This window comes from Kosakonia sp. SOY2 (assembly GCF_027109175.1).
Taxonomy (GTDB): Bacteria; Pseudomonadota; Gammaproteobacteria; order Enterobacterales; family Enterobacteriaceae; genus Kosakonia.
On the sequence record NZ_JAPVXH010000001.1, the window covers coordinates 2529435 to 2585998 of the forward strand.

The following is a 56564-nucleotide window of genomic DNA, read 5'->3' on the forward strand; positions in this document are numbered from 1 at the left end:
GACTAACGTCGTACCGGACGTGATCAACGTACGGTGCAATGTTTGCGTCAGAGAGATGTTAAAGATCTCGTATGGCGTACCGCGGCGGATCTTGCGGAAGTTCTCACGAATACGGTCAGATACCACGATGCTGTCGTTAAGCGAGTAACCAATTACCGACATCAGCGACGCCACGATGGTCAGGTCAATCTCAATCTGGAACAGCGAGAGTACGCCCATCGTGATAATAACGTCGTGCGCCAGCGCGATAACCACGCCCGCCGCCAGACGCCACTCAAAGCGGAAACCGACATAAACCAGAATACTGATCAACGCGACCAGCAGCGCCATCCCACCGGTCTGCGCCAGATCAGCGCCCACGCTCGGACCGACAAACTCAATACGTTTTACAGCGGCATTCTGGCTGGTCGCTTCGTTAATCACGCTAACGACTTTACTTCCCAGCACCTGGCCACCAGTTTCGCCCTGAGCAGGCGGCATACGTACCATGATGTCGCGGCTGCTACCGAAGTTTTGCAGCAGCGGCTCCTGGAAGCCCGCTTTCTCCAGCGCGTCACGCATCAAATCCATATCCGCTGGTTTTTCCAGCGAGATTTCAATAACCGTACCACCGGTAAAATCCAGGCCCCAGTTAAAGCCGCGAACACCCATCACAACGATGGAGAGGATCAGCAGCGCGCCGGAAATGATAAAAGCCCAGTTGTCCCAGCGCATAAAGTCCCAGACTTTACGGCCGTGGTTCAATTGTTCAACAGTATAATCCTGTGCCACAACGCACTCCTCAGATAGACAGCTTGTTAATGCGTTTGCCGCCGTACAACAGGTTGACGATGGCACGGGTACCGACAATAGCGGTGAACATTGAGGTCGCCACACCGATACCGGTAGTGATCGCAAACCCTTTAATTGAACCAGTACCTACCGCGTACAGGATAAGCACTTTGATCAACGTGGTGACGTTCGCATCGAAAATGGATGAAAACGCGCCCTGATAACCTTCATGAATCGCCTGCTGCACCGAACGGCCATTGCTCAGCTCTTCTTTAATACGTTCGTTTATCAAGACGTTAGCATCCACCGCCACCGCAAGGGTTAACACGATACCCGCAATCCCCGGCATCGTCAGCGTTGCGCCAGGCAACAACGACATAATGCCGACAATTAACACCAGGTTGGCAATCAGCGCGGACGTGGCGATCAGACCAAACTTCTTATAGAAGAAGATCATAAAGATGATGGAAACCACCAGACCTGCCAGGCACGCCTCCAGACCCTGCGTGATGTTCTGCGAACCAAGCGTTGGGCCAATGGTGCGTTCTTCAACAATCTGAATCGGCGCAATCAGCGCACCGGCACGCAGCAGCAGGGAGAGCTGACGCGCTTCGTTCGGGTTGCTGATACCGGTAATACGGAAGCTGTTGCCGAGGCGAGACTGGATATTGGCGATGTTAATCACCTCTTCCTGTTTCACCAGCACCGCACGTCCGTTGGCATCTTTTTTACCGCTGTCTTTGTACTCCACAAACAAGGTCGCCATCGGTTTACCGATATTGTCCTTAGTGAAGTTAGACATGATGTTGCCACCCGCGCTATCCAGTGAAATGTTAACCTGCGGTTGGTTGTACTCATCCTGGCTGGACGTGGAGTCGGTGATATGGTCACCGGTCAGGATCACGCGTTTGTACAGCACAACGGGCTGACCTTCGCGCGTCTGTTTCACTTCGGAGTCACCCGGTACGCGGCCAGCGGCGGCGGCGGAAGCATCCACACTGCTGTTAACGAGGCGGAATTCCAGCGTCGCAGTGGCGCCCAGAATCTCTTTCGCACGCGCGGTATCCTGAATCCCCGGCAGCTCAACCACGATACGGTCAGCACCCTGGCGCTGTACCAGTGGCTCAGCCACGCCCAGTTGGTTTACACGGTTACGCAGGATATTGATGTTCTGCTGAACGGCATATTCGCGGGCTTCGCTCAGACGAGCATCGCTCATCACGGCGCGCAGTACGTTGTCGCCCTGATTGGAGATAACGAGATCGCGGTGGCGGGCTGTCAGGTAAGCATTCGCCTGATCGCGCGCCGCGCTGTCGCGGAACTGAATGCTCAGGCCATAGTTATCTTCCTTACGCACGGTGGTGTAAGGAATGCCTTTGTCGCGCAGATCGCTGCGCAGGCTGTCCATGTTTTGTTCCTGCAGTTTACTGAGCGCTGTTTGCATATCCACTTCCATCAGGAAGTGCACACCGCCGCGCAGATCGAGACCGAGTTTCATCGGTTCGGCTTTAATGGCGGTCAACCAGCGTGGTGTTGCCGGAGCAAGGTTAAGCGCGACAACATACTGATCGCCTAATGCGCTGACCAGCACTTCACGGGCGCGCAGCTGCGTATCAGTAGAATCGAAGCGAGCAAGAATCGCGCCCTCTTCCAGTGCCACAGACTTCGCGTTGATTTTTTCTTTTTGTAGATCGTTCTGGACCTGGATCAGCGTTTGCTCACTGGCGGCGACACCGCGCACGCCAGTGATCTGAACAGCCGGATCCTCACCATACAGGTTGGGAAGTGCGTAAAGCAGGCCGACGATAATGACGACGACCAGCATAATGTACTTCCACAAAGGATAACGGTTTAACACGGCAGTTCCCTTTGGGAAAACAATAGATTACAGCGCCTTCATCGTGCCTTTCGGCAGAACGGCAGCTACGAAGTCACGTTTGATTACCACTTCGGTGGTGTCGTTCAGTGCGATAGCAATGTAGCCAGTGTCTGCTACTTTGGTCACGCGGCCGATCAGACCACCATTGGTCAGCACTTCATCACCTTTGGCGATGGAGTCCATCAGCTTTTTATGCTCTTTCGTGCGTTTTTGCTGCGGGCGCAGGATCATGAAGTAAAAAATCAGACCGAACACCACCAGCATCGGAATCAACGTCCACTGGCTTTGGGCTGCCGGTGCGCCTGCTGCTGCTACCGCATCAGAAATAAAAAAGCTCATTCAAATTCCCTCATTATTAAATTAATCAACGTTCAAAGGTGGTACAGACCGCCCCTGACGCTGGTAAAAATCCGCGACGAAGCTCTCTAATTTACCCTCTTCGATAGCCTTGCGTAAACCAGCCATTAAACGCTGATAATACCGCAGGTTATGAATGGTATTGAGACGCGCGCCCAATATTTCGTTGCAACGGTCGAGATGATGCAAGTAAGCAAGAGAATAATTGCGACAGGTATAGCAATCACACTCGCTATCAAGCGGGCCGGTATCGCTTTTATATTTCGCGTTACGGATTTTCACCACGCCATTGGTCACAAACAGGTGACCGTTACGGGCGTTGCGCGTCGGCATCACGCAGTCAAACATATCAATGCCGCGTCGCACGCCTTCAACCAGATCTTCTGGTTTACCGACGCCCATCAGGTATCGTGGTTTGTCTGCGGGGATTTGCGGGCAGACATGCTCCAGAATACGGTGCATATCTTCTTTCGGCTCGCCCACAGCCAGACCGCCGACAGCGTAGCCATCAAAGCCAATCTCTACCAGACCTTTGACCGAGATATCGCGTAAATCTTCGTAAACGCTGCCCTGAATAATACCGAACAGCGCGTTTTTGTTACCCAGCCCATCAAAACGCTCACGGCTGCGTTTCGCCCAGCGCAGGGACATCTCCATAGAGCGTTTCGCGTAATCCCAGTCCGCCGGATACGGCGTACATTCGTCGAAGATCATCACGATATCGGAACCGAGATCGTACTGAATCTCCATCGATTTTTCGGGATCGAGGAAAATAGGATCGCCGTTGATCGGGTTACGGAAGTGCACGCCCGCTTCGGTGATCTTGCGGATGTCGCCAAGGCTGAACACCTGGAAACCGCCGGAATCGGTAAGGATTGGGCCTTTCCACTGCATAAAGTCGTGCAGATCGCCGTGCAGCTTCATGATCTCCTGACCCGGGCGCAGCCACAGGTGGAAGGTGTTGCCAAGGATAATCTGCGCGCCGGTGGCTTCAACTTCTTCCGGCGTCATCCCTTTTACGGTGCCGTAAGTGCCTACAGGCATAAACGCGGGCGTTTCAACCACGCCGCGATCAAACACCAGACGACTGCGGCGGGCGCGTCCGTCAGTGGTATCCAGTTCAAATTTCATTTCTTCTCCAGCATCAGAGAAACAGTCTGATGATAACTATCCCGTTGCGGAATCACTCCACAACTTCGAATTAACCAATACGCACTCAAGGCGTATTGGCGCAGCCAATTTGGGCACGCACAGCGTGCAGCAACCGGAGCGTACACGCAGTACGTATAGCGTTGTTAAGGACGCTCTAAAATGGCTTGCGGATTGTACGTGATAAACATCGCATCCCCGTAACTAAAAAAGCGATATTTCTCTGCAACTGCGGCGCGGTACGCATTCATGGTGTGTTGATACCCGGCGAAGGCGGAAACCAGCATGATCAGCGTCGATTCCGGCAAGTGGAAGTTGGTGACCAGCGCATCAATCACCCGGTACTGGTAACCCGGATAAATGAAAATCTGCGTATCGCCGAAGAACGGCTCGATCAGATCTTTTTTTGCTGCCTGCGCGGCGCTTTCCAGCGAACGCACGGACGTGGTTCCCACGGCGACAACCCGATTGCCGCGCGCTTTTGCCGCCAGCACCGCATCAACAACCTCCTGCGGCACTTCGGCGTATTCGGAATGCATAATGTGGTCTTCAATGCTGTCTACGCGCACCGGCTGGAAAGTTCCCGCCCCCACATGCAGCGTCACAAACGCCATCTCGATGCCTTTATTACGCAGACGTTCCAGAAGCGGTTCATCAAAATGCAACCCTGCCGTCGGTGCGGCCACCGCGCCAGGCTTCTCGCTGTACACGGTCTGGTAGAGTTCACGGTCCGCGTCTTCATCCGGGCGGTCAATATAGGGCGGCAGCGGCATATGGCCGATTGCGTTAAGGATATCTAGCACCGGGCGTTCGTCGTGAAACTCGACTTCGAACAGCGCGTCATGGCGCGCCACCATCGTCGCCTGAATATCTTCCGCATCACCCAGCAGCAGTTCCGCGCCCGGTTTCGGCGCTTTAGATGCGCGAATATGTGCCAGAATACGTTTATCGTCGAGCATACGCTCAACCAGTACCTCAATCTTGCCGCCGCTGGCTTTACGGCCGAACAGGCGTGCAGGAATTACGCGGGTGTTATTAAACACCAGCAGATCGCCGGGGTTGAGCTTGTCGAGCAAATCGGTGAAAGTACCGTGCGTCAGCGCGCCTGTTGGGCCATCCAGCGACAGCAAGCGGCAACTGCTGCGCTCAGGCTGCGGATAGTGGGCAATCAGGGATTCGGGCAATTCAAAGGAAAAATCGGCAACGCGCATGACACTAACTCGATACATATTTAAGAGGCGGGTAGTCTAGTGCCCACGCCCCTTCGCTGCAACCGTTAGCCGCTTTTGGACAAACAATAAGCATGAATTTTTTAGCACACCTGCACTTAGCCCATCTTGCCGACAGTTCCCTGCCCGGCAACCTGCTGGCGGATTTTGTTCGCGGCAACCCACAAGACCTCTACCCGGTGGAGATCGTTGACGGGATCCAGATGCATCGCCGTATCGACGTCATGACCGACAACCTGCCGGAAGTCAAAACCGCCCGCGAGTGGTTCCGCCCCGAAACCCGCCGGGTTGCGCCGATCACGCTGGATGTGATGTGGGATCACTTCCTCTCCCGCCACTGGGCGCAAATCTCGCCGGATTTCCCGCTGGTGGATTTTGTTCGCTACGCCCGTGCGCAGGTGGCGACGATCCTGCCTGATTCTCCGCCGCGATTTGTTAATTTGAACAATTACCTTTGGTCAGAGCGCTGGCTGGAGCGCTACCGCGAGATGGCCTTTATCCAGAATGTGCTTAACGGCATGGCGAACCGTCGCCCGCGGCTGGACGCACTGCGTGACTCCTGGCAGGATCTGGACGCCAACTACGCCGCGCTGGAGTCGCAATTCTGGGCGTTCTATCCGCGCATGATGGCGCAGGCCAAAGATCAGCAGCTTTAACGCTTGCACTGTGTGGGCATTACGCTATTTTGGAAAGCGTAATTACAGAAGCAATCGATAGATAAAACCTATACCAGCGATTGTCAGTGGCGCTTTGAGCTACCCTACCCCTCTCCCTATACTGGCCCGCGTTGCGTTCTATTAACCTTGTAAATCACAGGAGTACATATGGTACTGGTTACTCGTCAGGCACCGGATTTTACTGCCGCAGCCGTTCTGGGCAGCGGTGAAATTGTTGAAAACTTCAACTTCAAACAGCACACCAACGGTAAAGCGACCGTGCTGTTCTTCTGGCCGATGGACTTCACCTTCGTTTGCCCGTCTGAACTGATCGCTTTTGACAAACGTTACGAAGAGTTCAAAAGCCGCGGTGTGGAAGTGGTTGGTGTCTCTTTCGACTCCGAGTTTGTTCACAACGCATGGCGTAACACGCCGGTTGAGAAAGGCGGTATCGGCGCGGTGAAATACGCGATGGTCGCTGACATCAAACGTGAAATTCAGCAGGCTTACGGTATCGAGCATCCGGACGCGGGCGTTGCCCTGCGTGGTTCTTTCCTGATCGACAAAAACGGCATCGTGCGCCACCAGGTCGTCAATGACCTGCCGCTGGGCCGTAACATCGATGAAATGCTGCGCATGGTTGACGCGCTGCAGTTCCACGAAGAGCACGGCGAAGTTTGCCCGGCTCAGTGGGAAAAAGGTAAAGAAGGGATGAACGCCTCTCCGGACGGCGTGGCAAAATACCTGAGCGAAAACGTCTCCAGCCTGTAATTGGCTGCATTGATAAAGGCCCGCACTGCGGGCCTTTTTTATGGAAAGCTGAAAACAACGCCCGGTGGGCGTCGTCATCAACAAGTTTGAATCGGCCTTATTGTCTTTGGATGGCAAACAAACTCTATGGGCCGCGGCTGCTTGTTAAGTTCCGGCACAGCGTTCAGGGGCGAAACCAATACCGCCCCCTTAACAAGCGGATCGTTATTCGCGTGCCTTCACTTCACGCCAGATACGCAGAGCCATCCATACCAGCACCGCAACCCCCAACAGTAAGACACCCCACACCAGCAAAGCTTTCCACGTCTGCTGGCGCTCTGCTGGTGATGTCGCCGTTAGCCGTTCCTCGCCGCCAAGCGCCACCCGATCCTGCACCTGCACTTCCGGTATCGCCGTAAGATCGAGCTGTTTACGCAACGCTTCCGGGATCAGGCCTTCCATTGTCACCGCAGCAGGCGCCGCTGCACGGTTACCCCACGCCAGCATAAACGGCCCCTTGCCCTGCGCATTAAAGACCAGCGATTGTCGGTCGCGGCTGCCGGTCACCTGCGGCAATGCTTCGGGTAAACGGGCATCAAGCGTGGTGATGCGCACCGCCTGCACGACATCGCCTGGCAGGCTGAGCGGCGCGGAAACACGCCCATTAAGCGCCCACAGCACCGTTTTACTTAACGGTTTCCACTCGCCATTGGCGCTGCTACGCCAGTCAATCGCCACCGGCAACACGCCCTCTTCAGCAAGCCTCACCGATAGCGCGCTTAATGGCTGCGGTTGCGTCCACTGATACTGTGCTTCGGTTGCGGAAATCCGTTGTTCGCGGCCTGCCATCTTCACCTGTTCCAGCGGTGTTGGCTCACTACCAGGTCGCGCGGTGACCTGCGTAATCGTCACTGGCAGGTTCGGAGTATCAAACACCATCAGCAAATAACGTACACCATCGGCAGGCATGGGCTGGTCGAGGTTAATCTGATCGAGCGTCAACCGATCGCTGCCGCTCGCCAGCTCCATCACTGGTATGTCTTGCTGCAATGTCGTCCAGTTGCGCATATCGCTGCTGAAAAAGAGCGTCACTTTGTCACGCCAGTTTTTTACGGGCTCCGACCAGGCCAGCTTCAGTTGCCCGAGAGTGAAGTTTTCTGGCGTATTTTCCGGGAACGCCAGCAAATAGCTCTGCCCGACCACCTCGTCGGGCTCGCCTTCAATACGAATATCGACGCCGGACGAGGAGTGCAAACGCACCACATTCTGCCCTTCTGTGCCAGTGTCAACTGGCGACGTATCCAGCGGGAACACGCGCAGCGCAACAGGCTCTGGCGCACGCGCGGTGGCACGCTGTGTTTCCAGCGTAAACGGCACACGCTCGCCATCGTGGTTAAACACCCGCACATCACGCAGATCCGGCCAGACGCTCTGCGCGTAAGTATCCTGTGGCAGATCGACGCGATACCAGGATGCCGGTTGCGATAGATCGAGTGTCGCGCCAAACGCGTAATCCTGCGGTGAATCCGGAACAGCTTCACTGCTTATCGCCGCGCCTGCAGTTGTCACCAGTGCGGCCAGTAGTAATCCATGCCACTTTTTCATTGCTCTTCTCCCTTGTCCTCTTCCCGCACGGCTTTTGGCGGCAGGGGTGAAAAATACCCCACAATCAGCACCAGAACCGCCACGCCAATAAAGGCAATTGCACGCGAAAGCCCACCGCCGCCGGCGCTGTCAACCAGCATTAATTTGAGCAGCACCACGCCCAGCAACACACTGCCGCACAACCACTGCTGGCGCGTATGCTGACGGGTGGCGCGGATCATCATTACCAGCGCGATCAGCATCCAGAACAGCGCAAAGCTGGTCTGAATCAATCGCGACTGCCACAGGCTTTCACTCTCCCAGGCCACGTCGCCGTAATAAGCCAGCAGGCGCAGTAACACACCGTTTAGCCACCAGAAACCAAGCGCCGCCAGCACCCACGGGCGCGCACGCCAGAGTTGCGGTGCAATGGCCGGATAGTGCGCTTCGGCAAAACGGCTGTACAGCCAGACGCCGAGCAGTGCAAACGCCGCGCCCTCTTCCAGCGGGTTAATAATCGGCAGATAGGTCATGCCCATCACCACCCCGTCGCTCAGATTGGCATACACCAGCAAACACAGCAGCACAGGGATCAGCGGTAATAATCCCAGCGCGCCATACAGCGCAGGCCAGACGCGCCACGGCCAGAACTGACGGCGAATAGCCGCCAGTGCCAACACAATCACCACACCACCCGCCGCCATGGGCAGCCCGAGCTGCCAGGGTTCGTTCCCCCACGCCAGCCCATCGACGAACCACCACAGCTCAGTACCTGCCGCCAGTAGCAACATCCATAACAACGCGATATGCAGCCCCTGCGACACCCGTGCGGGTATCGTTTCTTTCTCGCGATAAAGCAGCAGGAACGCGGCAGGCAGCGCAACACACCAGGCCAGATTCGGCCAGCCCGCTGCCAGCAGGTGCCCCTGGGTCATAATCTGCCAGACCAGCATGGCTGCCATTCCCGGCCATAACAGCCAGCGGGCGTAACCCAGTTCCGGCCACGACCAGCGCAAGCTGCCCGCACGCCATAACCATACGGAAAGCGCCAGCAACGTCAGCACGCCAAACCCATTGTCCACAGAAGATGGCAGCGCAGCCTGAGACGCCCCGCCGAGCGCAACGCCCCAAAACACGATGCCGCCCACCAGCAATAGCCAGCTTCCCTCTTGCCGCAGACCACGCCACAACCAGGAGGCTGCCAGCCAGCATGCGCTGAGCACGGCGAAGATCAGCAACGTCGACACGGCGTTAATGCCGTCCGCCGCCGCCCACAGCGCGCTGCACAACGCCAGCAGCAGTAAGGCGCTGCCGCTGTAGCTCATGCGGCGCAGATTTTGCTGCGCGCCGAGCCACAAAATCCCCAGCCCTTCCAGCGCCCAGGCCATCGCCGTCCAGCGCGCCGACAGCGCCAGCGGAATGGCGAGCGTGGCAAACGCGCCGCCGAGCGCCAGCGCCGCCAGTACCAGCGGTTTTGCGGTCGCCGGGAAGCGTTTAAGCGCCAGCATCGCCAGCGCCAGGTAGAAAAGACCAAAGCCCAGTGCGCTAAATGCCGGGCCATAATGCCAGTGTTGCGTGATGGCGTACTGCATGCCAAAGCCCGCCAGTGGCGGGGCAAAGAGTAAAACGCCGTCAATAATGCGCTCGCCCCGGCGCTGTGCGCGCAGCGAAAGCGCCACGCTGAGGACACCGAAGATGAGAATGTTAGCCATCAGGAACAGCTGGCAACTGAGGTAGAATTCCGGGCGATAATTATCCATTCCCCACAGCCCGGCAACGCCGAAAGTGAAGACCATGCCGAGCAGGTTCAATTCGCGCCAGTGCTGCCAGATACTGATGGCGAGAATGCCCACCGACAGCAGCAGGTAAAACGAGAACAACGCGACATGGCTGCCGCCGCCGGTAGAGAGCAGGATCGGCGCGAGATAGCCGCCAAGGCTTGCCAGCAACGCCAGGCTCAGCGCTTTTTGCAGTACCGCCAGGCCAACGCTCGCCGTACAGATAACAATTAACAGCACAAAGGCCAGCGTCATCGGCAGCATCTGCCATAAGCGAAACGCGCCAAAGACGGTGAGATAGAGTGCGCCAACCGCGCCGCCTTGCAGTATCAGGGCAAAGACCGTCTGTTTATGTCGCAGCCGCCAGCCAAGCCCGAGCAGCACAATCGCCACCAGCGCGACAGCGGCCAGCCGCAGTTCCAACGGGAACAACGCATATTCCACGGTGTAGCGCAGCAGGAAGGAGAGGCCGATAAACAGCAGGATAACGCCCAGTTTTGCCAGCGGGTTGCCCTGCATAAACCAGCGCACCAGCGACGTTACCATTCCCCACGATGCGGTTTCCGGTGTTTTTGTCGTTACGGCAGGTTCGTCAATAGCAGGCGCGGACATAACCGGCGCAGGTGTTTCGGTTTTGCGTCCCCACGGGTTTTCCGCCGGCGCGGTCGGTTCGACTTTTCGCCCCCACGGGTCTTCTACCGGCGTAACGGGTTGAGGGATTTCAACCGGTTCAATGGGATGCGCAATTTCAGCCGCCGCCACTGGCGTTGGTTCACGGCTTTCCGGCGTCGCCGAAAACTGCCGTTCCAGTATGCTCAGCCGCTGACGCAGTTGTTGCAGTTCATTCTGGGTGGCAATGCTGCGCCGCCAGGCGGTGATAGCCACAATGGGCACCACCACCAGTGCCAGAAACAGCACCACCACGCCAAAGAGTAAAAGACCATCCATGTACTATCGCCTTCGCTAAAGGGGAGACGTAATGCCCGCCCCTTTTCGCGTGGCGATTCAGGCGGCGGACCAGACAGATGCGCTAATGGCTGAAAGCGTCAGCACATCATCCTGTAGCGTACCTGTACCTTCCTGAAGCCGCCAGCTTTTCCCCCGTAACAGCGGTGAATCCTCCAGCACAACTTCACAGGCTTCTCCGCGGTTAATGGCGACCATAACCCGTTGCTGACGGTAAACGCGCAAAAATACCAGCACATTGTCGTGCGCGTAAATCACCAGACAGCCACCGTAGCGCAACGCTTGTGAACGTGAACGCAACTTCGCCATGCGCTGATAAAGCGCCAGCAGTTTGCCATCCTGGCGCTTTTTGTCCCACGGGAACGGCTTGCGGCAAAACGGATCGTTAGCGCCATCCAGCCCCACTTCGTCGCCGTAATAAATGCACGGCGTACCCGGCCAGCTAAACAGCCAGACCACCGCCAATGGTAAGCGCGCAATGTCATTGCCGAGCACGGTTTTAAAGCGCGGCGTATCGTGGCTGTCGAGCTGGTTAAACATGCGTAATTGCTGCTGATGCGACAACCCGGCGCGGTAGTTATCCATCCATGCCGCACAGGTTTGCGCATCGATTTTTTGCGGATCATAAGAGAGATCGGTCTTCGCCAGAAAAGCCCACACCGGCAGGGTAAAACCGCGATAGTTCATTGCCGCGTCTTCAGCATCCGCCTGCAACCACTGGCGTGCATCGCCAAAATGTTCGCCAAAGACATACGCCTGCGGCTGAGTCTCTTTCGCCGCCTGTGTAATGCCCGTGACATGGCGCAAATTGTTACGCGCCCCGCCATCTTCGCCCAGCATATGCACCACATCCAGCCGCCAGCCATCCATCTGCCACGGCGCTTTCAGCCAGTGGCGCACCACGCTCTCTTCGCCCTGATAAATTTCATCAACTAACGCGGGCGACTGGTAATCGAGTTTCGGCAGGCTCGCATAGCCCAGCCAGTCGCGGGCGTGGCCGTTCTCATCAAAACTGAACCAGCTACGCCAGCGTGAGTCCGGGTTGTGACAGGCTCCGCCCGTTGCACGGTTGTGCCGGTCGAACCAGGCGTGGGAATCACCGGTGTGATTAAAAACGCCATCCAGAATCAGCTTCATGCCTGCTTCGCGCGTGTTGTGCCGCAGGCGCAGCAACGCCTCATCACCGCCAAACTGCGGGTCAACATGGCGATAATCTTCGGTGTCATATTTATGTACGCTGGGGGCGACAAATACCGGGTTAAGGTACAGCGCGGTGACGCCGAGCTTTTTCAGGTACGGTAGTTTCTCGCTGATGCCGTCAAGATCGCCGCCATAAAAGGTCGAACCGCCCGCTTCACCAGTCAGTGGATCGTCCCATTCACGCATGACGATCGGCTGCCCGGCCGCATCGTGATGATAGATTTTGTCTTGCTCTTCGCCGCGCGGCAGGCTGCGGGCAAAGCGATCCGGGAAAATCTGGTAGAACACCTGATCCGCCACCCATTGCGGCCCGCTGTCCGGCACATCAATGGCGAACAACTCAAGCCGCGCGGGTGGAAAGTGGCTAAAGCCCTGCGGGGTAAACCAGAGCTGGCGGTTTTCCCATAGCAGCTTAAAGCTGTAGCGACGACGCGGCTGCCCGCTCGTCACATCAATCGCGGCACGCCAGACAGTCACACCATCGGCTGTTGGTTTGCGCGCGCGATGCATCACCACTGGCGTCTCTTCGTTATCGATTTCCGTCCGCAGCGTCACCCGCTCCGGCAGCGAAGTACCGGTTAACCAAAGGCTAATAACTAATTGATCCTGGTTCTGTTTCACAAACGGCGCGACGGGCAAATGCCATGCATTCAACATCAAAAAATCCCCTTTGCTCAAAATGACGCCACTCTTCCACAGCGATTCTCGCCCTGCCTCCTTCTTTCCACTTTTTTCGGGGGGTGAGAGAGAGGGCGCAGATGGAATTTGGCGAGAGGGTCGCCAGCCCTCACCGTGCAGCAGCCCGGAATCGCAGACAGACGCACTTGTATCTTGATAAAAACTATAGATGAATAAGTGATTTAAACTGAACAGCCACGCTGAGCCGGGAGAGAGAAAGGCTTTTTATGGCGTTTGAAAGAAGAGCGCGGAGGCCGCAGAGAGGCTAATGAATTCGCGGCTGCGTCATTGATACCGGCGCAAACCATCCTGCTTCAGGGAGAAAAATAACGGCCGCCAGTAACATCATCACCAGCGGCACAAGCGCTGCCGGATAAGCATACCGCTTATCCGGCACGGTTGGTTATCAGGCTTTGCGGCGTTTAAACATCCAGCCAATCAGCAGCAGCACAATCCACGCGAAACCGACATACAGCGAGATGCGGGTGTCCGGGTGCCAGCCAATCAGCGCGATAATAAACACGAGGAAAATCAGCCCGGCAACGGTAGTGGCCACACCGCCCGGAACTTTGAATTTCAGCGCTTTCACTTCATCAGCGGAGAGGCGGCGGCGGAAACCAATCTGCGAGAGCAGGATCATGATCCACACCCACACCGTGGCGAAGGTCGCCAGCGAAGCAATCACCAGGAAGACATTTTCCGGCATGATGTAGTTCAGATAGACCGCCAGCAGCAGCGCGACCGTCATCACCATTACCGTTACCCACGGAATACCGCGGCGCGAGGTTTTGGCGAACATCTTCGGCGCGCTTCCCTGCTCGGCCATGCCGTGCAGCATACGCCCGACACCAAACACGTCGCTGTTGATAGCGGAAAGCGAGGCGGTCAGTACCACAAAGTTAAGAATGCTGGCGGCAAAGGTGATGCCCATATGCTGGAAGGTCAGCACAAACGGGCTGCCGTCTGTTCCTACCTGGTTCCACGGATAAATGGACATAATCACGAACAGCGTCCCGACGTAGAACACCAGTATGCGCAGCGGCACTGAATTAATGGCGCGCGGGATCGACTTTTCCGGATCTTTCGCTTCACCGGCGGTGATACCGATGATTTCAATACCGCCGTAGGCGAACATCACCATTTGCAGCGCCATCACCGTGCCGAGCCAGCCATTGCTGAAGAAGCCGCCTTGGCTCCACAAGTTGCTGATGCCGGTCGGTTCGCCACCGTTGCCAATGCCCCAGATGATGATGCCGAAACCGGCGACAATCATGATGATGATCGTGGCGACTTTGAAGAACGAGAACCAGAATTCCAGTTCGCCGAACACCTTCACGCTCATCAGGTTAATGGCGCAGATAATCAGCACCACGCTCAACACCCAAATCCAGTGCGGCACCGTCGGGAACCAGACGCCCATATAGATGCCGAAAGCGGTCACATCGGCAATGGCGACAATCAGGATTTCAAAACAGTAGGTCCAGCCGGTGATATAACCAGCCAGCGGGCCGAGGTTTTCCTGCGCGTAGCGAGAGAAGGAGCTGGCAGAAGGGTTATGCACGGACATTTCGCCCAGCGCACGCATAATGATATACGCGGCGACACCGCCAATAATGTACGCCAGCAGCACGCTTGGCCCGGCCATTTTGATGGCGTCTGCGGAGCCGTAAAACAGCCCGGTGCCAATCGCTGAACCCAGCGCCATAAAGCGAATGTGGCGGGTGCTTAGCCCACGCTTCAGCTTATTAGTACTTTCCATCGTTTCCACTGCCATTATTCAACACAAAAATAAAAAACCACGGAGCGCGTACCCCGTGGTTAAACAAACCGTGTTTGCTGCTGTTAATGCGCGCTGGAAGTCACTTGCCGTCCGGCGGCGCGATCCCAGATTGCAGCCAGAATCACCATCACCAGACCCGGCATCAACCAGGCCAGTCCCTGCTCCGCCAGCGGCAAGCGCTGTGTCCAGGCAGGAAGGTGTTCAGCAAACGCGGAGGCTTTCACGCCGTCAAGGATACCAAAAAGCAGGCTGATAAACATGGTCGGTGCGATAACGCGTGTTGAACTGTTCCAGAAGGAGCGGGTAAAACTCAGCACCACCAGTACGATACAGGGCGGGTAGATCATCGTCAGCACCGGAATCGAAATCTGAATCAGGTGGCTCAACCCGAGGTTGGACACCGCCATCGAGAAGATACCCAGAATAAACACCAGCGCACGATAAGAAAGCGGCAGATACTGCGCGAAAAACTCGGCACAGGCGCAGGTCAGGCCAACCGCCGTCACCAGGCAGGCGATGAAAATCAGCGCCGCCAGCAGGAAGCTGCCCGCACCGCCAAAGGTGTGCTGAACGTAAGCATGCAGAATGGCAGCGCCATTGGCAGACTGTTCAACCAGCGAAGAGCTGTCTGAACCCAGATGGAACAGCGCCAGATAAAGCAGCGTCAGACCCACGCCCGCCATCAGGCCAGCCCAAACGGTGTAACGGGTCAGCAGACGCGCTTCGGTCACGCCGCGCGAACGCGCCGCGTTGACAATCACAATGCCGAAAACCATCGCGCCCAGGGTGTCCATCGTCAGGTAGCCGTTGACGAAACCGTTGGAGAAAGAGGCGTTCTGGTAGGCGTCCAGCGCATGGCTGATGGAACCCGCCGGCCAGACAATCGCGGCGATCGAGAGGATAGTCAGCGCGATGATTTTCAACGGGGCAAGGAAGTTACCCACGGTATCAAGCAGTTTGCCCGGATAGAGCGACACCAGGATCACCAGCGCGAAGTAAACCACGCTGTAAATCAGCAGCGGCATTGCGCCTTCGCCAGTCAGCGGTGCAATCCCGACTTCAAACGAGACGGTTGCCGTACGCGGCGTCGCAAACAGTGGCCCAACTGCCAGATAGCAAACCGTCGCCAGCAGAACACCCGCCACTTTACCAATCGGTGTGCTCAGGCTATCGACGCCACCACCCACTTTCGCCAGCGCGACAACGGTGAGCACCGGCAAACCCACAGCGGTAATCAGAAAGCCAAACGCCGCCGTCCAGACGTGTTCACCCGCCTGTAAGCCGACCATCGGAGGAAAAATGATGTTACCTGCGCCTACGAAGAGGGCAAAGGTCATAAAGCCCAGAGCAACTATGTCTCGTGGTTTTAAGTGATGGGTCATAAGTTTTACTGCCTGTGGATGTGGTGTCGTAAAGTGATGAATTATTGGCCTTTCCCGACCGAACAATAAAACGCCAATTGCGTGAAAAATCAGCGGGAAATGCTTTATGTACAACGTGGCGAAGAATAGTTTTTCGATTTACCACGTAAACACAGTCGGTCTGACAATGTATGGGGCGCAATTTAAACGCTTATAACGTTTAAAGGCAAGGTGGGATCGCAAAACCAGATGGTTATGCTGAATTGTAAAAAACAAGCAGTCAAATACTCCATTTATAGGAAAAACACATGGCTGATCATGCGAACAAAAAAGCAGCAGACGTACAAAATACGTTTCAGCTGTGGTAGACGGTGCGGGAAAGCGGCCTGTTTTCGCAGGCCGCTGGAAAGATATGCTGACAGCGCCTTCAGGAAGCGGCTTTTTTGGCAACCAGACGTTCCGGCAGGACAAAGCTAAAGCGAGTGCCCTTGCCCGGCTCGCTGACGATATCAAGGCGGCTTTCGTGGTGATTCACCGCGTGTTTGACAATCGCCAACCCAAGACCGCTGCCACCGGTTTGCCGCGAGCGGGCTTTATCCACCCGGTAGAAACGTTCAGTCAGGCGCGGAATATGTTCTGCGGCAATGCCCGGTCCGTTATCTTCCACGCTAAATTCGGCGCCCTGCGGTACATGCTGCCAGCGCACAATAACGTGTGTGCCCGCTGGCGTGTGGTTGACGGCGTTATACACCAGATTAGAGATTGCGCTGCGCAGCTGCTCCTCGTTCCCGAGCACTTTGAGCGTGTTATCCACGTCAAACGTGAACGTGTGTTTTTGCTGGCTGAGAGTTTGCGCTTCCCGTTCGACAACCCGCAGCATCATCGGTACATCAATAGTCTCGTTAGGCGGTAGCGTCGGTGCGGCTTCGATTTTCGACAGTGTGAGTAGCTGACGCACCAGCCCTTCCATCCGCGACGTTTGTTCACGCATGGTGTGCAATGCTTTTTCGCGCGGCGCCCCTTCCAGCGTTTGCTCCTGCATCATTTCCAGGTAGCCCTGCAGCACCGTTAACGGGGTGCGCAGTTCATGGCTGACGTTAGCGAAAAAGTTACGCCGCGCGCCTTCCAGCTGGTGCATTTGCGTCACATCGCGCGCCACCATCAGCAGTTGTTGCTCGCTGTAGGGCATGACGCGGATCTCAAGATGCCGCCCATTATTAAGCACCAGGTGCAGAGGTCGGCCAAACTCCTGGTTCCTGATGTATTTCGTAAATTCGGGGTAGCGCAGTAAGTTAAGGATATTCTGGCCATTATCGTCCGGCCAGCGCAGCCCCAGCATCTGCTGCGCGAGACCGTTACACCAGAAAATCGCCCCTTCTTCCGTGGTGAGGATCACTGCATCCGGCAGCGATTCCGCACCGCTGCGAAAGCGTTTGATCAAATTTCCCAGTTCGCGGCGGCGCTTTTTGTTACGCATCTGCATCTGGTGTAGCCCGTAAAGTAGCGGCTCCCAGCTGCCGGTTCCCGGCGGCGGCGTCATGCTTTTATCGACCCATAACCACCAGGAAAGACGCAGTAAATTCCAGAAATGCCAGATCAGCAACCCGGTTACCGCGGCGAACAAAAACCAGGGCAGGTAACCGAAAATCGCGCCGAGAATAAAGGCGGGGATACAACAAAGGAGGAGCTCCAGCACCAGCCTTTTCCATGACAGCCGTTCCAGCACGCGTCACACTCCTGTCAAATTTCAGAAACGGGTCGAAAAACGATATCCCGTGCCGCGCACTGTTTGCACCATACGATCGTGGCCGCTGTGTTCCAGCGCTTTGCGCAGACGGCGAATATGCACGTCCACGGTTCTGTCTTCAACGTAAACGTTGGTTCCCCATACGTGGTTCAGCAGCTGTTCGCGGCTATAAACACGTTCCGGGTGAGTCATAAAGAAGTGTAAGAGTTTAAACTCTGTCGGTCCCATATCCAGCGGATTTTCACCGGTCATCACGCGGTGTGAGGAAGGATCCAGGCTCAGCCCCTGCATTTCAATCACCTCTTCCACCGCCATCGGTGAAATACGGCGCATCACGGCTTTAATACGCGCGACCAGCTCTTTCGGTGAAAATGGCTTGGTAATGTAATCGTCCGCCCCCGTTTCCAGACCGCGAACGCGATCCTCTTCCTCCCCGCGCGCGGTCAGCATCATCACCGGAATATCACGAGTCATCGCTTCGCGTTTAAGATGTTTAATAAACTGAATGCCAGAACCGCCAGGCAGCATCCAGTCCAGTAAAACCAGGTCGGGCCAGGGTTCGTTAAGTTGGTTCACCGCGCTGTCATAATCTTCAGCTTCCACCGGTTGAAAACCATTTTGCTCGAGCACGAAGCACACCATTTCACGGATTGGTGCTTCATCTTCTACGACCAGAATTCGTCTCGCCATAATTCGCCCTGTTTTAATTAAGTCGTCAGTATATGTAGCGGCGCCATTATGCGTCAGTTTTATGACAGATTTATGAATAAGATGACCGCTATATGACCCGCCAGGTGGCCGTGTGACAACGCAAATTTGCGTTCGGTTATGTCCCTCATCTGCTTAATGTTTATAATCTGCTTTACGCTTTTTCGCCATGGAACCGCTATGCGCATCATTCACACTTCAGACTGGCATCTGGGTCAAAACTTCTACAGTAAAAACCGCGCCGCCGAACATGACGCTTTTCTCGACTGGCTGCTCGCCGCCGCCGAAACGCATCAGGTGGATACCATTATTGTCGCAGGCGATATTTTTGATACCGGTTCCCCGCCAAGCTACGCCCGCGAGCTTTACAACCGCTTTGTGGTCAAACTCCAGCAGACGGGCTGCCAGCTTATCGTGCTGGCGGGAAACCACGATTCCGTGGCCACGCTGAATGAATCAAAAGAGATCCTCGCCTACCTGAAAACCACCGTGGTGGCCAGTGCAGGCGCCAGGCCGTTCCTGCTAAAGCGCCGCGATGGCGAACCCGGCGCGGTATTTTGCCCGGTGCCGTTTTTACGCCCACGCGACATTACCGTTAGCCAGGCAGGGCTTTCCGGGCAACAAAAACAGCAGCATTTACTGGCGGCGATCACCGATTACTATCAACAACAATTTACTGAGGCCTGTGAACTGCGCGGTGACAACCCACTGCCGATTATCGCCAGCGGCCATTTAACCACGGTGGGTGCCAGTAAAAGTGACGCGGTGCGTGATATTTATATCGGCACGTTAGACGCCTTCCCTGCACAAAATTTTCCCCCTGTGGATTACCTCGCGCTCGGCCATATTCATCGCGCGCAGAAGATTGGCGGCCTTGAGCACATCCGTTACTGCGGTTCGCCCATTGCGTTGAGCTTTGATGAAACCGGGAAAAGCAAAAGCGTCAATCTGGTGACATTCGCCGAAGGTAAGCTCGCCGATGTCACGGCGCTGGAGGTGCCGGCAACCCAACCGTTAGCGGTGATCAAAGGCGATTTCGCTGAAATCTGCCGTCAGTTAGAACAGTGGCGCAATGCCCCCGCAGAGCCACCCGTCTGGCTGGATATTGAAATCGAAAGCCATGAATATCTGGCGGATATGCAACGCAAAATCCAGCTGGTAACCGAAGATTTGCCGGTCGAAGTGCTGCTGGTGCGCCGCAGCCGCGAGCAGCGCGAACGAATTCTTTCCGGCGAGTTACGCGAAACCTTAAACGAATTAAAAGTGGAAGAGGTGTTCGCCCGCCGCCTTGCGCTGGCAGAACTCGACGACACACAAAATGCACGGTTACACACGCTGTTTAGCGAAGCGCGCCAGGCGTTGGATGAGGAGAATGAAGCATGAAAATCCTGAGCCTGCGGCTAAAAAACCTGAACTCGCTTAAAGGCGAGTGGAAAATAGACTTCACCGAAGAGCCGTTTGCCAGTAACGGTTTATTCGCCATTACCGGCGCGACGGGCGCGGGGAAAACCACGCTGCTCGACGCTATCTGCCTGGCGCTGTACCACGAAACACCGCGCCTGAGCACCCTTTCGCAATCGCAAAACGATTTAATGACCCGCGATACGGCCGACTGCCTGGCCGAGGTGGAGTTTGAAGTGAAAGGCGTCGCCTACCGCGCGTTCTGGAGCCAGAGCCGCGCCCGCGGGCTGCCGGATGGCAACCTGCAAGCCCCGCGCGTTGAGCTGGCGGCCTGCGCCGATGGCAAAATCCTTGCCGATAAAGTGAAAGATAAGCTTGATCTTACCGCCTCACTGACCGGGCTGGATTATGGCCGCTTTACCCGTTCTATGCTGCTGTCGCAGGGGCAGTTTGCCGCGTTCCTCAACGCGAAGCCGCGCGAACGCGCCGAGTTGCTCGAAGAGCTGACCGGCACCGAGATTTACGGTCAGATTTCCGCCATGGTGTTTGAAAAACACAAAGCGGCGAAAACCCGGCTGGAGCAGTTGCAGGCGCAGGCAAAAGGCGTGGAACTGCTTAGTGATGAGCAGCGCCAGCAGCTTGCGCAACGTTTGCAGGCGCTTACTGACGAAGAGCAACGTTTGCTGGCAGGGCAGCGCGACATACAGGCGCAGGCCAACTGGCTGAACCGCGACGCGGAGTTACGCGCCGCGCGCGGACGCGCGCAGGCCGCACTGGTACAGGCTCAGCAAGCGCTGGCCGGTGCCCAGCCGCAGTTAGCGGCGCTGGAACGTGCGCAACCGGCGCTGCAATTGCGCCCGCTATGGGATCGGCTTGAGGAGCAGCGTAAAGCGCTGGTTCGCACCCGCGCACAAAGCGAAGAAGTAAATACTCGCTTACATGCCAGCCTGTTACAGCGCGCACGCATTCGTTTTAGCGCCCAGCAGCAGCATGCAACATTGCAGAAAACGCAGAAAACGCTGGAAAGCTGGCTTGCTGAGAATGCCCGTTTTGAGCGCTGGCAGAACGAATTAACCGGCTGGCGCGTGTTGTTCAACCAGCTGGAAGAAGAGAAAAAACAGTGGCTCGGCCTGCAACAGCGTGTGCAGACTTACGAAGCGAAACTGCGCACCTTGCCTGAATCGACACTGGCAATGAGCGCGGAAGAGACGGCTGCGGCAATGGCGTTGTGCGCGCAAAACCGCCCGCTGCGCCAGCAACTTACCGCCCTGCATGCCCGTTTTGCTCCGCTGCGCAAACAGCTGGCGCAGCGCCAGCAGAGCTTGCTTGATTTACGCGCCGAGCAGGAAAAGATCAGCGCTGAACTGGCGCGCAAACGCGAGCTGTATAAAGAGAAAAACCAGCTGCTGACGGAAGTCACGACCATTTGCGAGCTGGAAAACCGCATCAAAGATCTGGAAAGCGAGCGCGCGCGTCTGCAACCGGGTCACCCTTGCCCGCTGTGTGGCGCAACCGAACATCCGGCGATCGCGCATTATCAAACCCTTGAGCCAGGCGTCAATCAGGCACGGCGCAGCGCGCTGGATCTGGAAGTGCGCCAGGTCAAAGAGGATGGCGTTGCGCTTGGCGAGCGGCTGAAAGGGTTGGCTGAACGCTACGAAAAAGATGAGCGCGAAGTGAAAAACCTGCAACAAGAGGAGCAAAACTGGTTGCAGGAGTGGGCAAAAGCCTGTGCCGCGCTCAGCGTCACGCTGGAGCCGCATCGCGAGCTTACCAGTTGGCAAAGCGCGCAGGATGCTTATGAACATCAGCTTTACTTGCTAAACCAGCGCCAGACACTGCAGTTGCAAACCCGCGAACTTCATCAACAAAGCGAGCAGTATCAACAAGCTGTGGTTGCCCGCCGTGAAAAACTGGCGACCACACTGCAGCAGTTGGAACTGGCCCTGCCAGCGGAAGGCGAAGAGGAGCCGTGGCTGGCGGCGCGCACGCAGGAAGCCGAACAATGGCAACACCAACAACAGCAGCTCAGTGCGCTGCACGAAAAGATGGCGCAGCTCACGCCGATCCTTGAGACGCTACCGGAAAGCGACACCGCCAGCGACGGGCAGACAGTAGCACTGGAAGGCTGGCGGAAAGTACACGATGCCTGTCTTGCGCTGCAAAGCCAGTGGCAAACTCTGCACCAGCAACTGGCGCAAGAGGAGCAAACCGCAGCCGCGCTGGAGCAACAATTTGCCGATGCGCTGGGGAAAAGCGTTTTCGCCGATCATCAGGCCTTTCTCGACGCCCTGCTCACCGAGCCTGAACGCCAGCGCCTTGAGCAGTTACGCCAGAAGCTCGACAGCGAATGCCAGCAGAAACAGGCACTAGCGAACAGCGCTGAACAGGCGCTAAATGCGCACCAGGCACAGCCGCCTGTGGCACTCGCTCCGGATGCCACGGTTGAAAGCATTGGCCTGACGCTGGACGCTATTTCGCGCCAGCTTCGGGAAAACACCACTCGTCAGGGTGAATTCCGCCAACAGCTGAAACAGGACGAAGATAACCGCAAGCGCCAGCAAAACGTATTGCAGGAGATGGCGCATGCCAGCGTGCTGTATGACGACTGGGGACATCTGAACGCGCTTATCGGCTCCAGAGAGGGGGATAAATTCCGCAAATTCGCCCAGGGTTTAACGCTGGATAACCTCGTCTGGCTGGCGAACAACCAGCTTAAACGCCTGCATGGTCGTTATCTGCTGAAACGCAAGGAGAGCGACGCCCTGGAGCTGGAGGTGGTCGACACCTGGCAGGCGGACGCGGTACGCGATACGCGCACTCTTTCCGGCGGCGAGAGCTTCCTGGTCAGCCTGGCGCTGGCGCTGGCGCTCTCCGATCTGGTGAGCCATAAAACCCGCATCGACTCGCTGTTCCTCGACGAAGGTTTTGGCACGCTGGATAGCGAAACGCTGGATACGGCGCTGGATGCCCTTGACGCGCTGAACGCCAGCGGCAAAACCATCGGCGTGATTAGCCATGTGGAAGCGATGAAAGAGCGCATCCCGGTGCAGATCAAAGTGAAGAAAATTAACGGGCTGGGCTACAGCAAACTCGACGGGAAATTCGCGGTGAGTTAAAAACAAGGGCGCGTTCAACCGCGCCCTTATTGTTTATTCGCCCTGCGGCCACAGCCATGCCGCGCCGCGTACACCGCTGGAATCGCCGTGCAGCGCTTTGCGGATCGGCGTTTCGCACTCACCGCCAAATACCCAGTTGCGCAGCAGAACCGGTACGGTCTGGTAAAGCCGCTCGACGTTACTCATGCCGCCTCCCAGCACAATCACATCCGGGTCAAGAATGTTCACCACATGCGCCAGTGATTTTGCCAGCCGCAGCTCGTACCGGCCGATCGCCAGTTCCGCCACCGCGTCCTGCTCGTCTACCAGCCGCATGATTTCATGGCCTTTGAGTGCCTTGCCGCTAAGGCGCTGATAATCCGTGGCAAAGCCGGTGCCGGAAATAAAGGTTTCAATACAGCCCTGCTTGCCGCAATAACAGGGGACTTCGGTGCGGTAGCGCAGCTCATCCTCATCCATCCACGGCAGCGGATTGTGCCCCCACTCGCCTGCGGTGCCGTTACCGCCGATGTGCGCGTGGCCGTTAAGCGCGACGCCGGAACCGCAGCCGGTGCCGATAATCACCGCGAACACCGTTTGCGCACCGGCTGCCGCGCCGTCCACCGCCTCGGAAACCGCCAGGCAGTTGGCGTCGTTTGCCAGCCGCACTTCGCGGTTTAACCGCTGGCTCAAATCCTTATCGAACGGTTTACCGTTCAACCAGGTTGAATTGGCATTTTTCACCACACCGGTGTAGGGCGAAATCGAACCGGGAATGCCCATGCCTACCGTGCCGCGCTGCCCGGTCTCTTTTTCCGTGAGATCCACCAACGAAGCGATTAGCTCAATGGTTTGCCAATAGTCACGCGGCGTGGCCTGGCGGTGGCGAAACAACTCTTCGCCCTGTTCGCCCAGCGCAATAATTTCTGTTTTTGTACCACCTAAGTCGATACCGATACGCACATCAAACTCCTCATAGTGGACCACGCATTAGCAATGCAACGGCGGCGACAATTCGCTATCATGCCCGCTGCATTTAACGACAAGGCCGTGGAAAAAATCATGCTGTGGTTCAAAAATTTAATGGTATACCGTCTCAGCCGCGATGTTGCGCTGCGTGCGGAAGAGATGGAAAAACAGCTTGCCCCACTATCGTTTACTCCATGCGGTAGTCAGGATATGGCGAAAACCGGATGGGTTCCACCGATGGGTTCACACAGCGACGCGCTGACCCATAGCAACAACGGTCAGATTATTATCTGTGCGCGTAAAGAAGAAAAAATTCTGCCGACGCCGGTAGTCAAACAAGCGCTGGAAGCAAAGATTTCCCGTCTTGAAGCCGAGCAGGGTCGCAAGCTGAAAAAAACCGAAAAAGATTCGCTGAAAGACGAAGTGCTGCACTCCTTGCTGCCGCGTGCGTTCAGCCGTTTCAGCCAGACCATGATGTGGATCGACACCGTGAATGGTCTGATTATGGTCGACTGCGCCAGCGCCAAAAAAGCGGAAGACACGCTGGCGCTGCTGCGTAAAAGCCTCGGTTCGCTGCCGGTCGTACCGCTGGCGATGGAAAATCCTATCGAACTGACGCTGACCGAATGGGTGCGTTCCGGTACGGTAGCGCAGGGTTTCCAGTTGCTGGACGAAGCAGAGCTGAAAGCGATGCTGGAAGATGGCGGCGTGATCCGTGCGAAAAAACAGGATCTGGTGAGCGATGAAATCGCCGTACACATTGAGGCGGGAAAAGTGGTCACTAAGCTGGCGCTCGACTGGCAGCAGCGTATCCAGTTCCTGATGTGCGATGACGGTTCCGTAAAACGCCTGAAATTCTGCGATGAGCTGCGCGATCAGAACGAAGATATCGATCGCGAAGATTTTGCCCAGCGTTTCGATGCCGATTTTATTCTGATGACCGGCGAGCTGGCGGCGCTGATTCAAAACCTGGTGGAAGGCTTAGGCGGCGAAGCGCAGCGCTAACCTTTTCTCCACAGACAAACGCCCGGATTTTCCGGGCGTTTTGCATTACAGGTAACGGCAGAGGTAAGAACTCGGTTCCGCCACCTGCAAATGAAATTCGCTATGGCCAGGTACGTTGAACACTTCACCCGCGGCGTAAGCTTTCCATTCAGTTTCGCCCGGCAGCAGTACATTCAGCGCGCCGCTTACTACCGTCATCTCTTCCGGCTGCGCGGTGCTGAAAGTGTATTCCCCTTCCGCCATGACCCCAACGCTGGCACGGCCAGTGCTGCTGCTGGTAAAACCAATGGATTTCACTTTACCGGAAAAGTATTCGTTACTTTGAAGCATGAACTGGCCCTTATAAAGAAAATGTATGGAAAAACACTATAGAGGCCGGGCTTTGCTTCTGTCACGAGAAATTCACACGGTTGCTGGCCTAAACCAGCAGTTCAGATGCCAGCCGCGCGGCCAGCACGTTCGATAACAAAACGGGCACATCCAGCGCTTTTTGCAGCAAATCGCGGTGATATTGATGGAAACCAAGACAATCCAGCATCAGCACATCCGCACCGCGCTCAATAAGCTCTTTACCCGCGGCAATTAATTCCTGTTCTGTCGCCAGGTAAGGATGGGCCAGCACGTAGTAAGGTTCATTTTCCAGTACTTGCCATTTTTTCTTTTGCTGCGCCATCAGTTCGGGAATGGGCACCATCACGCCCACCTGATGCCCGTCAACAATGGAAGCGACCAGCGGCGGAATAATGCGCTGCGGCTCAAGCAAAATCGCGTTACGCGCAACAAAACCGCGAATATCGGCGGTACTCATCAGCAAAATGACATCGTAACCCTGGTTATCCAGCACCTCGATGATACCTTGCAGATCGCGCTCCACTTTCTCGCGGGAAACCATCCCGAGGCTGTCATCGCTTAATCGAGTGGGAATGGCGTGCTCCCCGGCACCAACGGCGTATTCACGTCGCACCTCATCCGGATCCATTTTACCCAGCAGGCTGAGATGGGTGATCTGCTCTTCTGAAACGTGCTCCGCGAGGAGCGGGAAAATCTCTTTTACCGGCACCACACCGATGGTGAGGATCGCCAAGGTCGCGCTCATTTTCTACTTTCCGCCTTTCATCACTGCTTGTTCTTATTCGCTCTCGATCACGCCGTTTTGACGGCTGTTGTGTAAAGAGAACATGCCACTCCTGTGTTCATATAAATTCCAGTAACCATAAAAGAGTAACCGCTGGCTATTATTCAGCCAGTTTAAAAACGTGACGTAGATCCTTTTTTGTAATGTTCAGGAAATCATCCAGCCTGCAAGATGCGGCTTAGCTTTTGTCCGGATCTTCATAACGCCGTTTGGCGTCCAGAGCTTCCTGCTCGGTGGGGTGTTCACTAATTAAGGTATCCGGTTTCGGATGGTCGGCGCGCAGTTCATACCAGGTCACTGTCGGGCCATTCGCCCCTTTTTCAACGGCGACAACACGGGCTTCACGCGGATATGGCGGTTTGGTCGGCATAGCTCTTCCTCATTTTGCGGGTCGAGCAATAAGTATAGACAAACGTTTCGCTAACTGGCGCGCGCCAGTTGCAATGCCGCTTCAATATCAGACACCACCTTATCCGGCGACTGCGCTGCATCCACTACATAATGCGCAGCTTCACGGTACAACGCATCGCGCTGCGCCAGCACTTCACTGACCTCTTCGCTGATGGGCTTACCGGTTAGCGTCGGGCGTTGCCCCTCCTCGGGAAAAGCCTCCAGCCGGTCAGCCAGCACATCGACCGGCGCGCAGAGATAAACCACCACGCCGTGTTCACGCATAAAACGGCGGTTGTATTCGCGAAGGATAATCCCGCCGCCGGTCGCCACCACGCGTGATGGCGCGCTAACCGCTTCCAGCGCGGCGGTTTCCCGTGCGCGAAATCCGTCCCACCCTTCCTGTTCAACAATCGCTGAGATGGTCTGTTGGGCATTTTCCTGCAACCAGTAATCGGTATCGATAAACTGGCATCCCTGCGCCAGCGCCAGTGTCCGACCAACTGTCGTTTTACCGCAACCACGTGCGCCGATAAGAAAAATGGGGAGCGTCATGAGCAGGTGTTCCCTCCGGGTCCTGCACAGTGCAGGACGGAAAATAAGACAGCGATGATATCACCAAACTAGTACGAAATTCATCGTAAAATTAACGTTACACTTTTATGTCTGCGCCGATAAAAACTTCAAGCGAAACCAGAGTTAATCTGCGTTTCATCTGTAAAGATTCTATGGCAGCACGTGTCGCGGCAACTTTACTGAATGTAACACAGGCTGGCAAGCCCGCAAGGCGGCAAACAGTAACATATCAAACGGGGATGCGCAGAATTTACTCGCTCTGGCGGCGCTTGTCGGCCAGCAGCCACTTATCCAGCTCGGCGGCGAATTGCTGACGATCCCGCTGTGACAGGCTGTCCGGGCCACCGGTTTGAATACCGCTGCTGCGCAGGGTATCCATAAAATCGCGCATCGTCAGCTTTTCGCGAATGGTTGCCTCGCTATAGCGTTCACCGCGCGGGTTCAGCGCCGCCGCGCCTTTTGCCAGCACTTCCGCCGCCAGCGGAATATCCGCCGTTATCACCAAATCACCGGCTTCGCACAGCCGAACAATTTCATTATCGGCGACATCAAAGCCGGCAGGCACTCTGATGGAGCGAATCACCCGCGACGGCGGCACACGCAGGTTTTGGTTCGCCACCAACGTTAACGGCGTCTGTGTGCGCTCGGCGGCACGGAATAAAATCTCTTTGATTACGTTCGGACAGGCGTCCGCATCAACCCAAATCGCCATCGTTACTCCTTTCTGGTTTTGGCGCATTGTCGCTTTAATTTCCTGTCGGGGAAAGGAGAGATCCTTTCGCCCTCGCCGCCAATCCACGTTAAGCTATATCGCACAAACATTTACAAGCAGAGAGACGGATGTGATGGAGAAGAAAATCGGTTTTATCGGCTGCGGTAACATGGGAAAAGCGATTGTTGGCGGCCTGATTGCCAGCGGTCAGGTGCTGCCGGGGCAAATCTGGGTGTATACCCCGTCGCCGGAGAAAGTGGCTGCCCTGCATGATCAGTTTGGCGTGAACGCCGCGCAAAGCGCGCAGGAAGTGGCGCAGATTGCCGATATCGTCTTTGGCGCTGTCAAACCGAACATTATGGCTAAAGTGCTTAACGATATCGCCTCCAGCCTGAACAAAGAGACGCTGGTGGTCTCCATCGCCGCCGGCGTTACGCTTGATCAGTTAGCGCGCGCGCTCGGCCACGACCGCAAAATCGTCCGCGCCATGCCCAACACCCCGTCGCTGGTGAATGCGGGCATGACCTCTGTAACGCCTAACGCGCTGGTCACGCCGGAAGATACCGCCGATGTGCTGAATATCTTCCGCTGCTTTGGTGAAGCGGAAGTGATTGCCGAACCGATGATCCACCCGGTGGTTGGCGTCAGCGGCTCCGCACCGGCATATGTGTTTATGTTTATCGAAGCGATGGCCGATGCCGCTGTGCTGGGCGGGATGCCGCGCGCGCAGGCCTATAAATTTGCCGCACAGGCGGTGATGGGCTCGGCAAAAATGGTACTGGAAAGTGGCAAGCATCCGGGCGAGCTTAAAGATATGGTCTGTTCGCCTGGCGGCACCACCATTGAAGCGGTAAAAGTGTTGGAAGAGAAAGGATTCCGCTCTGCGGTAATCGAAGCGATTGCCGCGTGTATGGCGAAGTCTGGCAAAATGAGTAGCTAACTAATGCGCCACGCGATATCGCGTGGCGCGATTTCTCAGGCCAGCATTTCGCTGGCGGCATGCATGCTAATCGGTTGCTGCATTTTCAGCAGTAAGCCCGCCGTTTCACTGTACTCGCCGCAGCTCAGCACCGCTTTCAGTACGCCTTCTTCGCCGTAGAGCACGGCAAAACGTTTATTATCAAACGATCCCAGCATTTTCATACTGTCCCACTCACGGGTGTAACCGAGATATTCAAAGCGGTTACCAAAGTGAGTCGTCCAGAAAAAGGGCACCCGATCAAAGGTGTGCCGTTCACCCAGCATATTCAGCGCGGCGAGGCGTCCCTGCTGCTGCGCCACACGCCAGTGTTCAATGCGACGACGCCCTTCCGGGGCCGGGTAGCTGGCGATATCCCCTACCGCCCAGACATCCGGCGCCGCGCTCAAGGTTTCATCCACCGTCAGGCTGCCATCTTTTTCATGAGGCAGATCGTGTGCCATATCGGTCACTGGTTGCACACCCGTGGCAAACACCACTACGTGTGCTGGTACGGAACGGCCATCTTTTAACGTTACGCTCCGCACATGGCCGTTCCCCTCCAGCGCCGCCGGTTCGCCGGTAACAAACTTCACGCCGTTCTGTTTATGCAGATCCATAAAATACCGCCCCACCTCTTCACCGAACTGCGGTACAAACGGCAGCGCATGGCGCGATAACACCGTCACGTCGATATCCTGATTACGCAGCGCCGCCGCCAGTTCCATGGCGATAAAACTATTACCGATCACTACCAGTTGCTGCTCCTGTTCGACTTCATTGAGCAGGCGTTCAGCCTGGTGGATACCCCGCAGCACATGCACACCCGCCAGGTGGTTGCCGGGAATATCTGGCCATACTGGCTGGCCGCCGGTGGCCAGCAGTAGTTTGTCGAAAGCGATCTGTCGGCCACCGGCAAGCGTAAGCTGGTGAGCGTAACAATCAATATTCGCCACCTCTTCACGCAGGCTTTCGACGCCGGGCTGGCTGTAAAAGGCGCTGTCCAGCAAGTGGGGAACGTCACTGATTTTCATTTTTCCCGCCGGAACGAATTTGCTCAGCGCAGTGCGATCGTAGGGCGCATCATCTTCTTTATCGATCAACACCAGGTGACCGTTAAACCCGGCGTCACGCAGCGTTATCGCCGCCGCACTGCCTGCGGCACCTGTTCCCAGGATCACGGCGGTTTGCGGGCGCTCGCCACGGATAAGCGAATGGCTGGCGGGAGAAAGTGGACGCGGGTTCACCAGTACACGATTTTGCTCAAGCATCACCGGATACTGCTTGAGGTTTTGCAGCGCCAGCGGTTCACGCCATTCGCCATTGGTGATATCAAACGCGGCTTTATGCCAGGGGCAGACCAGTTTGCCATCGCACACGGCGCCCTTCTCCAGCGGCCCGCCTGCGTGCGGGCATTTACTCTGAAAGGCGCGAACTTTCGCCCCGGTGCGGATAAGGATCATTGAGGTTCCCGCGACATCCACTTTGACCGGTTGGCTTTCCGGTAAGGCATTAAGTTCAGTAACATATTGATAGTTCATCACTTTGCTCCCGTGTCAGTGTTGCGAAAACGGGCGTAACGCCAGACAGCGCACAACCACGAGGAAAAGGGAAAATAAAACGAAGCTCACAAAGTAAGCCTGGCAGAGATTAGCGGGCGGGCAAAAAGACGGGGCAAATTCCGAAAAGAGGGTGAGCAAAACGCGATGCTCACCCGATGCGTTATTGCGTTTTTTTCAGGCAACCGCTCATAAATTTACTGCGATCTTCGCCTTTCAGGGATTGTTGCGTCGCCTGGGCATTACATTCGCGCATCCGCTGCTGCTGCGGCGTCAGGCTTTTTTGTCCGGGCTCAGTTTTGGTGTTTTTCAGGCAGTCACTCATGTATTTCTTACGGGCGTCTCCCGCCAGGGTTTGCGCCGTCGCCTGTTGATTGCAGAGGGTCATACGTTGTTGTTGCGGGGTCAGTGTTTTTTCGGCGGCGCTTAACGCCGTGACAAACAGCAGACCGAAAACGAGGGTAACCAGTAATGTTATTTTCATAGCACCATCCTTCTCTTAATGTGCCTTTTAAGGATGGTACTAATTGGTGAAAAAACCACCCGGCAGCAAAGATTTACCGCCGGGAGGCTGTTACTTCAGATTCAGCGCTGCTTTCATGGTGTAGAACAGATCGGTCTGATCCGTCAGCCCCACCACGTTGCCCGCATGCGGGCCGTAAGCCGCGATGCGAACCTGCGTTCCGGTATGTTCCATCGACTCCTCTTCCGAGTTGCCGTAAGTGATGGCCATTACCGCGCCGTCTTTGGTGTTCAGTGCCTGGCTTAAGCCTGGCGCTTTGGTATCTGCCGGAATGATCTGGCTGGCGTGGGCATGATCCGCCGTCACGATCACCAGCGTATTGCCATCTTTTTTGGCAAATTCCAGCGCTTTCTGCACAGCTTCGTCGAGATCAACCGTTTCGCCGATCTGACCGCACGGGTTCGCCGCGTGATCCTGTTTATCGATCGACGCGCCTTCCACTTGCAGGAAGAAGCCTTTCTCATTTTTGCTGAGCAAATCAATAGCTTTTTCCGTCATCGCCGCCAGTGTTGGTATGCTGTCGGTGCGTTTCGCGTTGGGCGTACAGGTCACGGCAGGTTTATCAATATTGCCGTGCAGCGAGGCTTTTGGCCCTTCCCAGCGCACCGGCATGTTGCCGTCAGAGAACAGCCCCAGCAACGGTTTATCCTGGTTCGCTTCGCTGATCGCCGCCAGCGAAGAGGCATCACCGACCAACTGGTAGCCACGCGCCTGCGCCTGTTCACGCAGCGTTTTCCCTTTCCACTCACCAGCGGTCGCGGTTTCGCTAAAGGTTTTCGCGCCGCCGCCCAAAGTGACATCCGCGCGGGCGTTCAGCAGTTGTTCGGTAATCGACCCTTTCCCGCCTTTTTCCAGCGCGTTAAGCGCACACTTCTCACTGGTCACCGTCGGGCCGTAGCAGCGGCGTGAGATAACGTGAGAAACCAGCGCGGCGGGCGTAGCGTCTTGCAGTTCCGCAGTGGAAACGTTGCCCGTCGCCAGACCGGCGGCTTTGGCCATCTCCAGAATGGTGGTGTGATCTTTATCGTGAATGTCGACGCCGAGCGCACCGTTATAGGTTTTCACGCCGGTGCTCCAGGCCGTGGCGGATGCGGCGGAATCGGTGACGTAATCCGGCTTGCCGGTTTTTTTGTCCAGCGAATAGTGTGTGTACTGGCCGGTCAGCGGCAGTGCGTCAATACCTTTAAAAAATCCACCGGCCCCTTCGGCGTAATTTCGCGCGGCGGTAATTTCGGAATCCCCCATGCCATCGCCAATCAGCAAAATAATATTTTTGGCGGGCTTATCCATGAGGGAATCACGCAGAGCAGCGGTTTGGTCACCGCTTAAACGGCGCGCACCACCAGGCGTGGAAATATCGCCGTGAGCAGCACGATTATCAAGAACCGGCGCTGACGTCGTTTCGGCATAAATAGCAGGGGTAAACATCAGAGGTAATAATGCAAGAAATAATGCGCTCTGTTTCACTTTAATATTCTCCATGTACAAATACTTAAAGAAAATAAAACAGAGCGACTATAGGTAGCGCAGATGACAGTGATATGACAGTGCAGGCAGCGCGTCAGAGGTTTAGCTGCGCGGGTGCCTTAAAAGCTTTTTTACGTACTGTTGCAGCAACTCCGCGTCCTGATGGGTAACGTGCGTTCCCGGCCGGGCTTCTTCCAGCGCCCCTTCAATACTCTGAATTAACGCCTGTTGTTCCGTCGTCGCCATCTGGCGCAGCAGCGCGGTCACCACGATTTCCAGCGCTTCAACCTGAGCGACCAGTTCTTTCGACTCTTCTTCTTTTTCTGCCAGCTTGACCAATAACTCTGCAATGAGATTTTTCATAGCGCTATTTCCTTACGAGATTTCAAAGACGTTAGCATTGAGTTTTGATGTTGCAAAGTAGATACATGTATTATTTTTGCGGATTTTCTCACAACGCTTAATAGTCATTTAAAAAACAGGGATAACGAAACGTTTCTCCCGCTTCGATGGCAAATCCTTTGAGTGGCTTAGCGATAAATAAAAAAAGCGCCTGGCTTATTTGCATAAGAAAAAACGATAGTAAGGCCGAAGCAGACTTATATTATTTCGGCCCTGTTGCGTTAGCGTTTTACCCGGCGAAACGCCAGCAGTAATTGCCAGAGATTAATAAACACCACCACGGCCGTGGCGGCAAATACCCAACGGAAACCCGCCATCGCGGATACGGTGGCTCCCATCAGCGGCCCGGCAACATTTCCCAGATACATAAACGATTGGTTGTACCCGAAAATACGCCCGGTGACCTGATCGCTGGAGTATTTCAGTAGCAACGTCTGCACGGCGGGCAGCATGGCGCCATCGGCAAAACCCAACATAAAGCGCAAGATCCCAAGCTGGAGCGGCGACGTGACAAACGACATGGCGAAGAACAGCACCACGGCCACCGCCATCGTCGCCATTAAAATGCGCGATGTACCAATGCGATCCCCCAATTTGCCGAGGCGCGGGGCGGAAATCAGCGCCGAGACACCGGGCACAGCGGCGATAAGCCCGCTGAGAAAAGCAATGTTAGTGGTATGCGGTGACAAAGATTGAATAAACAGCGCCAGGATCGGGCCGATAGAGCCGTTGCACAGCTGAATCACCATGGTGGTGATAAACAAACTGATGACCAGCGCCGGGTACGGCAAGGTAGAGAACACCGCCTTGCCGCTCAGGCGATCGCCCTTTTTCACCGTTGGTCTGACGCCCTCTTTAATTAAAAACAGCGTGACGAGGAAACTCACGATCAGCAATATCGCCGTGATAAGGAACACCATGCGCAGCCCCACATGGTCGGCGAGAAAACCACCCATCAGCGGCCCGCCAATCACGCCGCTTATCTGCGCCGTGGAGAGCGTACTTAGCGCCCAGCCGCTGCGCTCGCGCGGCACCTGCGAAGCCACCAGCGCCATCGCATTGGGAATATAGCCAGACGTCAGCCCCATCACACCGCGCAGGATCAACAACTGCCAGACATTGGTGGCAAACGCCTGTAACAGAATCGCGATCGCCATCCCTAACGAGGCGCGCAATAGCATCAGTTTGCGCCCTTTCCGGTCCGCCAGGCTGCCCCACATGGGCGAAACAATCGCCGAAACCAGAAAGGTGATACTGAACGTTAAGCCTGACCACATCGACAGCGCTTCATGGGACGTCACGCCCAGTTGCGCAACATATAACGGCAAGAACGGCAGAATTTGGCTGATGGCAAGACCGGTGAAAAAACAACCGAACCAGACCGAGATAAGATTGACCTTCCAGGATTCCATAAGTACGCGTAATGGTTGAGGTTTTGACAAACAGCGCACAGGTTAACAAGAATGCGCCAGCGATGAGTCACCAGAGATGCGGTGACGGCGATTTCGGTATTTTATCTGTCAGCTTGCGTTTCATGCCGCCGCCCGGAGGAGAAACCCCATTATTGACAGTGGATTATGCTTAGCGACAGAGGCCAAAGCCGCGCATGCCAAGATGAAAATGGTTAGCGTGAGCCGCGTTGTACTCCGGCCCAAGGCCGTTACCGTAATAGCCGCAACTGGCGCTTAACATTGCCCGCAGCCACGGCTGCGTTCGCGCCTGCCGCCAGCCCTTCAGTACCGTCACGGACTGACCATTCGCCAGTCGAAAACCGCTGAGATCAAGCGCTTCGGCGCTGGCATGCTCGCTACGTCGCGCATCGGCGCGGTTGTAGATATTGCGACACGCATAGCTGCCAAGATGATCGATACGCGTAAGCTGGCTGCCCATAAAGCGTTCGGTGAGTGGCCGCGCCTGTTGCTCGACAAACAGCGCGGAACTGAGCGCCAGCGGGCAACTGGCGAGAAAACTGCTGCTCAGTTTAACCGCGCCAAAGTCGCGTACCCGTACGACATTGGTTAACGGGCAATCTCCGGCACTGTCGGCAACCGGAGCCGACGAGATCAGGCGTTGCTGGTTCGCCTGCGACAATAATTCCGCACAGGCTTGCGGCGGCAAGCGGCGCAGTTTGAACTGCGTCATGCGCCCGGGCGGGTCGCTAAGCTGTAACGGCGCAAACGGGTTGTAGTAAGACGGCAACGCGCGGTAGCCAACCCAAATCACCGCCAGAAGGATGCACAAAACAATCAGCCCTTTCCCGCTCACGTCGCCTCCTTCTGGTTTCCAGAAAACATTATGGCAGAAGGCCGCGAATCGTGCGTTTTGACGTGCTATGGTATGTGCTTTGTGAATTCAGTGTGAGTGAACGGAGAAATGGCAAAACTGCGGGTAGGGGTCGTCTTTGGCGGCAAATCAGCGGAACATGAAGTGTCGTTACAGTCGGCGAAAAATATCGTCGACGCCATGGATAAATCACGCTTTGACGTGGTGCTGCTGGGGATCGATAAACAGGGGCAGTGGCATGTCAGCGATGCGAATAATTACCTGCTAAACGCCAACGATCCGGCGCGTATCGCCTTAAACCCCTCGGAAAATAGCGTGGCGCTGGTGCCGGGGATCCAACAGCAACAACTGATCCAGGCAGAAAACAGCACACCGCTTCCGAATGTCGATGTGATCTTCCCGATTGTTCACGGCACGCTGGGCGAAGATGGTTCATTACAGGGTATGCTGCGTCTGGCGAACTTGCCGTTTGTCGGCTCCGACGTGCTCGCCTCTGCAGCCTGCATGGATAAAGACGTCACCAAGCGCCTGTTACGCGACGCCGGGCTTTCCATCGCCCCGTTTATCACGCTAACTCGCGCCAATCGCGGGCAGATTAGCTTCAGCGATGTGCAAGCCAGGCTCGGTTTGCCGCTGTTTGTTAAACCCGCCAACCAGGGTTCCTCCGTGGGCGTCAGCAAAGTGACGAATGAAGCGCAGTACCAGGCGGCGGTCAACCTGGCGTTTGAATTCGATAAAAAAGTGGTTGTTGAAACCGGCATCAAAGGCCGTGAGATTGAATGCGCCGTGCTGGGTAATGACTCACCGCAGGCCAGTACCTGTGGCGAAATCGTGCTTAATAGCGAGTTTTACGCCTACGACACCAAATACATCGATGAAAACGGGGCTCAGGTGGTTGTGCCCGCCGACATTGATCCGGCAATCAACGATAAAATCCGCGGCATTGCCGTGCAGGCTTATCAGGCGCTGGGTTGTGAAGGGATGGCGCGCGTGGATGTGTTCCTGACGCCGGAAAACGACGTAATCATCAACGAAATCAACACGCTGCCAGGGTTCACCAATATCAGCATGTACCCGAAACTGTGGCAGGCGAGCGGCATTGGTTATAGCGAGTTAATCACGCGCCTGATTGAGCTGGCTATTGCGCGCCATCAGTCTAACAGCGCGCTGAAAATTACCGTTAATAACTAATCACTGCGGTTTATCCGCTGTCTCCTCGTCCTCGGGGCGGCGGCGGATAATTAACCCGGCCAGCCAGAAACCAATCACCCAGGTTACCAGCCCCACCGCGTAGGTTTGCCAGCCTTTGGCTTCAAACCCCAGCAGCCCGACCACGCCATTCAGAATAAATATCAACCCAATCGCAAACGCGTAATAGTGCCAGTCACGGCGAATTTTTACAGGCAGCTTCATGACAACTCCGGCAGTCAAAACGGCATCATCGCACAACCGCCGCTTACCGTCTGTGGCGTATGCGGAAATTCTGAAATGTTACCAAGGTAATTAAAACGTTACAGAAATGTGAGCATCGGCAAAAATCATCCAACTGGAATCATTCCCGGGGCGAAATTATCACCATTCTGATGTTGACAAAGCGGTACAACTGCCAAAATTACCGTCAGTTGAGGCCACGCGCCAACTACATCGAGCGTTAAAAAGTAAAGAGTACCGGAGGTCTTATGGCTGACTTTACTATGTCAAAACCCTTTAAGGGCGCAAAACAACGTGACACCTCCAGACCGGGTAATATTGCTTACGCCGTATTCGTACTACTCTGCTTCTGGGCGGGTGCGCAGTTGCTGAACCTGCTGGTGCATGCACCGGGCGTGTTCGAGCATCTGATGCAAGTGCAGGACACCACCCGCCCGCACGTAGAAATGGGAATGGGCGTCGGCACGATTTTCGGTCTTGTGCCTTTCCTCGCGGGAAGCGCCCTGCTCGGCGTCATCTTCCTTATCTTACGCTGGCGACACCACCATTCGCGCTAGTTCTGCGCCATGCAGGCGGCCCGACGATCGTCGACGCGCTTCGCAAACCATGCAGTTGTCAGGTTGCGCGTGATCTTCGGGCTTTCCAGCTTGATCCCCGGCAGTACCTCTCTCGGCAATAGTTTGCCGCTTTTCTTCTCGGCCAGCCGATAAACTTCGCGATAGAGTTTGGTCTCTTCCAGCTTGTCGCTGTCTCCGCGCTCCAGTTGCCGACGGATATCACGATCGCTCATGCCCAGCGAAGCGCCCAGTTTGCGCACGGCTAATTCCGTGCTACCCGCATCGCTGCTGCCGTACAAAATCAAATCGCCGTCGAGCGCCAGTTTCACACCGGTCGCTTTGCTGATGGCGTTCTGAAACGCCGCGTTACGGCTGGCATACAGCCCGGCGTTGAAATCGGCAAAACGGTAGATGGGTGCGGTGTAACTGGCCGGGTAATTGAGCAGATGATAGGTGCCAAACCATAATCCACCGCGGCGGCTGAAGACCTCCTGGCGCATGGTGCCTTCCATTTTCCACGGATAACCGTCCGTATGCTGCTCGGCAAAGGCGACGCTAATCTGCATCGGCCCGCCGGTGCGCACCGGGTTGAGCGAACCAAACAGTTTCTGCCCCATCGGCACCATGCCAATGAAGTCATCAAAAATGGCGCTGAGCTCTTTTTCCGTGCGCACTTTGTCCAACCGTTCGCTGTAGCTTTTACCGTTCGGCGACGGGATTTTCAGCGCGGTATGCACCAGCATCGTTGGGATGTGCATCCGCTCGGCGCGCTTATCGATCTCTTTCCAGGCAATTTTATTCAGCCCCGGCACCACCGGATCAGACTGGTAATTGGATTCCTGCTGCGCCACCGCCAGCACCGAACAGATGTTCTCCAGCGTCGGCGACAGCTTCTGGCTGCTAAAGGTTGTCGCCAGATCCTGCGCCCAGCCTTCGCGATCTTTCACGCTGGCGGGAATGGTTCGCCGCACCACGCTTGCGACATCCATCGGCTTGTTCTGCTGTTGTTCCAGCGCTTTTTCTTTTTCAGCTTCGGCTTCTTTTTGCGAAAGCGTGCCCTGCGTACTACACCCGGCGAGAATCAACGTCGCCAGCAACCAGCCAAAACGGGGGACGTAAACCATAACGTTCCTTGTGTTAACCAAAAATATGGGGCACAGGCTGGATCTCCTGCCCATCCAGCGCACGCTCAAAACTGCGTAAACGTTTATAGATAGACATCAGCTCCACCAGCGTCGTCCAGGAAGAGATCAAATACTGGAACGAACTGCGCACCTGCTCGAACACGTTGGTTATCTGGCGCATCAGACCGAAAGTGATAGCCCCGGCGGCAATCGTCGGGAACAGCACAATCAGGCCTACCACCACATCAACCTGCATGTACAGGATACGGGCGATATTGAAATACATATAGTGGAAATAGAGCCGGAAGTAGTTACGGCGCACGGCGGCGAACAGCTCTGCAACGGTATGCGGCCTGGCGCGACCGGCATCATCTTCGCCGTAGACCAGCTCTTTACGGTAAGCCGCTTCCACGCGCTGGTTTTTAAACGCCAGACCCGGCAGTTTGATGCCCACAAACGCCAGCAACACGGTGCCGAGCAATGCCCAGCTCACGGCGGCAATCACCAGGCCATAAGCGATGTGCCCGACCACCGGTATCTCTTGTACATGCGGCGATAACGCCACCAGCACCGGCAAAAAAGCAATCAACGTCATGATAGCGTTAATAAAACTGGTGCCCATATCTTCAAGCGTCGAGGCGAAACGCATGGTGTCTTCCTGCACGCGCTGCGCTGCGCCTTCGATATGGCGCAAACGCTCCCAGTGCGCCATATAGTATTCGTTCATCGCCGTGCGCCAGCGGAACACATAGTGGCTGACGAAAAAGTTATTGAGCACCGCCACCGTTACGGCAATCAGTGCGATCCACAAAAACACGCCAATCTCGCTGTACAACTGATGAATGCTGACTTTGTTCGGCGCGCTGAGTGCGGTCTGGATAAGATCGTAAAACGGCTGATACCAGGCGTTAATGGCGACATTCACCTCCACCAAAAACCAGGTCACAAAGATAATTAACGCGGTGCCGAGAATCGACCAGCGCTGCCAGCGATGCGGCGAGAGGGTAAACCAGAACAGCGCAAACACGCCGACACAAAGCAGATAGTAGGCATAAAACAACAGATAGCCAGGGCTCCAGAAACGCGCGGCGCTAATCGGCACATCCGCAGACGCACCGGTGAGACGCATCAACCACGCTTCACCACCAGCCTGCCAGAAAACCACGGTAATCGCGGTCCAGATGAACACCGACAAAAAGAACAACGCCGGTTTCGGAAAGAAGGACTTAAACATAATGCTCTCCTGCTCACTTCTTATTATTTACGACAAATGCTGTGCATCACTGTGTGTAAGCCCCTGAATGGGCCGCGACAAAAAAAGCGCCGCGAAATGCGGCGCCGTCTGGTTAAATCTGACCTGAGCTTAACGCCTTAGTTCGTTTGCCATTCGTGAAGAATTGTTTCGACGGGTTTCACTAACACCGGGTTGCCCGGCACCGTTAACGTGCGCCACACCTCGTTATAGTGATCGATTAACACCGTGGCCTGCGCCGCCGGGCGATTCGCCGTGGTGTGCGCATCTTGCGCGACGGTAATGGCGTAGCCACGGCTGGCACCATTTTTCAGCGTGGTATCCACGCAGTAATCGGTGGCGCACCCGCACATCACAAAAGCGCGAATGTCATGCTCACGCAGCACGCTTTCGAGTGTGGTGTGATAAAACGCGTCGCAGGCGGTTTTGGTGACATACAGCGCGTTCGCTGGTTGCGTCAGCTCCGGCAGAAGCGCAAACCCGTCGCTGCCCTCTTCCAGCCCACCAGCCTCAGCATGTTGAATAAAAATCACCGTATCCGCTGCCGCGGTCAGTTGATTAATGCGCGCCACGCAGTGCTCACGCTGAATACGCTCTGTGGCAAACACGCCGTTTTGCATATCCACCACCATCACTACCCGTTGACTTGCCATTACCTGACTCCTGAGTGTGGGAAAGAAAGAGGTTATCACAGCCGCCTTACACCAGAGTCATAGGGAAAAAATTTCATATTTACCCATCGTTACGTATTAGGGCGAAATAACACGCTTATTGGTGCTTTGCATCGAATCGCCGGGTAGTATAAATATCCTCTATCGTTCCCATTCTTATATGGATCCCCTTCGTTGAAACGTTGTCTGCTTTTCTCCGCGTTGCTCTGCACGCTGAGTATGACCAGCGCCCGTGCGGCGCAACAATCTCCCGATCCGGTATTTGCCTCTGACATTGTCGATCGTTACGCCAACCACATCTATTACGGTAGCGGTGCGACCGGGATGGCAATGGTGGTCATCGACGGTAACCAGCGCGTGTTCAGAAGTTTTGGTGAAACCCGTCCGGGCAATAATGTGCGCCCGCAGCTGGATTCGGTTATCCGTATTGCTTCGCTCTCCAAGCTGATGACCAGCGAAATGCTGGTGAAACTGCTCGATCAGGGCCGGGTGCGTCTCGACGATCCATTAAGCAAATATGCGCCACCTGGCGCGCGCGTACCGACCTACGAAGGCACGCCGATCAAGCTGGTTAACCTCGCGACCCATACCAGCGCCCTGCCGCGTGAGCAGCCTGGCGGCGCGGCGCACCGCTCGGTATTTGTCTGGCCAACGCGCGAACAGCGCTGGAGCTGGCTCTCCACCGCAAAGCTAAAAACCGCGCCGGGCGCGCAGGCGTCTTACTCCAACCTGGCCTTTGACCTGCTGGCCGATGCGCTTTCTCAGGCGGCCGGAAAACCCTATCCGCAGCTATTTGAAGAGCAGATAACCCGCCCGCTGGGGATGAAAGACACCACCTTTACGCCGTCGCCGGATCAGTGCAAGCGTCTGATGGTGGCGGAAAAAGGCGCCAGCCCGTGCGATAACACGCTGGCAGCGATTGGCAGCGGCGGCGTTTACTCTACGCCGGGCGATATGATGCGCTGGATGCAGCAGTTCCTCTCGTCCGATTTCTATACCCGCAACAGCCAGGCCGATCGGATGCAAACGCTGATCTACCCGCGTAATCAGCTCACCAAGGTGATTGGCATGGATGTTCCTGGCAAAGCCGACGCGCTGGGTCTTGGCTGGGTCTATATGGCACCGAAAGACGGCCACCCTGGCATCATCCAGAAAACCGGCGGCGGCGGCGGTTTCATCACCTATATAGCGATGGTGCCGCAGCATAACGTCGGCGTCTTTGTGGTGATGACCCGTTCACCGCTGACGCGCTTTACCAGCATGAGCGATGGCGCGAACGACCTGGTCAGCGAGCTGAGCAACAATAAACCGCAGGTAGTTCCGGCCTCCTGATGCGGCAAAAGGCAGGCGGTTTGCCGTCTGCCTTCCCCTTTTAACAGCGATTTTGGTAAAACAGCCCGCCGCCTTTTCGGCTACAATGCCGCCATCTGTTCCACAAACATCAGGCATACCATGACCGATTTAATTACTCGCCCCCGCCGCCTGCGCAAATCGCCTGCGCTGCGCGCCATGTTTGAAGAGACAACACTGAGCAAAAACGACCTGGTGTTGCCGATCTTTGTTGAAGAAGAGCTCGACGATTACAAAGCCATCGCCGCTATGCCGGGCGTGATGCGCATTCCGGAAAAGTATCTGGCGCGCGAAATCGAACGCATCGCCAGGGCCGGGATCCGCTCAGTGATGACCTTTGGTATTTCGCATCACACCGATGCGACCGGCAGCGATACCTGGCAGGAAAACGGCCTGGTGGCGCGGATGTCGCGCATCTGCAAAGAGACAGTGCCGGAAATGGTGGTGATGTCCGACACCTGTTTTTGCGAATACACCTCGCACGGTCACTGCGGCGTGTTGTGCGATCACGGCGTGGATAACGACGCCACCCTGATTAACCTCGGTAAACAAGCGGTGATTGCCGCCGCGGCAGGCGCTGATTTCATCGCGCCATCAGCGGCAATGGACGGCCAGGTGCAGGCGATCCGTCAGGCGCTGGACGCGGCGGGCTTTACCGATACCGCGATCATGTCCTATTCGACTAAATTCGCCTCATCCTTCTACGGCCCGTTCCGCGAAGCAGCGGGCACGGCGCTGAAAGGCGATCGTAAAACTTATCAGATGCACCCGATGAACCGTCGCGAAGCGATTCGCGAGTCGCTAATCGATCAGGCCGAAGGCGCAGATTGCCTGATGGTGAAACCGGCTGGCGCTTATCTCGATATCCTGCGTGATATCCGCGAGCGTACCGAGCTGCCGCTGGGCGCTTATCAGGTGAGCGGGGAATACGCGATGATCAAGTTTGCCGCTCAGGCAGGCGCGATTGATGAAGACAAAGTGGTACTGGAAAGCCTGGGTGCGATTAAACGCGCCGGCGCGGATTTGATTTTCAGCTATTTCGCCCTCGATCTCGCCGAACGCGGCATCCTCTGAACGAAGCGGGCCTGGCCCGCTTTTTTTTGCCTTTGCTTCTGATTCTCCTCGCGTCTTTAAAGTGTCATTTATTCATTGTAATGAAATGTAAGCGTCATCTTCGCCCTTTACTGTCATCGGCAAGACGGGAGGAGGAATCACCATGTTTAGTCTCGACAATGTACTTGAGGATCTCTGGCCACAGGCCAGGCCAGCACCCTGGCAAAAAAATCTGCTCAGACGCCTGCTCTATGAGCAAGAGTTTCAGCAGTTCGCCGCGCGCCACCCCCACCTGAAAGGGCTGGATATGGTGGAACAAGTACTCGAACATCTACAAATCCGCTGCACCGTTCCCGCTCACTGCCTCGAACAAATCCCTGAACATGGCCCGCTGGTCATCATTTCCAACCATCCGACAGGCACGCTCGACGGGCTGGCGCTGATGTACGCGGTTTCCCGCGTTCGCCGCGATGTGAAAGTGGTCACCAACCGCATGCTGACGCACCTTGAGCCGCTAAGTTCACTGTTTATTCCGGTGGATAACATGGGTGGACGTACGCGTAAATCCTCATTGCAGCAAATGGAAAACCATCTGCAAGGCGGCGGCGTGTTGATCTTCTTCCCGGCCGGGGAAGTTTCGCGCCTGACGCGCAAAGGCATTCGCGACAAAGGCTGGCACGCCGGGTTTATTAAACTGGCCAGCAAATTCCGCACCCCGCTGCTGCCGGTATGGATTGACGCGCGCAACAGCGCCCTGTTCTACGCCAGCGCGATGGTCTCTAAAACGCTGCCCTTTTTACTGCTTATGCAGCAGATGTTTCGCCGGCGCGACAGCGCGCTGCCGATCAAAATCGGTGAACGTATTCCCTGGGACAGCTGGCACACGCCGCAGCTCGCGCCGCGCGAGCTGGCCGATAAGTGTCGCAAACATGTCCTGCGTCTTGGCAAGGGATTGCCCGGCCCCTTCAAAACCGAGTGCGCCATCGCACGTCCGGAAGAGCGCATTACGCTGCGCCGGGAGCTTAACAACGCCGAATGCCTCGGCCGCACCGCTGATGGCAAGGTCATCTATCTGTGGCAGCGTAAAGGGCAGGAAGATGCGCCGCTGCTGCGCGAACTGGGGCGACTGCGTGAAATCGCCTTCCGCGCGGTGGGCGAAGGCAGCGGTAAACGTCGTGATACGGATAAATATGACGACGATTACCTGCATCTGATTTTGTGGGATGAGGCCGATCTGGAAATTGTCGGCGCTTACCGTTTTATGCCAACCGCGCAGCAAATGGCGGCGCGCGGCGTCGAAGGGTTATACAGCTACAGCCTGTTCCATTACGACGATCGCATGGCAGATGTGCTGCGCCACGGCATCGAACTGGGGCGCAGCTTTATTCAGCCGCGCTACTGGGGACGTCGCGGGCTGGATTATCTGTGGTCGGGTATTGGTGCCTATCTGGCGCGTTATCCGCAGTATCGCTACCTGTTTGGCCCGGTCTCTATTTCCGGCGGTATGCCGCCTGCGGCGCGTGATCTGCTGGTGGCGTTCTACCGCCTGTGGTTCCCGGCAACCTGGCCGCTGGCGTCATCGCGCCGCCCGTGGCCTGCCAGCATGCCGGAAGTGCTGGCGCAGTTTACCGGCGATGACTACACCGAAGATCTGACGCGGCTGAAATCGCTGCTGGGAAACCTGGGCTGCGGCATTCCGCCCCTGTATAAACAATATTCCGAACTGTGTGAGCCAGGCGGCGTGCAATTTATTGATTTCGGCTGCGACCCGGATTTCAACAACTGCGTGGATGGCCTGGTGCTGGTGGATTTAACGCACCTGAAAGCAAACCGCTACGAGCGGTATATTGCTGCGCATCTGCCGCAGCCGGAAACAGAAACGGCATAACGTAAACCTGCACAAAATACAAAAGCCGTCGCGTTATGCGTGACGGCTTTTTAACGGATCCTGTCAGCCATGCACCAGCCGCAACTGTGCTCGTCGGCTATTTAAACGAGGGTTGTCGGTAAAAATGACATATAAAATGGGTCGCCAGGCCATGACGTCCTCCTTTGCTAAATATCATCCTGGGTTTGGCTGAAAATTATTGTGTCAAACTAAAGTGCCAGACAATTCAGGTCAACCCATTATTCCGGATTAGATTTAACATCAGGTTATTACGCTAATGATATGTGTTGCATCTCACAAAAAAAGAAATAAATCACGCTGTAAAATCAACATGTTAAGTTATTGTGAATTACGCCATTTAAATAACATATCATCACTTTAATTAAAGCCTGATATGACAAAAAAGGGTTAAGAATAGTCGGATTTAAATTTCCAGTTATTCCCTATAACATTTCCAGAAACCGGGCTATCGCCTTTTTTTATTAATCCGTCGGCAATTAATTTCACCTTAAGCAGCATATTCGCCAGTTTCACCATTGCAGGGCAGCCTGCACCAGAATCCGATCTGCCACGGTGCAAGCCATGCATCATTTCAAAGCCATAATTATTTAACCAATTAATTAATAAAGGAATATATCTTTTGGCACCGCCTTTGCACATTTACTGCTAACTGTATTCAATGGCGAGGCAGTAAAGCATGAGCACACAAACGACACTAAAAAGAACACTGGGCAGCTTCCGTCTGTGGGGCATTGCCGTCGGGCTGGTGATTTCAGGGGAGTATTTTGGCTGGAGCTATGGCTGGTCACAGGCCGGCACGCTCGGCTTCTTGATTGTCGCACTGTTAATTGCCGCGATGTATTGCGCCTTTATCTTTAGTTTTACCGAGCTGACCACTGCCATTCCTCATGCCGGTGGCCCTTTCGCTTACGCGTACCGCGCATTTGGGCCAACGGGCGGGTTTATTGCCGGTTTTGCCACCTTAATCGAGTTTGTTTTCGCACCTCCGGCTATCGCAATGGCGATTGGCGCGTACCTGAACGTGCAGTTCCCGTCGCTGGATGCGAAATGGGTGGCGTGCGGCGCATACCTCATCTTTATGGCGCTGAACATTCTCGGCGTCGGCATTGCCGCGACGTTTGAGCTGATTGTCACCCTGCTGGCAATTTTCGAACTGCTGGTGTTTATGGGCGTGGTGGCACCGGGCTTCTCCTGGGGCAACTTTACCGCCAACGGCTGGGCTGGTGCAGAGAGCTTCAGCAGCCTGGCGCTGCCGGGCATGTTCGCCGCGATCCCCTTCGCCATCTGGTTCTTCCTCGCCATTGAAGGCGCTTCTATGGCAGCGGAAGAAGCTAAAGATCCGAAACGCACCATTCCGCGTGCACTCGGCGGCGGTATTCTGACCCTCACCGTGCTGGCGGTTGGCGTGATGATTTTTGCCGGTGGCGTTGGCGACTGGCGCACGCTGTCGAACATTAACGATCCGCTGCCGCAGGCGATGAAAGTAGTGGTCGGCAACAGCAGCGGCTGGCTGCATATGCTGGTGTGGCTCGGCTTGTTTGGCCTGGTGGCATCGTTCCACGGCATCATTATGGGTTATTCACGCCAGATCTATTCGCTGGCGCGCGCGGGCTATCTGCCGGCAAGCCTGGCAAACCTCAACCGCAAAACCCGCACGCCGCATCTGGCGATCCTCGCCGGGGGCGTGGTCGGGATTGCGGCGATTTTCTCCGACTCGCTGGTCACCATCAGCGGCATGCCGCTCACTGCCTGTATTGTGACGATGTCCGTTTTCGGGGCTATCGTTATGTATATCACCTCAATGGCCGCGCTGTTTAAGCTGCGCCGCAGCGAACCGGAACTTGAGCGCCCGTTTAAAGCGCCTCTGTTCCCGTACACACCCGCGTTTGCGCTGGGCATGGCGGTGCTCTGCCTGGTGGCGATGGTCTGGTACAACACGCTGCTGGCACTGATCTTCGCGCTGATGATGCTGGGCGGCTATATGTGGTTTCGTAAAACGGCGCACGCGCGTGAACGTGCCGAGATGGATCCGCAACTGCGGGCGCTCTCCTGAGGAGACGGAATGTATAAAACCACGCTGGCTCACCGTACTTATCAGTTCGACAGCCTGAAAACGTTGATGGCGAAAGCCTCCCCGGCGCGATCCGGGGATGTGCTGGCCGGGGTGGCGGCGCAGTCGGCAGAAGAGCGGATGGCGGCGAAAATCGCCCTTGCGGATGTGCCGCTGCGCGAGATCCTCGCCTCTCCGCTCATCCCGTATGAAGACGATGAAGTGACGCGGTTAATCATTGATACCCACGATAGCCGCGCGTTTGCCCTGATTGCCCATCTGACGGTGGGCGAATTCCGCGACTGGCTGCTGGCCGACAGCACCGATACCGCCACGCTTAGCCATGTTGCCCCGGCGATCACCCCGGAAATGGCTGCCGCCGTCAGTAAGTTGATGCGTAACCAGGATTTGATCCTCGCTGCCAGCAAATGCAGCGTGATCACCCGCTTTCGCAACACCATTGGCCTGCCCGGCCATCTCAGTGTGCGTTTGCAGCCCAATCACCCGACTGACGATCTGAAAGGCATTGCCGCCAGTATGCTCGATGGCCTGCTGTATGGCGCGGGCGACGCGGTGGTGGGCATCAACCCGGCCAGCGACAGCCTGCCGGTACTGCAAAAGCTCAACCACATGATGGCAGACATCATTGAGCGTTTTGACATTCCTACCCAGTCCTGCGTGCTGACGCATGTCACTAATACCATCCAGTTGATTGAACGCGGCGCTCCGGTTGATTTGGTGTTCCAGTCGGTGGCGGGGACGGAAGCCGCTAACAGCGGTTTTGGCATCAACCTGGCGCTATTGCAGGAGGCGCATGAAGCGGCGCTGAGCCTGAAGCGCGGCACGCTGGGCAACAACGTAATGTATTTTGAAACCGGCCAGGGCAGTTGCCTCTCAGCTAACGCGCATCACGGCGTCGATCAGCAAACCTGCGAAGCGCGCGCTTACGCGGTGGCACGACATTTTAACCCGCTGTTGGTCAACACCGTGGTTGGTTTTATCGGCCCGGAATACCTCTACGACGGCAAGCAGATCATCCGCGCCGGGCTGGAGGATCACTTCTGCGGCAAACTGATGGGGCTGCCAATCGGCTGCGACGTCTGCTACACCAACCACGCCGAAGCGGATCAGGACGATATGGACACGCTGCTGACGCTGCTGTGTACCGCCGGGCTGACCTTCCTGATTGGCGTACCGGGCGCGGATGACATCATGCTCAATTACCAGAGCACCTCGTTCCACGATGCGCTCTACGCCCGCCGCCTGCTGGGGCTGAAACATGCGCCGGAGTTCGCCGAGTGGCTAACGAAGATGCAGATTATCGACACCCATGGACAGTTGCGCCTGACCGGCGCTAACCACCCGCTGCTGACCGTTATGCCACAAGGAGCACACGCATGAATGGACCCGATGCCTGGACACTGCTGCGTGAGTTTACCGATGCCCGCATTGCGCTGGGGCGCAGCGGCGCAAGCCTGCCGACGCGGGAGGTGCTCAACTTTGGCCTCGCGCACGCCCAGGCGCGTGATGCCATTCACCAGCCGTTCGACAGCGAAAGCCTGGCGCAACAACTCCATGCGCTTGGCTTAAAAACGCTGGATGCGCACAGTGCCGCTGCCGACCGGCATATCTACCTGAACCGCCCGGATCTGGGCCGCCGATTGAGTGATGAGAGCCGCGAAACCCTTGCCGCACATCGCCCGCCCGTGCACGATCTGCTGCTGGTGATTGGCGACGGGCTCTCTTCCCACGCCGTACATCGCCAGTCAGTCGGGCTTATCACCGCCCTGCTGCCCTATCTGGACACGCTGGGCATTTCCCTGGGGCCCATCGTGCTGGCGCACCAGTCGCGCGTGGCGCTTGGCGATGACATTGGCGAAACGCTGGGCAGTAAAGCGGTGGCGATACTGATTGGCGAGCGTCCGGGGTTATCCTCGCCGGATAGCCTCGGCGTCTACCTCACCTGGAAACCCGCGCGCCAGCGCATTGAATCCGAGCGCAACTGCATCTCTAACATTCGCCCGGAAGGGCTCAATTACGAGGCCGCCGCGTTTAAGCTCGCCTGGCTGCTGGAACAGGCATTTCTGCGCCGTCTCACCGGTGTGCAACTGAAAGACGAAAGCGACAACCCGGCGCTGCACGGGCGCGTGACACCCCGTATTACGAGCTGATCTCAACACAGAGCGCTGGCGTGACGAAGCGCTCTTTCTCCCCCCGTCATCTACACTCTTTACGTTATTTACGGCGAACCCGTGGAGGGCGTATGGAGAAAAAAAGCAGCGCTGACGCAGAGCGAACATGGCCCGTGAAAGATAACCCCTTCTGGCTGCATGTTGAAATGCAGGTGCAAAAATGGGGGGCGATAGCGCTTATCGCCATTGTGATTGCCGGGCTGTGCGGGCTCTTTTCACAAGGCTGGCTGAGCAAAAAAACGGCGACCAGCGCCGATCACCGTCTCACCGTCGAGTACGACCGCTTTGGTCGGCTACAAAGCGATCTGGATATGCAGATAACCGCCAGTGCTACGGCCGACAACCACATCACTTTCACCCTGGGCGGCGATTTCATGCACGATTTTGAGATCCGCACCCTGCAACCACAACCGCTCAACATGTTCAGCCGCAGCGGCGAACTGGTGCTGGAATATACCCGCCCCGCCGCCGATAAACCGCTGACCGTATGGCTGGGGCTAACACCGCTCGGCGTCGGTAACAGTACGCAGCGGATTGCAGTGAATAACGCCCCCCCGCTTACCCTGACGCAGTTTATCTGGCCCTGAGGAGAACGCGATGGACATGGTATTACGCGCGATAGCTATCTATCTGGTACTGATGGTGGTATTCAAAATCGCCGGGCGCCGGGCGCTGCTACAGATGACCTCTTTTGATCTGATTTTGCTGCTGATCATCAGTGAAGCCACGCAACAAGCGCTACTCGGTAATGACTTCTCCGTGACCGGCGCGGCGCTGACCATTATCACGCTGGTGGTGGTGGATATCTTATTTGGCACGCTGAAGAAGTATGTCAAAGGGGCGGAAAACCTGATCGACGGCACACCGGTGGTGTTAGTGGAGAATGGTCAAATGCTGGAAAACAAAATGCGCGAAGCCGATATCACGCGCGACGACATTATGGTGTCAGCACGAAATAACCAGGGCATTGCCGATCTGGCGGAGATTAAATTCGCCATTCTTGAGCGCAACGGCCATATCTCGATTATTCCCAAAAACTCATCATGACTTTTCGCTCGCTATACTTTGCTTACCGAGTCACAACCGACCTTACGAAAAATAGCCTATGAATGAAGATATTACCTTAACGAACAACATGAATGCGCTGCTCTGCCTGCCTATCCCGATGCTGGCAGCGCAGCTGGGTGAGTTGCTTACCCAAAAACAGCTGCGCGTTACCACGGCGGAATCCTGTACCGGCGGACAAATCGCCACCGCACTGTGCGCCGCAGGCGATACGCCAGCCTTCTTTGGCTGCGGGTTTGTTTCGTTTACCGATGAAGCGAAAAGTACCCTGTTGCATGTCAAACGCGAAACGCTGGCGCGCTGGACGGCAGTGAGCGAGCAGACGGCCAGCGAGATGGTGCAAGGCGCTTGCGCGGTCAGCCATGAACCGGTCGGGATTGCGGTCACCGGTTATGCCGGCCCGGATGGTGGCGAAGATGGCACGCCGGCCGGAACCGTGTGGTTTGCCTGGGCGCTACCGGGACAAGCGCCGATCACGGCGCTGCGCCACTTTGCCGGGGATTGCGAAAGCGTGATTGAGCAGTCGGTGAAATATGCGCTGGCAACATTAATAACGTTATTAAACCGCTAACCTTTTCACTCCGCCGCGCGTCGTTATGTCGCGCGGGGCCATTTCGACCATCACGCGGTAAATCCTCACTCATCAGGCCGCACAGCGTTACGTCCGCGATACCGTGGCAAGCAGGGAGCTTAATTTGGTATTCCACCTGCCTGGTGTTACGCCAGGCTAACAGTCCCCCATCCTCTGTTGCGCCACGCCGAAGCGCCTTGAAAAGCCGCGCCAACACTCACACGTTTCTGTGATGCGCTACGCTTGGTTAATAAATAAAAATCTGAGCGAGGAGCCGCCCATGAACGACACGCAGACCCTTTTTCCACGCCGACAGCCGCATGCAGACCCGCAAGATCCGCACCTTTTCAACTGGGCGAAAAACGCGGTACTGGCCAGCAAAAACGCCGTCATCCATGTGGAAAATGAAGCGCAGTTGCAGCAGGTTATTGCCGCCGCTGCCGGGCGCGTGCGGGTGATGGGCAGTCGCATGTCGCCAGGGCGCATGCTGAAACTGAGCCAGCCGGGCGATACGCTAATTGATATCTCTGCGCTGCACGGTGTGCTGGCGGTGGATGACGACAGCGTAACGTTTGGCGCCGGGACGCAGCTGCACGAAGTGTTTGAACTCCTCAGCGTCATGAACCGCATGCTGTACGCGTCGCCGGGAGTGATCGATTCACAAACGCTGGCAGGCGCCATTTCAACGGGGACCCACGGCCAGGGCATGCAGCAAAGCTCGCTGGCGGATGAAGCGCTGCGTATCCGGCTGGTGGATGCTGCCGGGCAGATCCACGAGCTTGACCGCCAGCAACCCGCGTTTGCCGCCGCGCAACTGGCGCTCGGCACGCTGGGGGCGATTACCGCCGTCACCCTGCGCACGCGCCCGGCAACGCTGTATACCTGCTTTAAAAGCGCCAGCAGCGCCGGGAATCTTGCGCAAGACTTGCTTAGCTGGAACCAGCAGTGGGCGTTCAGCAAAACGTGGTGGTTCCCGGATGAAAACAAAGTTCACACCTGGAACGCGCGCGAATCCACCGCCGATGAAATGGCGCTATGGCGCGATAATCATGGTGATCTGGTGGAACGGGAAGAGACCGACACGCAGATGAACGACACGGTGGAAAAAACGCTGGAGCAGATGCATGACGACACCAATATTGTTGATGAAAACGGCAAGCCGTTTCGCACCGTAACGCGCTTTAAAGACTTTTCAGATGTGATTGGTGATATCTACCAGGTGTTCTGCCGGGGTATCGCCACGCCGCAAATCAATATTGAGATCGGTATTCCACTGGCGCGTGCCCCGGCGGTGATTGCGCGCATTAAAGCGTGGCATCAGCAATCGCACCCGCATATGCACTATCCGATTATTTTGCGCTGCACCGGGCCTTCCGGAGCATGGCTAAGCCCGGCCTGGCAGCAAGCGACCTGTTTTTTTGGCTTTGTGGTCTATTACGCCGAAGACGGCTCGCTCTCTGAAGAAGGGCTGGCGTTTCTGCGCGCCGCCGAACAGTTGCTGGCAGAAGAAGGCGGGAAGCCGCACTGGGGGAAATACTTCGATCCGACGTTATACGACTGGCCCGCGCTCTACCCGCAATGGACGGCGTTTCAGGCTATACGCCAGCGTTTTGATCCGCAGGGCAAATTTCTCAACACCTTTATGACGGAGCTGTTGTCATGAGCGCCGCATTCGCCTGGGTAACTCTCCTGACGCAGCCAGATTACCTGCCGGGTGTAGAAACACTGCACCGTTCGCTGCGCGCCAGCGGTTCGCCGTGGCCGCTGGTGGTGATGGTTACCGACGCCATTGACGACAGCACGCGCCAGCACCTGAGCGCCCAAGGCTGCAAAGTGCGGGAAGTGCCGGTTATCGGCCCCGATCCCACGCTTGAAAGCCGCTATGCAAACGCCCGTTTTGCCGACGTGTGGAGCAAACTGGCAGTGTGGACGCTTGAGGAATACCAGCGAGTGGCGTTTCTCGATGCCGATATGCTGGTGCTGCAAAATATGGATCACCTTTTTGAACTGCCACTGGCCGCAGGCACCATTGCCGCCTGCCATGCCTGTCGCTGTAACCCTAACCATATCGAAAGCTATCCGGCGAGCTGGCGGCCGGAAAACTGCTATTACAGCTGGTGTACGGACGCGCAAATGCATGCCAACCCACCGGCGTCGCTGGATAACTACCTGAACGGCGGGTTTCTGCTGCTCACGCCGGATAATGCCCTTTATCAGCAGATGATAGCGAAGCTGGCTGAGAAAGCCGATATTTCGGGCTATGTTTTTGCCGAGCAGGATTTTCTGAACGAAGTGTTCCGCGACCGCTGGCTACCGCTGCATTATGGTTATAACGCCTTAAAAACGTTGCCGCTCCAGCATCCGCAAATGTGGGATTTAGCGCAGGTAAAAAACCTGCACTTTATTATCGATAAACCCTGGGAAAAGCGGCCCGAACCCGGTGACAAGGGATATGAACTGCATCGATTGTGGTGGAAATATGCGTAACCGCCGATGAGCGCGCCATTGCCGGAACGCGAACATGCCGCGCCTTTTGCGTTTACCGTTCCGGCCAATGATGTTCCTGCGCGGCGGCCAACAGCCAGTCGCGAAAGGCGTGGCAAAGAGGTTCTAACAGCGCCGATTTATCGTAAATCAGCAGCATCCCGCCGCTGTTCTCCAGCGGGTGCAGGATACCTTCACTCCCGGCCTGCACCGTGCGGCGAAAAGCAAAATCGATCCCTTCCCTTTTCAAATCAACGTCCCGCGTAGTGGTAGTGATAAGCACCTCGGCATGCGGGTAATAACGTTCAAAACCGCCAAGCCTTGGCAGCAACCAGTGCATGGCAAACTCCGTTGAACAACTGACGCTCACACGGCGGTGCGCCGCCGCGTCAATTAACCGGTGGGTGGCTTGTGAAATCTGATGAAAAGCAGGCTGAATAGCCCGCAGGTAAATTTTCCCTTCCGGCGTCAGCGTCAGCACGCGCGAACCGCGCATAAACAGCCGTACATTAACCCAGGCTTCCAGTTTGGCAATCTGCTGGCTCACTGCGCTGGCGCTGATGGATAATGCCGCTGCCGCCGCTTTCATACTGCCGTGTTGAGCGACAGCATTAAAACAGATGAGCGCCTGCAAAGGCGGTAAGGTCATTGCCGATCTCCGCATCAGTTAAGTCACACTAAACTTTAGCAAAAATACGGCTTCATCAGCCAACAGTGGCGTTTATCAGACCAAGAGAAAAAGCGGCGGCGTGTCCCCGCCCGGATGCGGGATCACCTCGCCCCCGGCACCGTACCACGGCGCGATAAGCGGTGGCTGAATCACCTGTTCCGGCGTGCCTTGTGCCACCCATTTTCCCCGGTGTAACAACAAGATCCTGTCCGCCCACCGCGCAGCAAGGTTGAGATGGTGAAGCCGTGCGCAAACAGGCAATTTGCCACTCAATGTCAGCCGCAGCAGCAGGTGCAGCGCCTGCTGATGATGGTAAAAATAGCGCGCCGAAGTTGGTTCATCCGCCTTCCGGGCCGTCATGATGCCCACAGCGGCGCGAGGCAGGATGGCTTGCGGTGCCTGAAGCCAGATGTGCGCGCCAGAGTATTGATAAGAAACAGAGCCAACCAGCAGGCGTCAATTTGCGTTCGATAAACAAACCAGGCCGTTGAGATACGCGCGAGTCTCTTCAAGGTGTTGCTGTAACAAACTGAATAATAAATAAAAAGGCCGCCGTAGCGACCTTTTTATTTATTTCTTCACCGGTTGGGGTTTTTTATCCCCCGATTCCGGCGCTTCACGAGGGTCATCTTTTTCAACGTTGAACACGAAACCTCCTCTCGTTGCCTTCAGTTCACTCACTATAGATCCTCCGCTGTTATAGAGGCCAGGCGGCAGGCAAAAAAAATACCATAAGGCCCGGTAGCCGCTGCGACACCGGTTTGGTTGTAAACGCCTGATGGATGAAATGCAGACAAATCATCAATAACATCAATGTGTTAACGATAAAAAAATTCATTCGAAAAGATCGGTTTATTTCATCGCAACTCGCTGTTTTATAGCGATTTTCGTGTTGAAATTTGCTAATAATTAGCACGCTTATTGTTAGTAACGAAAATGCAATTGCATGCCTTCAGGTACAACGCGGATTTGCCGGGCCTGAAGGTTATTTTTTATTCGTTTTCAATGCGCTAAAAATTATTCTGATCGTTTTCGTAAAAACGAATGGCTGAAAGTTTCCTGTCTCTTTCAGCGGCATAACTTGAAAAGAAGAGTTCTCCGCGTTGAAGTAGCACAAGGCCGTTAGAAAGGTGAAAAGGATTTATTGATTATTGCCTTTTGGGGGTTGTTTGCGGCTGGCCATTTTATGCACAAGACGTTTCTTGTAAGGTGGGAGACGTAAATCAACTGCTTCGGTAAAATTAATGGCAATTACTTCGGCAGGATGGTGAGAATCTTCAATTAAATGAGTAGATAAATGCTCAGATAAATCTTCAGGTAATGTGCATATCCTCTCACCCTCATCATTATTTTTCGAACTCATTAATACCTCTATCTTCTTATTTTCAAAACAGTGTTAATTAAAAAAAACGAGCCGTTTCCGGCCCGCTGTCGTTCTGAACTTTACAGATAATAAAAAGAACTAGCGAAACGGCTATTTCTGGCCGCCGCCGTGGCTATTTTTACCACCTTTTTTACCGGCTTCGGATGCACGTTCGGGGTCATTTTTAAAATTACCACCGCTGTGCTGACCACCTTTACGCCCCGCTTCTGACGCTTTTTCACGATCTTCAGCGAAATTACCGGAACCGCCTCTATGTTCGGCCATGTTATATCTCCACATCTCGTTTTCGATATAATCGATACGGTTAATAACCCATATCAATCGCGTTGGAGTCTTAAGTCTGGCTATTTATCACGATTAGTCAATTGATCATCCGAAAATATATCAATATAAAAACAACAATCTTTAAAGAAATATTTAAACACATATGTTGCATTAAAAATAAATCTTTATAGTTATAAGCGGGTTAGTAAAATTTCTCTCGCCTAATAAAAGGACAGATGTGATGAAATGTGTAAATAAAATGGTAGGGATAAATATTCTGTGCACACTTATCTTATGACGCACAAATATTATGGAGATAAATCATGCATACAGAACATCAACGATGCGCAGAAGCCTGTTATCAATGCGCTGCGGCTTGCGAACACTGTGCGCTTTCTTGCCTGCAGGAAGAGAATATCGACATGATGCGTGAGTGCATCAAGCTGGACGTACAATGTGCCGCCCTGTGCCGCCTTGCCGGTCAATTCATGGCGCTGGAAAGTAAACATTTACCCTCGCTGTGCCGGATTTGCGTCGATGTGTGCAGAGCCTGCGCCGAAGAGTGCAGCCGGCATCAACATCAGCACTGCCAGCAGTGCGCTAAACGTTGCCGGGCTTGCGCACAAGCGTGCCTGCAAATGGCGGCGTGAAATGCGCTGAGAAAAGGGGGCGCATTGCCCCCTTCCTGTTTTATCCATACCAGGTGTTTATCAGCGCAAACCCCAGCGCCGTCATTAAAATCGATCCCGTTACATGCACCAGCACCGAAGCCAGCGCCCACGCATAGTTGCCCGTTTGCAACCGGGTAAAAATCTCCAGCGAAAAAGTGGAAAAGGTGGTCATGCCACCACATAAGCCTGTGGTGATCAGCAGCCGCAAGTTGGGATCCAGATGCGGCTGGCGGGTAAAGAGCGCCAGCGCGCCGCCAATAATCAGCCCGCCGAGTAAATTTACCAGCAGCGTGCCGGGCGGCAGATTGGGAAACAGCGTATTTAAACGAATCGCGAGCAGCCAGCGGATCACGCAGCCTGCAGAACCACCGATGATTACGGCAAATAAAGATTTGAGCATGTTTTTCCTCATCAACAAAAGTGCGAGGCATGCAGGGAACACAAAAGGAAAACGCCCGACATGCCTCATGACAGAGACATACCAGGCGTCATCAGCTTCTCAGAGAAGCGGTTGGGTCAGGTGGAACGCCATCACCTGAGCACGCATTGTTGACGATTTCACACGTTCGGGCAAGTTACAGTAAGCCTAAGTGTTCAACCAGAATTGAGCTGCCGATACAGATAAGCACAACACCGCCGAGCACTTCCGCCCATTTACCGATCGCCGTGCCAAGAAAACGCCCCAGTAGCATCCCGGTGGTGGCCATGATGGTGGTCGCAAGGCCAATCATCAGCGCCGTCGTCACAATGTTCACATTGAGAAACGCCAGACCGACACCAACGGCCATCGCATCA

The 56564-nt window shown here is 55.7% G+C and carries 56 protein-coding genes and 1 riboswitch (2 of these 57 cut by a window edge); of the genes, 20 read left to right on the plus strand and 36 right to left on the minus strand.

The annotated features are described in order from the left end of the window. From secF to queA, 5 genes are all read right to left on the minus strand, one after another. Positions 1-771: the 5' portion of a protein translocase subunit SecF gene (gene secF, locus O3S68_RS12050; RefSeq protein ID WP_020456742.1), read on the minus strand. 201 nt of this gene lie to the left of the window's left edge; 771 of the gene's 972 nt are visible here — the first part of the coding sequence; it begins with the start codon at positions 769-771; the stop codon falls past the left edge of the window. Positions 772-781: 10 nt separating this feature from the next. Next, positions 782-2629: a protein translocase subunit SecD gene (secD, locus tag O3S68_RS12055; protein ID WP_071925261.1), complete on the minus strand. Its 1848-nt coding sequence runs from the start codon at positions 2627-2629 to the stop codon at positions 782-784. Positions 2630-2656: 27 nt separating this feature from the next. Beyond that, positions 2657-2989: a preprotein translocase subunit YajC gene (gene yajC, locus O3S68_RS12060; RefSeq protein WP_020456740.1), complete on the minus strand. Its 333-nt coding sequence runs from the start codon at positions 2987-2989 to the stop codon at positions 2657-2659. A gap of 21 nt (positions 2990-3010) precedes the next feature. Next, positions 3011-4138 carry a tRNA guanosine(34) transglycosylase Tgt gene (tgt, locus tag O3S68_RS12065; RefSeq protein ID WP_269231585.1) on the minus strand — a complete coding sequence of 376 codons (1128 nt, stop codon included), beginning with the start codon at positions 4136-4138 and terminating at the stop codon, positions 3011-3013. Positions 4139-4302: 164 nt separating this feature from the next. Beyond that, positions 4303-5367, minus strand: a complete 1065-nt coding sequence (gene queA, locus O3S68_RS12070; protein ID WP_045509280.1) for a tRNA preQ1(34) S-adenosylmethionine ribosyltransferase-isomerase QueA — start codon at positions 5365-5367, stop codon at positions 4303-4305. A gap of 92 nt (positions 5368-5459) precedes the next feature. Here queA and acpH point away from each other — a divergent pair, with 92 nt between their 5' ends. Together acpH and O3S68_RS12080 are read left to right on the plus strand one after the other, a co-directional pair. Next, complete coding sequence (gene acpH, locus O3S68_RS12075) at positions 5460-6041, plus strand: ACP phosphodiesterase (RefSeq protein WP_269231586.1); 582 nt, start codon at positions 5460-5462, stop codon at positions 6039-6041. Between the two features lie 168 nt (positions 6042-6209). Next, the gene (locus O3S68_RS12080; RefSeq protein WP_017458841.1) at positions 6210-6812 is read left to right on the plus strand and encodes a peroxiredoxin C; all 603 of its coding nucleotides are present in this window, start codon (positions 6210-6212) and stop codon (positions 6810-6812) included. Between the two features lie 204 nt (positions 6813-7016). Here O3S68_RS12080 and O3S68_RS12085 read toward each other — a convergent pair whose 3' ends face one another. The 7 genes from O3S68_RS12085 to phoB all read right to left on the minus strand — a co-directional run bounded on the left by O3S68_RS12085 (position 7017) and on the right by phoB (position 18575). Next, positions 7017-8396, minus strand: coding sequence for a DUF3999 family protein (locus O3S68_RS12085; protein ID WP_269231587.1), 1380 nt, complete (start codon positions 8394-8396; stop codon positions 7017-7019). Then, complete coding sequence (locus O3S68_RS12090; RefSeq protein ID WP_269231588.1) at positions 8393-11101, minus strand: DUF2339 domain-containing protein; 2709 nt, start codon at positions 11099-11101, stop codon at positions 8393-8395. The genes O3S68_RS12085 and O3S68_RS12090 overlap by 4 nt, the downstream gene beginning before the upstream one ends. A gap of 57 nt (positions 11102-11158) precedes the next feature. Next, on the minus strand, positions 11159-12976 hold the full coding sequence (gene malZ / locus O3S68_RS12095) for a maltodextrin glucosidase (protein ID WP_269231589.1): 1818 nt from the start codon (positions 12974-12976) through the stop codon (positions 11159-11161). 427 nt (positions 12977-13403) lie between these two features. Next, entirely contained in the window at positions 13404-14756 is a 1353-nt protein-coding gene (proY, locus tag O3S68_RS12100) for a proline-specific permease ProY (RefSeq protein WP_045509295.1), read from the minus strand. An 83-nt stretch (positions 14757-14839) separates the two neighbouring features. Further along, a complete protein-coding gene (gene brnQ / locus O3S68_RS12105) occupies positions 14840-16159 on the minus strand; it encodes a branched-chain amino acid transporter carrier protein BrnQ (protein WP_097406309.1) in 1320 nt (439 codons plus the stop codon). Positions 16160-16565: 406 nt separating this feature from the next. Further along, positions 16566-17864, minus strand: a complete 1299-nt coding sequence (gene phoR / locus O3S68_RS12110; protein WP_020456730.1) for a phosphate regulon sensor histidine kinase PhoR — start codon at positions 17862-17864, stop codon at positions 16566-16568. Between the two features lie 21 nt (positions 17865-17885). Beyond that, positions 17886-18575: a phosphate response regulator transcription factor PhoB gene (gene phoB / locus O3S68_RS12115; protein WP_007373472.1), complete on the minus strand. Its 690-nt coding sequence runs from the start codon at positions 18573-18575 to the stop codon at positions 17886-17888. Between the two features lie 198 nt (positions 18576-18773). Here phoB and sbcD point away from each other — a divergent pair, with 198 nt between their 5' ends. Further along, a complete protein-coding gene (gene sbcD, locus O3S68_RS12120; RefSeq protein WP_269231590.1) occupies positions 18774-19976 on the plus strand; it encodes an exonuclease subunit SbcD in 1203 nt (400 codons plus the stop codon). Beyond that, positions 19973-23113, plus strand: a complete 3141-nt coding sequence (gene sbcC / locus O3S68_RS12125; RefSeq protein ID WP_269231591.1) for an exonuclease subunit SbcC — start codon at positions 19973-19975, stop codon at positions 23111-23113. The genes sbcD and sbcC overlap by 4 nt, the downstream gene beginning before the upstream one ends. A 33-nt stretch (positions 23114-23146) precedes the next feature. On the opposite strand, the gene mak is transcribed toward sbcC, so the two are convergent. After that, positions 23147-24055: a fructokinase gene (gene mak / locus O3S68_RS12130; protein ID WP_045509305.1), complete on the minus strand. Its 909-nt coding sequence runs from the start codon at positions 24053-24055 to the stop codon at positions 23147-23149. Positions 24056-24154: 99 nt separating this feature from the next. Here mak and rdgC point away from each other — a divergent pair, with 99 nt between their 5' ends. Continuing rightward, the gene (gene rdgC / locus O3S68_RS12135; RefSeq protein ID WP_044489799.1) at positions 24155-25066 is read left to right on the plus strand and encodes a recombination-associated protein RdgC; all 912 of its coding nucleotides are present in this window, start codon (positions 24155-24157) and stop codon (positions 25064-25066) included. Between the two features lie 45 nt (positions 25067-25111). Here the strand turns inward: rdgC and ppnP are convergent, their stop codons facing one another. From ppnP to O3S68_RS12160, 5 genes are all read right to left on the minus strand, one after another. Continuing rightward, the gene (ppnP, locus tag O3S68_RS12140; RefSeq protein ID WP_017458829.1) at positions 25112-25396 is read right to left on the minus strand and encodes a pyrimidine/purine nucleoside phosphorylase; all 285 of its coding nucleotides are present in this window, start codon (positions 25394-25396) and stop codon (positions 25112-25114) included. 88 nt (positions 25397-25484) lie between these two features. Next, positions 25485-26162 (minus strand): AroM family protein, encoded by a 678-nt coding sequence (locus O3S68_RS12145; protein ID WP_020456725.1) that lies wholly within the window; start codon positions 26160-26162, stop codon positions 25485-25487. 217 nt (positions 26163-26379) lie between these two features. Next, on the minus strand, positions 26380-26571 hold the full coding sequence (yaiA, locus tag O3S68_RS12150) for a protein YaiA (protein WP_017458827.1): 192 nt from the start codon (positions 26569-26571) through the stop codon (positions 26380-26382). Positions 26572-26621: 50 nt separating this feature from the next. Further along, positions 26622-27146 carry a shikimate kinase AroL gene (gene aroL, locus O3S68_RS12155; protein ID WP_269231592.1) on the minus strand — a complete coding sequence of 175 codons (525 nt, stop codon included), beginning with the start codon at positions 27144-27146 and terminating at the stop codon, positions 26622-26624. Positions 27147-27417: 271 nt separating this feature from the next. Beyond that, on the minus strand, positions 27418-27879 hold the full coding sequence (locus O3S68_RS12160) for a YaiI/YqxD family protein (RefSeq protein WP_020456723.1): 462 nt from the start codon (positions 27877-27879) through the stop codon (positions 27418-27420). Between the two features lie 133 nt (positions 27880-28012). Here O3S68_RS12160 and proC point away from each other — a divergent pair, with 133 nt between their 5' ends. Then, complete coding sequence (gene proC, locus O3S68_RS12165) at positions 28013-28819, plus strand: pyrroline-5-carboxylate reductase (protein ID WP_269231688.1); 807 nt, start codon at positions 28013-28015, stop codon at positions 28817-28819. A 35-nt stretch (positions 28820-28854) separates the two neighbouring features. Here the strand turns inward: proC and O3S68_RS12170 are convergent, their stop codons facing one another. The 6 genes from O3S68_RS12170 to O3S68_RS12195 form a co-directional block, all read right to left on the minus strand. Beyond that, the gene (locus O3S68_RS12170) at positions 28855-30378 is read right to left on the minus strand and encodes an FAD-dependent oxidoreductase (RefSeq protein WP_269231593.1); all 1524 of its coding nucleotides are present in this window, start codon (positions 30376-30378) and stop codon (positions 28855-28857) included. A gap of 181 nt (positions 30379-30559) precedes the next feature. Continuing rightward, positions 30560-30880 carry a phosphate starvation-inducible protein PsiF gene (gene psiF / locus O3S68_RS12175; RefSeq protein ID WP_017458822.1) on the minus strand — a complete coding sequence of 107 codons (321 nt, stop codon included), beginning with the start codon at positions 30878-30880 and terminating at the stop codon, positions 30560-30562. A gap of 90 nt (positions 30881-30970) precedes the next feature. After that, positions 30971-32401: an alkaline phosphatase gene (gene phoA / locus O3S68_RS12180; protein ID WP_020456719.1), complete on the minus strand. Its 1431-nt coding sequence runs from the start codon at positions 32399-32401 to the stop codon at positions 30971-30973. 87 nt (positions 32402-32488) lie between these two features. Then, complete coding sequence (gene iraP, locus O3S68_RS12185) at positions 32489-32749, minus strand: anti-adapter protein IraP (RefSeq protein WP_017458820.1); 261 nt, start codon at positions 32747-32749, stop codon at positions 32489-32491. Positions 32750-33009: 260 nt separating this feature from the next. Next, positions 33010-34200, minus strand: a complete 1191-nt coding sequence (locus O3S68_RS12190; RefSeq protein ID WP_045509319.1) for a multidrug efflux MFS transporter — start codon at positions 34198-34200, stop codon at positions 33010-33012. 169 nt (positions 34201-34369) lie between these two features. Next, positions 34370-35053: an extensin-like domain-containing protein gene (locus O3S68_RS12195; protein WP_269231594.1), complete on the minus strand. Its 684-nt coding sequence runs from the start codon at positions 35051-35053 to the stop codon at positions 34370-34372. 108 nt (positions 35054-35161) lie between these two features. Between O3S68_RS12195 and ddlA the strand changes: the two genes are divergently transcribed. Beyond that, the gene (gene ddlA / locus O3S68_RS12200; RefSeq protein WP_269231595.1) at positions 35162-36262 is read left to right on the plus strand and encodes a D-alanine--D-alanine ligase; all 1101 of its coding nucleotides are present in this window, start codon (positions 35162-35164) and stop codon (positions 36260-36262) included. Here ddlA and O3S68_RS12205 read toward each other — a convergent pair whose 3' ends face one another. Further along, positions 36263-36484, minus strand: a complete 222-nt coding sequence (locus O3S68_RS12205; protein WP_017458816.1) for a DUF2754 domain-containing protein — start codon at positions 36482-36484, stop codon at positions 36263-36265. Positions 36485-36750: 266 nt separating this feature from the next. Here O3S68_RS12205 and O3S68_RS12210 point away from each other — a divergent pair, with 266 nt between their 5' ends. Then, the gene (locus O3S68_RS12210; RefSeq protein ID WP_017458815.1) at positions 36751-37059 is read left to right on the plus strand and encodes a DUF2755 family protein; all 309 of its coding nucleotides are present in this window, start codon (positions 36751-36753) and stop codon (positions 37057-37059) included. Here the strand turns inward: O3S68_RS12210 and O3S68_RS12215 are convergent. The 3 genes from O3S68_RS12215 to O3S68_RS12225 all read right to left on the minus strand — a co-directional run bounded on the left by O3S68_RS12215 (position 37056) and on the right by O3S68_RS12225 (position 40088). Beyond that, positions 37056-38183, minus strand: coding sequence for a DUF1615 domain-containing protein (locus tag O3S68_RS12215; RefSeq protein ID WP_269231596.1), 1128 nt, complete (start codon positions 38181-38183; stop codon positions 37056-37058). The genes O3S68_RS12210 and O3S68_RS12215 overlap by 4 nt on opposite strands. Before the next feature lie 13 nt (positions 38184-38196). After that, positions 38197-39417, minus strand: coding sequence for a peptide antibiotic transporter SbmA (gene sbmA, locus O3S68_RS12220; protein ID WP_269231597.1), 1221 nt, complete (start codon positions 39415-39417; stop codon positions 38197-38199). A gap of 137 nt (positions 39418-39554) precedes the next feature. Beyond that, positions 39555-40088 carry an isochorismatase family protein gene (locus O3S68_RS12225; RefSeq protein ID WP_097406318.1) on the minus strand — a complete coding sequence of 178 codons (534 nt, stop codon included), beginning with the start codon at positions 40086-40088 and terminating at the stop codon, positions 39555-39557. Positions 40089-40280: 192 nt separating this feature from the next. Here O3S68_RS12225 and ampH point away from each other — a divergent pair, with 192 nt between their 5' ends. From ampH to O3S68_RS12240, 3 genes are all read left to right on the plus strand, one after another. Next, positions 40281-41438: a D-alanyl-D-alanine-carboxypeptidase/endopeptidase AmpH gene (gene ampH / locus O3S68_RS12230; RefSeq protein ID WP_045509330.1), complete on the plus strand. Its 1158-nt coding sequence runs from the start codon at positions 40281-40283 to the stop codon at positions 41436-41438. 120 nt (positions 41439-41558) lie between these two features. Beyond that, positions 41559-42530 carry a porphobilinogen synthase gene (hemB, locus tag O3S68_RS12235; RefSeq protein WP_160271115.1) on the plus strand — a complete coding sequence of 324 codons (972 nt, stop codon included), beginning with the start codon at positions 41559-41561 and terminating at the stop codon, positions 42528-42530. A 142-nt stretch (positions 42531-42672) separates the two neighbouring features. Beyond that, positions 42673-44397 carry a lysophospholipid acyltransferase family protein gene (locus O3S68_RS12240; protein ID WP_269231598.1) on the plus strand — a complete coding sequence of 575 codons (1725 nt, stop codon included), beginning with the start codon at positions 42673-42675 and terminating at the stop codon, positions 44395-44397. A 408-nt stretch (positions 44398-44805) separates the two neighbouring features. Here O3S68_RS12240 and O3S68_RS12245 read toward each other — a convergent pair whose 3' ends face one another. Beyond that, positions 44806-45057, minus strand: a complete 252-nt coding sequence (locus O3S68_RS12245) for a hypothetical protein (protein ID WP_141402818.1) — start codon at positions 45055-45057, stop codon at positions 44806-44808. Positions 45058-45094: 37 nt separating this feature from the next. Here O3S68_RS12245 and eat point away from each other — a divergent pair, with 37 nt between their 5' ends. The 8 genes from eat to O3S68_RS12285 all read left to right on the plus strand — a co-directional run bounded on the left by eat (position 45095) and on the right by O3S68_RS12285 (position 52783). Further along, entirely contained in the window at positions 45095-46471 is a 1377-nt protein-coding gene (gene eat, locus O3S68_RS12250) for an ethanolamine permease (RefSeq protein WP_269231599.1), read from the plus strand. A 9-nt stretch (positions 46472-46480) separates the two neighbouring features. Beyond that, positions 46481-47869, plus strand: coding sequence for an ethanolamine ammonia-lyase subunit EutB (locus O3S68_RS12255; protein WP_269231600.1), 1389 nt, complete (start codon positions 46481-46483; stop codon positions 47867-47869). Continuing rightward, complete coding sequence (gene eutC, locus O3S68_RS12260; RefSeq protein WP_269231601.1) at positions 47866-48639, plus strand: ethanolamine ammonia-lyase subunit EutC; 774 nt, start codon at positions 47866-47868, stop codon at positions 48637-48639. Before O3S68_RS12255 ends, eutC begins: the two co-directional genes overlap by 4 nt. A gap of 92 nt (positions 48640-48731) precedes the next feature. Continuing rightward, positions 48732-49247 (plus strand): hypothetical protein, encoded by a 516-nt coding sequence (locus O3S68_RS12265; RefSeq protein ID WP_020456705.1) that lies wholly within the window; start codon positions 48732-48734, stop codon positions 49245-49247. A 10-nt stretch (positions 49248-49257) separates the two neighbouring features. Continuing rightward, positions 49258-49707 carry a DUF421 domain-containing protein gene (locus tag O3S68_RS12270; RefSeq protein ID WP_017458803.1) on the plus strand — a complete coding sequence of 150 codons (450 nt, stop codon included), beginning with the start codon at positions 49258-49260 and terminating at the stop codon, positions 49705-49707. 58 nt (positions 49708-49765) lie between these two features. After that, a complete protein-coding gene (locus O3S68_RS12275; RefSeq protein WP_020456704.1) occupies positions 49766-50296 on the plus strand; it encodes a 2-oxo-tetronate isomerase in 531 nt (176 codons plus the stop codon). 280 nt (positions 50297-50576) lie between these two features. Further along, a complete protein-coding gene (locus O3S68_RS12280) occupies positions 50577-51959 on the plus strand; it encodes a D-arabinono-1,4-lactone oxidase (RefSeq protein WP_269231602.1) in 1383 nt (460 codons plus the stop codon). Continuing rightward, positions 51956-52783 (plus strand): glycosyltransferase family 8 protein, encoded by an 828-nt coding sequence (locus O3S68_RS12285; protein WP_269231603.1) that lies wholly within the window; start codon positions 51956-51958, stop codon positions 52781-52783. The genes O3S68_RS12280 and O3S68_RS12285 overlap by 4 nt, the downstream gene beginning before the upstream one ends. A gap of 52 nt (positions 52784-52835) precedes the next feature. On the opposite strand, the gene O3S68_RS12290 is transcribed toward O3S68_RS12285, so the two are convergent. From O3S68_RS12290 to O3S68_RS12310, 5 genes are all read right to left on the minus strand, one after another. Then, positions 52836-53429 (minus strand): LysR family transcriptional regulator, encoded by a 594-nt coding sequence (locus tag O3S68_RS12290; protein WP_097406323.1) that lies wholly within the window; start codon positions 53427-53429, stop codon positions 52836-52838. A gap of 75 nt (positions 53430-53504) precedes the next feature. Then, entirely contained in the window at positions 53505-53810 is a 306-nt protein-coding gene (locus O3S68_RS12295) for a hypothetical protein (protein WP_442913123.1), read from the minus strand. Between the two features lie 210 nt (positions 53811-54020). Further along, entirely contained in the window at positions 54021-54098 is a 78-nt protein-coding gene (locus O3S68_RS12300; RefSeq protein WP_244173025.1) for a hypothetical protein, read from the minus strand. Between the two features lie 493 nt (positions 54099-54591). Further along, a complete protein-coding gene (locus O3S68_RS12305) occupies positions 54592-54813 on the minus strand; it encodes a hypothetical protein (RefSeq protein WP_269231605.1) in 222 nt (73 codons plus the stop codon). A 111-nt stretch (positions 54814-54924) separates the two neighbouring features. Beyond that, positions 54925-55098: a general stress protein gene (locus O3S68_RS12310; RefSeq protein WP_020456698.1), complete on the minus strand. Its 174-nt coding sequence runs from the start codon at positions 55096-55098 to the stop codon at positions 54925-54927. 323 nt (positions 55099-55421) lie between these two features. Between O3S68_RS12310 and O3S68_RS12315 the strand changes: the two genes are divergently transcribed. After that, positions 55422-55748, plus strand: a complete 327-nt coding sequence (locus tag O3S68_RS12315; protein WP_071925260.1) for a four-helix bundle copper-binding protein — start codon at positions 55422-55424, stop codon at positions 55746-55748. A 40-nt stretch (positions 55749-55788) separates the two neighbouring features. On the opposite strand, the gene crcB is transcribed toward O3S68_RS12315, so the two are convergent. Further along, the gene (crcB, locus tag O3S68_RS12320; RefSeq protein WP_020456697.1) at positions 55789-56169 is read right to left on the minus strand and encodes a fluoride efflux transporter CrcB; all 381 of its coding nucleotides are present in this window, start codon (positions 56167-56169) and stop codon (positions 55789-55791) included. Positions 56170-56244: 75 nt separating this feature from the next. Beyond that, a riboswitch (Fluoride riboswitch) is annotated at positions 56245-56314 on the minus strand. Positions 56315-56344: 30 nt separating this feature from the next. Further along, positions 56345-56564, minus strand: the 3' end of a protein-coding gene (gene mntP / locus O3S68_RS12325) for a manganese efflux pump MntP (protein ID WP_269231606.1). Its footprint extends 350 nt past the window's final position; only the last 220 of its 570 coding nucleotides appear in the window; the start codon falls outside the window, past its right edge; the stop codon is at positions 56345-56347.

What these genes read in the sequence shown, in the direction of transcription:
- yajC (WP_020456740.1), bottom strand. Translation starts at nt 2,989, where the DNA reads ATGAGCTTTTTTATTTCTGATGCGGTAGCAGCAGCAGGCGCACCGGCA.
- tgt (WP_269231585.1), bottom strand. Translation starts at nt 4,138, where the DNA reads ATGAAATTTGAACTGGATACCACTGACGGACGCGCCCGCCGCAGTCGT.
- queA (WP_045509280.1), bottom strand. Translation starts at nt 5,367, where the DNA reads ATGCGCGTTGCCGATTTTTCCTTTGAATTGCCCGAATCCCTGATTGCC.
- acpH (WP_269231586.1), top strand. Translation starts at nt 5,460, where the DNA reads ATGAATTTTTTAGCACACCTGCACTTAGCCCATCTTGCCGACAGTTCC.
- O3S68_RS12080 (WP_017458841.1), top strand. Translation starts at nt 6,210, where the DNA reads ATGGTACTGGTTACTCGTCAGGCACCGGATTTTACTGCCGCAGCCGTT.
- O3S68_RS12085 (WP_269231587.1), bottom strand. Translation starts at nt 8,396, where the DNA reads ATGAAAAAGTGGCATGGATTACTACTGGCCGCACTGGTGACAACTGCA.
- O3S68_RS12090 (WP_269231588.1), bottom strand. Translation starts at nt 11,101, where the DNA reads ATGGATGGTCTTTTACTCTTTGGCGTGGTGGTGCTGTTTCTGGCACTG.
- malZ (WP_269231589.1), bottom strand. Translation starts at nt 12,976, where the DNA reads ATGTTGAATGCATGGCATTTGCCCGTCGCGCCGTTTGTGAAACAGAAC.
- proY (WP_045509295.1), bottom strand. Translation starts at nt 14,756, where the DNA reads ATGGAAAGTACTAATAAGCTGAAGCGTGGGCTAAGCACCCGCCACATT.
- brnQ (WP_097406309.1), bottom strand. Translation starts at nt 16,159, where the DNA reads ATGACCCATCACTTAAAACCACGAGACATAGTTGCTCTGGGCTTTATG.
- phoB (WP_007373472.1), bottom strand. Translation starts at nt 18,575, where the DNA reads ATGGCGAGACGAATTCTGGTCGTAGAAGATGAAGCACCAATCCGTGAA.
- sbcD (WP_269231590.1), top strand. Translation starts at nt 18,774, where the DNA reads ATGCGCATCATTCACACTTCAGACTGGCATCTGGGTCAAAACTTCTAC.
- sbcC (WP_269231591.1), top strand. Translation starts at nt 19,973, where the DNA reads ATGAAAATCCTGAGCCTGCGGCTAAAAAACCTGAACTCGCTTAAAGGC.
- rdgC (WP_044489799.1), top strand. Translation starts at nt 24,155, where the DNA reads ATGCTGTGGTTCAAAAATTTAATGGTATACCGTCTCAGCCGCGATGTT.
- ppnP (WP_017458829.1), bottom strand. Translation starts at nt 25,396, where the DNA reads ATGCTTCAAAGTAACGAATACTTTTCCGGTAAAGTGAAATCCATTGGT.
- O3S68_RS12145 (WP_020456725.1), bottom strand. Translation starts at nt 26,162, where the DNA reads ATGAGCGCGACCTTGGCGATCCTCACCATCGGTGTGGTGCCGGTAAAA.
- yaiA (WP_017458827.1), bottom strand. Translation starts at nt 26,571, where the DNA reads ATGCCGACCAAACCGCCATATCCGCGTGAAGCCCGTGTTGTCGCCGTT.
- aroL (WP_269231592.1), bottom strand. Translation starts at nt 27,146, where the DNA reads ATGACGCTCCCCATTTTTCTTATCGGCGCACGTGGTTGCGGTAAAACG.
- O3S68_RS12160 (WP_020456723.1), bottom strand. Translation starts at nt 27,879, where the DNA reads ATGGCGATTTGGGTTGATGCGGACGCCTGTCCGAACGTAATCAAAGAG.
- proC (WP_269231688.1), top strand. Translation starts at nt 28,013, where the DNA reads ATGGAGAAGAAAATCGGTTTTATCGGCTGCGGTAACATGGGAAAAGCG.
- O3S68_RS12170 (WP_269231593.1), bottom strand. Translation starts at nt 30,378, where the DNA reads ATGAACTATCAATATGTTACTGAACTTAATGCCTTACCGGAAAGCCAA.
- psiF (WP_017458822.1), bottom strand. Translation starts at nt 30,880, where the DNA reads ATGAAAATAACATTACTGGTTACCCTCGTTTTCGGTCTGCTGTTTGTC.
- phoA (WP_020456719.1), bottom strand. Translation starts at nt 32,401, where the DNA reads ATGGAGAATATTAAAGTGAAACAGAGCGCATTATTTCTTGCATTATTA.
- iraP (WP_017458820.1), bottom strand. Translation starts at nt 32,749, where the DNA reads ATGAAAAATCTCATTGCAGAGTTATTGGTCAAGCTGGCAGAAAAAGAA.
- O3S68_RS12190 (WP_045509319.1), bottom strand. Translation starts at nt 34,200, where the DNA reads ATGGAATCCTGGAAGGTCAATCTTATCTCGGTCTGGTTCGGTTGTTTT.
- ddlA (WP_269231595.1), top strand. Translation starts at nt 35,162, where the DNA reads ATGGCAAAACTGCGGGTAGGGGTCGTCTTTGGCGGCAAATCAGCGGAA.
- O3S68_RS12205 (WP_017458816.1), bottom strand. Translation starts at nt 36,484, where the DNA reads ATGAAGCTGCCTGTAAAAATTCGCCGTGACTGGCACTATTACGCGTTT.
- O3S68_RS12210 (WP_017458815.1), top strand. Translation starts at nt 36,751, where the DNA reads ATGGCTGACTTTACTATGTCAAAACCCTTTAAGGGCGCAAAACAACGT.
- O3S68_RS12215 (WP_269231596.1), bottom strand. Translation starts at nt 38,183, where the DNA reads ATGGTTTACGTCCCCCGTTTTGGCTGGTTGCTGGCGACGTTGATTCTC.
- sbmA (WP_269231597.1), bottom strand. Translation starts at nt 39,417, where the DNA reads ATGTTTAAGTCCTTCTTTCCGAAACCGGCGTTGTTCTTTTTGTCGGTG.
- O3S68_RS12225 (WP_097406318.1), bottom strand. Translation starts at nt 40,088, where the DNA reads ATGGCAAGTCAACGGGTAGTGATGGTGGTGGATATGCAAAACGGCGTG.
- hemB (WP_160271115.1), top strand. Translation starts at nt 41,559, where the DNA reads ATGACCGATTTAATTACTCGCCCCCGCCGCCTGCGCAAATCGCCTGCG.
- O3S68_RS12240 (WP_269231598.1), top strand. Translation starts at nt 42,673, where the DNA reads ATGTTTAGTCTCGACAATGTACTTGAGGATCTCTGGCCACAGGCCAGG.
- O3S68_RS12245 (WP_141402818.1), bottom strand. Translation starts at nt 45,057, where the DNA reads ATGTGCAAAGGCGGTGCCAAAAGATATATTCCTTTATTAATTAATTGG.
- eat (WP_269231599.1), top strand. Translation starts at nt 45,095, where the DNA reads ATGAGCACACAAACGACACTAAAAAGAACACTGGGCAGCTTCCGTCTG.
- O3S68_RS12255 (WP_269231600.1), top strand. Translation starts at nt 46,481, where the DNA reads ATGTATAAAACCACGCTGGCTCACCGTACTTATCAGTTCGACAGCCTG.
- eutC (WP_269231601.1), top strand. Translation starts at nt 47,866, where the DNA reads ATGAATGGACCCGATGCCTGGACACTGCTGCGTGAGTTTACCGATGCC.
- O3S68_RS12265 (WP_020456705.1), top strand. Translation starts at nt 48,732, where the DNA reads ATGGAGAAAAAAAGCAGCGCTGACGCAGAGCGAACATGGCCCGTGAAA.
- O3S68_RS12270 (WP_017458803.1), top strand. Translation starts at nt 49,258, where the DNA reads ATGGACATGGTATTACGCGCGATAGCTATCTATCTGGTACTGATGGTG.
- O3S68_RS12275 (WP_020456704.1), top strand. Translation starts at nt 49,766, where the DNA reads ATGAATGAAGATATTACCTTAACGAACAACATGAATGCGCTGCTCTGC.
- O3S68_RS12280 (WP_269231602.1), top strand. Translation starts at nt 50,577, where the DNA reads ATGAACGACACGCAGACCCTTTTTCCACGCCGACAGCCGCATGCAGAC.
- O3S68_RS12285 (WP_269231603.1), top strand. Translation starts at nt 51,956, where the DNA reads ATGAGCGCCGCATTCGCCTGGGTAACTCTCCTGACGCAGCCAGATTAC.
- O3S68_RS12290 (WP_097406323.1), bottom strand. Translation starts at nt 53,429, where the DNA reads ATGACCTTACCGCCTTTGCAGGCGCTCATCTGTTTTAATGCTGTCGCT.
- O3S68_RS12295 (WP_442913123.1), bottom strand. Translation starts at nt 53,810, where the DNA reads ATGACGGCCCGGAAGGCGGATGAACCAACTTCGGCGCGCTATTTTTAC.
- O3S68_RS12305 (WP_269231605.1), bottom strand. Translation starts at nt 54,813, where the DNA reads ATGAGTTCGAAAAATAATGATGAGGGTGAGAGGATATGCACATTACCT.
- O3S68_RS12310 (WP_020456698.1), bottom strand. Translation starts at nt 55,098, where the DNA reads ATGGCCGAACATAGAGGCGGTTCCGGTAATTTCGCTGAAGATCGTGAA.
- O3S68_RS12315 (WP_071925260.1), top strand. Translation starts at nt 55,422, where the DNA reads ATGCATACAGAACATCAACGATGCGCAGAAGCCTGTTATCAATGCGCT.
- crcB (WP_020456697.1), bottom strand. Translation starts at nt 56,169, where the DNA reads ATGCTCAAATCTTTATTTGCCGTAATCATCGGTGGTTCTGCAGGCTGC.